The organism is Klebsiella sp. KTE92 (genome assembly GCF_000398905.1).
GTDB classification, from domain to species: Bacteria; Pseudomonadota; Gammaproteobacteria; order Enterobacterales; family Enterobacteriaceae; genus Klebsiella; species Klebsiella variicola.
In genome coordinates, this window is sequence record NZ_KB976100.1 from 4,064,891 (window position 1) to 4,122,090 (window position 57,200).

Sequence of the window (57,200 nt, forward strand, 5' to 3'; positions counted from 1 at the left end):
TCGCTGCCGCAGCTTCGGTGCATGGTTTAGCCCCGTTACATCTTCCGCGCAGGCCGACTCGACCAGTGAGCTATTACGCTTTCTTTAAATGATGGCTGCTTCTAAGCCAACATCCTGGCTGTCTGTGCCTTCCCACATCGTTTCCCACTTAACCATGACTTTGGGACCTTAGCTGGCGGTCTGGGTTGTTTCCCTCTTCACGACGGACGTTAGCACCCGCCGTGTGTCTCCCGTGATAACATTCTTCGGTATTCGTAGTTTGCATCGGGTTGGTAAGTCGGGATGACCCCCTAGCCGAAACAGTGCTCTACCCCCGGAGATGAGTTCACGAGGCGCTACCTAAATAGCTTTCGGGGAGAACCAGCTATCTCCCGGTTTGATTGGCCTTTCCCCCCCAGCCACAAGTCATCCGCTAATTTTTCAACATTAGTCGGTTCGGTCCTCCAGTTAGTGTTACCCAACCTTCAACCTGCCCATGGCTAGATCACCGGGTTTCGGGTCTATACCCTGCAACTTAACGCCCAGTTAAGACTCGGTTTCCCTGCGGCTCCCCTATACGGTTAACCTTGCTACAGAATATAAGTCGCTGACCCATTATACAAAAGGTACGCAGTCACACCATAAAGGTGCTCCCACTGCTTGTACGTACACGGTTTCAGGTTCTTTTTCACTCCCCTCGCCGGGGTTCTTTTCGCCTTTCCCTCACGGTACTGGTTCACTATCGGTCAGTCAGGAGTATTTAGCCTTGGAGGATGGTCCCCCCATATTCAGACAGGATACCACGTGTCCCGCCCTACTCTTCGAGTTCACAACCTGTGCATTTTGGTGTACGGGACTATCACCCTGTACCGTCGGACTTTCCAGACCGTTCCACTAACACACAAGCTGATTCAGACTCTGGGCTGCTCCCCGTTCGCTCGCCGCTACTGGGGGAATCTCGGTTGATTTCTTTTCCTCGGGGTACTTAGATGTTTCAGTTCCCCCGGTTCGCCTCGTTAACCTATGTATTCAGTTAACGATAGTGTGACGAATTGCACTGGGTTTCCCCATTCGGACATCGCCGGCTATAACGGTTCATATCACCTTACCGACGCTTTTCGCAGATTAGCACGTCCTTCATCGCCTCTGACTGCCAGGGCATCCACCGTGTACGCTTAGTCGCTTAACCTCACAACCCGAAGATGTTTCGTAAAACATTTTCGTGTCGCGAAAATTTGAGAGACTCGAACACACCATTAAAGATGTGTCGTTTCAATTTTCAGCTTGATCCAGATTTTTAAAGAGCAAATATCTCAAACATCACCCGAAGATGAGTTTTGAGATATATCGGCACGCGTCTTTCACTCACGAACCAGCAAGTGGCGTCCCCTAGGGGATTCGAACCCCTGTTACCGCCGTGAAAGGGCGGTGTCCTGGGCCTCTAGACGAAGGGGACACTGAAGTCTCAATCGCAAGACGCCTTGCTTCTTTACTTTCATCAGACAATCTGTGTGAGCACTACAAAGGCAGGTTCTTTAAGGTAAGGAGGTGATCCAACCGCAGGTTCCCCTACGGTTACCTTGTTACGACTTCACCCCAGTCATGAATCACAAAGTGGTAAGCGCCCTCCCGAAGGTTAAGCTACCTACTTCTTTTGCAACCCACTCCCATGGTGTGACGGGCGGTGTGTACAAGGCCCGGGAACGTATTCACCGTAGCATTCTGATCTACGATTACTAGCGATTCCGACTTCATGGAGTCGAGTTGCAGACTCCAATCCGGACTACGACATACTTTATGAGGTCCGCTTGCTCTCGCGAGGTCGCTTCTCTTTGTATATGCCATTGTAGCACGTGTGTAGCCCTGGTCGTAAGGGCCATGATGACTTGACGTCATCCCCACCTTCCTCCAGTTTATCACTGGCAGTCTCCTTTGAGTTCCCGGCCGGACCGCTGGCAACAAAGGATAAGGGTTGCGCTCGTTGCGGGACTTAACCCAACATTTCACAACACGAGCTGACGACAGCCATGCAGCACCTGTCTCACAGTTCCCGAAGGCACCAATCCATCTCTGGAAAGTTCTGTGGATGTCAAGACCAGGTAAGGTTCTTCGCGTTGCATCGAATTAAACCACATGCTCCACCGCTTGTGCGGGCCCCCGTCAATTCATTTGAGTTTTAACCTTGCGGCCGTACTCCCCAGGCGGTCGATTTAACGCGTTAGCTCCGGAAGCCACGCCTCAAGGGCACAACCTCCAAATCGACATCGTTTACAGCGTGGACTACCAGGGTATCTAATCCTGTTTGCTCCCCACGCTTTCGCACCTGAGCGTCAGTCTTTGTCCAGGGGGCCGCCTTCGCCACCGGTATTCCTCCAGATCTCTACGCATTTCACCGCTACACCTGGAATTCTACCCCCCTCTACAAGACTCTAGCCTGCCAGTTTCGAATGCAGTTCCCAGGTTGAGCCCGGGGATTTCACATCCGACTTGACAGACCGCCTGCGTGCGCTTTACGCCCAGTAATTCCGATTAACGCTTGCACCCTCCGTATTACCGCGGCTGCTGGCACGGAGTTAGCCGGTGCTTCTTCTGCGGGTAACGTCAATCGACAAGGTTATTAACCTTATCGCCTTCCTCCCCGCTGAAAGTGCTTTACAACCCGAAGGCCTTCTTCACACACGCGGCATGGCTGCATCAGGCTTGCGCCCATTGTGCAATATTCCCCACTGCTGCCTCCCGTAGGAGTCTGGACCGTGTCTCAGTTCCAGTGTGGCTGGTCATCCTCTCAGACCAGCTAGGGATCGTCGCCTAGGTGAGCCGTTACCCCACCTACCAGCTAATCCCATCTGGGCACATCTGATGGCATGAGGCCCGAAGGTCCCCCACTTTGGTCTTGCGACGTTATGCGGTATTAGCTACCGTTTCCAGTAGTTATCCCCCTCCATCAGGCAGTTTCCCAGACATTACTCACCCGTCCGCCGCTCGTCACCCGAGAGCAAGCTCTCTGTGCTACCGCTCGACTTGCATGTGTTAGGCCTGCCGCCAGCGTTCAATCTGAGCCATGATCAAACTCTTCAATTTAAGTTTGATGCTCGTGAATTAAACTTCGTAATGAATTACGTATGTTCACTCAGAGACTTGGTATTCATTTTTCGTCCGAGGACGTTAAGAATCCATGTCACTTTGAGTGCCCACACAGATTGTCTGATAAATTGTTAAAGAGCAGTTGCGACGCGCTTTAGCGCTCTGTCGCGAGGTCCCGTATAATACGTTTTCCTCATTCAGAGTCAAGCGCTTATTTTGCTTTTCTCTGTCGGCTTTCAACGTCGATTTCCGTCGTTGAATCCTCCTGACCCGGCGGTTTGTTTGCCGTTGTTCCGTGTCAGTGGAGGCGCATTATAGGGAGTAATTCTGAAGTGACAAGGATAAATTCAAAAAAAGAATTCAACCGCTCACTTTTCAACCAAACCAGGTGTTGAGCTTTAATTCTTGCCTGGTTTTTAAACAAAAACGAGCCCGTTGGGCCCGTTTTTGTCGTTTTGTGATTTACTGCACTGCCACAATACGGTCGTCTTTCACCACCAGCTCGACAGCTTTCCCCGGAACCAGCTCACCGGAAAGGATCTGCTGGGCTAACGGGTTCTCAATCTGCTGCTGAATAGCGCGTTTCAGTGGCCGCGCGCCGTATACCGGATCGTAACCGTTGGCGCTCAGCAACTTCAGCGCCTCATCGGACATCCGCACTTCATACCCACGCTCTTCCAGGCGTTTATACAAACGCTGCAGCTGGATCTGGGCAATAGAAGCAATGTGTTTCTCACCCAGAGGATGGAAGACCACCACTTCGTCGATACGGTTAATAAACTCCGGACGGAAGTTCTGGCTTACCACTCCCAGTACCAGATCCTTCATATGACCGTAGTCCAGTTCGCCAAACCGTTCCTGAATCAGATCGGAACCGAGGTTCGAGGTCATGATGACCACCGTATTACGGAAGTCGACCGTTCTCCCCTGCCCGTCGGTCAGACGCCCGTCGTCGAGTACCTGCAGCAGAATGTTGAACACATCCGGGTGCGCTTTTTCCACTTCATCCAGCAGAATGACGGAATAAGGACGACGACGCACCGCCTCGGTCAGGTAACCGCCCTCTTCATAGCCGACGTATCCCGGAGGCGCACCGACCAGACGCGAGACGGAGTGTTTCTCCATAAACTCGGACATATCGATACGCACCATCGCGTCGTCGCTGTCGAACATAAAGTTAGCCAGCGTTTTACACAGCTCGGTTTTACCGACCCCGGTTGGACCGAGGAACAGGAACGAACCAATCGGCCGGTTCGGATCGGATAGCCCAGCGCGGCTACGGCGAATGGCGTTCGATACCGCTTCAACCGCCTCATCCTGGCCAATCACCCGATGATGCAGCTCCTGCTCCATACGCAGCAGTTTGTCGCGCTCGCTTTCCATCATCCGGGAGACAGGGATACCGGTCCAGCGGGCCAGCACTTCGGCGATCTCAGCATCCGTCACTTTATTACGCAGCAGACGCATGGTTTTCCCTTCGGACTGAGTGGCAGCCGCCAGCTGTTTCTCCAGTTCCGGAATTTTGCCGTACTGCAGCTCGGACATCCGCGCCAGATCGCCGACGCGACGCGCCTGTTCGATAGCGATTTTCGCCTGTTCCAGCTCGGCTTTAATAGTCTGGGTGCCGGAGAGAGAGGCTTTTTCCGCTTTCCACTCTTCTTCCAGTACCGAGTACTGACGCTCTTTATCCGCCAGCTCCTCGTTGAGCATATCGAGACGTTTCAGGCTCGCTTCATCAGACTCTTTCTTCAGCGCCTGCTGTTCCAGTTTCAGCTGGATAATACGTCTATCGAGACGGTCCAGCTCTTCCGGCTTGGAGTCGATCTGCATACGAATGCTGGACGCCGCCTCATCGATAAGGTCGATGGCTTTATCCGGCAGCTGACGGTCGGCAATATAGCGATGCGACAAGGTCGCCGCCGCGACAATCGCCGGGTCAGTGATCTGCACGTGGTGGTGCAGCTCGTAACGTTCTTTCAGGCCACGCAGAATAGCGATGGTATCTTCTACCGTCGGCTCGGCGACGAACACTTTCTGGAAGCGACGTTCCAGCGCGGCGTCTTTTTCGATGTACTGACGGTATTCATCAAGCGTTGTCGCCCCGACGCAGTGCAGTTCACCACGCGCCAGCGCCGGCTTCAGCATGTTACCCGCATCCATCGCGCCGTCGGCTTTACCAGCGCCCACCATGGTATGCAGTTCGTCGATAAACAGAATGACGTTGCCTTCCTGTTTTGACAGGTCAGTCAGCACGCCTTTCAGACGCTCTTCAAACTCACCGCGGTATTTCGCCCCGGCCACCAGCGCCCCCATATCCAGCGCCAATACCCGACGGCCTTTCAACCCTTCTGGTACTTCGCCGTTGACGATACGCTGCGCCAGTCCTTCGACGATTGCCGTTTTACCCACCCCGGGTTCACCAATCAGTACCGGGTTGTTTTTGGTACGACGCTGCAGTACCTGGATGGTACGGCGAATCTCTTCATCACGGCCGATCACCGGATCCAGCTTGCCCTGCTCGGCTCGCTCGGTCAGATCGACGGTAAATTTCTTCAATGCCTGACGTTGGTCTTCGGCACCCTGATCGTTCACGCTTTCACCTCCGCGCATTTGTTCAATCGCCTGAGTCACGTTGGCGGTTGTTGCTCCGGCGGATTTTAAAAGGTCGGTCAGCGTACCGCGCGATTCAAGCGCCGCCAGAACGAACAGTTCCGACGAAATAAAGTTGTCCTTTTTCTTTTGCGCCAGCTTGTCGCAAAGGTTCAGGATCCGCACTAAATCCTGAGAAGGTTGTACATCGCCGCCGGTGCCTTCCACCTGCGGTAAACGGCTCAAGGCCTGCTCGATGTCAGTGCGTAGTTTCCCGGCATTGACGCCCGCCGAGGTTAATAAAGGACGTACCGATCCCCCTTCCTGATTCAGTAAGGCGCTCATTAAATGAAGAGGTTCGATGAATTGGTTGTCGTGCCCGAGTGCGAGTGACTGGGCATCGGCAAGAGCAAGCTGGAATTTATTGGTAAGACGATCCAGACGCATAACTCCTCCCATAAACAGGTCAAATTTGCTACTGGAGATTAAATGAGGTCATCCCTCAATTATTCAAGGTTAAAGACCTGAACTATGCGAAAAATAAGTTTGCCTTCTGGATCGTCTTGATTCTCTAGGTTATATCAGCCAAATGAAACTTGCCATACGACCGGTGGTCTTGTCGCGCCGGTAAGAGAAAAAATCATCCTTTTCGCTTAGCGTGCAGCGATCGCCGCCGAAAATCTGCTCAACGCCGACGTTTGCCAGACGCTGCCGAGCCAGTTGATAGATATCAGCAAAATATTTCTCGCCTGCCGGACGAAAAGCCCGGTGCGCGTTCTCGTCTTTCGCCATAAAGGCATCCCGGACTTCCGGCCCCACCTCAAATGCCTGCGGACCAATGGCAGGGCCCAGCCACGCCATCATGTTTTCGGCTTTATCGGCGAAACGGGCAACCGTCTCTTCCAGAACCCCTTCGCATAAGCCGCGCCATCCCGCATGCGCCGCGGCGACTTCGGTGCCGTCGCGGTTACAGAACAGGACCGGCAGGCAGTCGGCGGTCATCACCGCACAGACGGTGCCTGGCGTACGACTATAAGAAGCATCTGCGCGTTTCGATGGATAGGGTCCGCCGTCCAGCGTCAGAACATCGGTGCCATGAACCTGCTCCAGCCAAACCGGGTAAGACGGCAAGCCACCGGCAGCAAACATCCGCCGCCGGTTTTCTTCAACATGCTGCAGATTGTCTCCGCAATGGGCGCCCAGGTTGAGCGAGTCATAGGGCGGCAGACTCACGCCGCCAATGCGGGTCGAACTACAGGCCGCCACGCTGCGGGGCATCGGCCACTGCGGTACAATCAGTTTAGTCATAACCAGTCAATATCGTCCTTATGGGCTTCAAAATCGGCACGCATCGCCTCGATGAGCTCGACCATATCCTGTGGGATGGGCGCATGCCACTCCATTTCAATGCCGGTGATCGGGTGATACAGACGCAACATGGTGGCGTGCAGCGCCTGACGGTCGAATTTACGCAGCGCGGTGATGAACTCCTCCGACGCGCCCTTCGGCGGACGCGGCCGGCCGCCATATACCTGGTCACCCACCAGCGGATGGGTGATATGCGACATATGCACACGGATCTGGTGCGTACGACCGGTTTCCAGGCGCAGGCGCAGGCGGGTATGGATGCGGAAATGTTCCATAATGCGGTAGTGGGTCACCGCCGGTTTGCCCATCGGATGCACCGCCATATGGGTACGTTTCGTCGGGTGACGACTGATCGGCTCTTCCACTGTGCCACCGGAAGTCATATGACCGATGGCCACCGCTTCATACTCGCGAGTGATCTCGCGCAGCTGCAACGACTCCACCAGCCGGGTTTGTGCCGGAATGGTTTTCGCCACCACCATCAGACCGGTGGTGTCCTTATCCAGACGGTGCACGATCCCCGCGCGCGGCACATCGGCGATCGGCGGATAGTAGTGCAGCAGCGCATTCAGCACAGTACCGTCAGGGTTGCCCGCGCCAGGATGCACAACCAGATCGCGCGGTTTGTTAATCACGAGGATGTCATCATCTTCGTAAACGATATTGAGCGGAATATCCTGCGGCTGGAAGCGCGCCTCTTCTTCGATTTCGACATCGATAGCGATGTGCTCTCCCCCCAGCACTTTTTCTTTCGGCTTATCGCCAATGCTGCCATTGACTAATACGCGTTGGTCCAGGATCCATTCTTTTATCCGCGATCGCGAATAATCAGGGAACAATTCGGCCAAAGCCTGATCTAAGCGTTGACCGAGTTGATTTTCGGTCACCGTTGCGGTGAGTTGTACTCGTTGTGCCATATACAGCTTCTTCGTTTAACGTTGGGTTTTACGGCTTTGCCGTTTAATATAGTGTGCTATTGTAGCTGGTCTTAATCGGGAGCAGGAACAGAGATTCTCCCGCATAAACATTTTGAGGAAGTCAAAACGTCATGACGCGCATGAAATACCTGGTGGCAGCCGCCACACTGAGCCTGGCTTTGGTGGGTTGCTCCGGCTCTAAGGAAGAGGTGCCTGATAATCCGCCGAATGAAATCTACGCGACCGCCCAGCAAAAACTGCAGGACGGTAACTGGAAACAGGCGATAACGCAACTGGAAGCGTTGGATAACCGTTATCCATTCGGCCCTTATTCCCAACAGGTACAGCTGGATCTGATTTATGCGTATTACAAAAACGCCGATCTGCCGCTGGCTCAGGCGGCCATCGATCGCTTCATGCGTTTGAACCCCACCCACCCGAATATCGATTACGTCATCTATATGCGCGGCCTGACCAACATGGCCCTGGATGACAGCGCCCTGCAGGGCTTCTTTGGTGTCGATCGCTCTGACCGCGATCCACAGCACGCGCGCGATGCCTTCAATGACTTCTCCAAACTGGTGCGTGGTTACCCGAACAGCCAGTACGCCACTGACGCCTATAAACGTATGGTGTTCCTGAAAGATCGCCTGGCCAAATATGAGCTGTCGGTCGTGGATTACTACACCGACCGTGGCGCATGGGTTGCCGTCGTGAACCGCGTGGAAGGTATGATGCGTAACTATCCGGATACCCAGGCCACCCGCGATGCCCTGCCGAAGATGGAAAACGCCTATCGTCAGATGCAAATGAACGCCCAGGCGGACAAAGTCGCGAAGATAATCGCCGCGAACAGCAAGAACACCTGAGTCTGATTCATGGATCGCAAACGGCAGCCAGTGGCTGCCGTTTTTTTATACTTTATCCCGTCAAGCTGAAGCGGTTTAGCGCCGGGTTAACTCATCAAATATGGCCTGCTTTACCGGGTTCGACAAGTAAAATCTCACTTCTTCCTGCCCTGTCTCACAAAATGAATTCGTTGACAAAAAGTGACAATAAAATGTGATTTAGATCACGCTTTTTGACATTGGGAAAGGTATGCTGGATTCACCAAGACGGGAAAGACAAGAGGTAAAATTTATGACAATGAACATTACCAGTAAACAAATGGAAATTACTCCGGCAATCCGCCAGCATGTCGCAGACCGTCTCGCCAAACTGGATAAGTGGCAAACTCATTTAATCAACCCGCACATCATTCTGTCTAAGGAGCCGCAGGGTTTTATCGCTGATGCAACCATCAATACGCCAAACGGTCATCTGGTTGCCAGTGCGCGTCATGAAGATATGTACGCCGCCATTAACGAATTGATCAACAAGCTGGAACGGCAGCTGAATAAAGTGCAACACAAAGGGGAAGCCCGCCGCGCCGCAACATCGGTGAAAGAGGCAGGCTTTGTGGAAGAAGAAGAGTAATCCTTAACTTAAGTTGTGTCATGCCACGCGCCTTCGGGCGCGTTTTTTATTGACAGAGTGAAAACAGTACAGGTACTGTAATCCCCACTACCTCAAGGAATTTACCATGAAACGTGTCCCGTTCTTCTTCGCATTCTTTTTTACCTTCCCCTGACCGGGAGGCAATTCGTCGTATAAGAAAGAATGCGAAGACGAACAATAAGGCCTCCCACCCGGGAGGCCTTTTTTATTTGATAACAACAAAGGCAACATCTATGACCGAGGAAAACCCATTACTGGCGCTGCGCGATAAGATAAGCGCACTGGACGAGAAACTGCTTGCTCTGCTGGCGGAGCGCCGCGGGCTGGCTGTTGAGGTTGGTAAAGCCAAACTGGCCTCTCACCGTCCAGTGCGTGATATTGACCGCGAACGCGATCTGCTGGAGCGTCTGATGACCATCGGCAAGCGCCATAATCTGGATGCGCACTACATCACCCGCCTGTTCCAGCTGATCATCGAAGACTCCGTCCTGACCCAACAAACCCTGCTGCAGCAGCATCTGAATAAAATTAATCCGCATTCGGCCCGCGTGGCCTTCCTTGGCCCTAAAGGCTCTTATTCGCATCTGGCGGCGCGTCAGTACGCCGCTCGCCATTTTGAGCAGTTTATTGAGAGCGGCTGCGCGAAGTTCGCCGATATTTTTAATCAGGTAGAGACCGGCCAGGCCGATTACGCCGTGGTGCCGATTGAAAACACCAGCTCTGGCGGGATCAACGACGTCTACGATCTGCTGCAGCACACCAGCCTGTCGATCGTTGGCGAGCTGACGATCCCTATCGATCATTGCGTGCTGGTTAGCACCTCGACGGATGCCGATAAAATTCAGACCGTCTACAGCCATCCGCAGCCGTTCCAGCAGTGCAGCCAGTATCTGAGCCGCTACCCGCACTGGAAGATTGAATATACCGAGAGCACCTCGGCGGCAATGGAAAAAGTGGCGCAGGCGAACTCCCCGGCCGTTGCGGCACTGGGCAGCGAAGCGGGTGGCGCCCTGTATAGCCTGCAGGTGCTGGAGCACTGCCAGGCCAACCAGACGCAGAACATCACGCGCTTCCTCGTCCTGGCGCGCAAAGCGGTGAACGTCTCCGATCAGGTTCCGGCCAAGACCACGCTGTTAATGGCGACCGGTCAGCAGGCGGGCGCCCTGGTGGAAGCCCTGCTGGTGCTGCGCAACCACAATCTGATCATGACCAAACTGGAATCTCGCCCGATCCACGGCAATCCCTGGGAAGAGATGTTTTATCTCGATATTCAGGCCAACCTGGACTCGCTGCCCATGCGCAAGGCATTAAAGGAGCTGGCGGAAATCACCCGCTCCATGAAGGTCCTCGGTTGCTACCCCAGCGAAAACGTGGTGCCAGTGGATCCGGTTTAACGTTCGCGGAACGGTAATTTCTTCATCCCTGCCACCGCAACCGGCAGGGTGAAGATGGCGCCTGACAGCGGGTACTTCGCCAGCTCATCGTCCTCCATGTTTTCCCGGGTTGTGGTGATATAGAGCGTTTTCATATCCGCCCCACCGAAGCAGACCATTGTCGGACAACGAACCGGCATCGGGTAAGTCTCCAGCTCCTCGCCCTGCGGCGAGAAACGAGCAATCCGCCAGCCGTCAAACATCGCGCTCCAGTAACAGCCCTCCACATCGATCGCCGCCCCGTCAGGGATGCCTTCGCCCGGCTGGAAACGGCGAAACACCTCGCGTCGTCCAGGCTCACCCTGTTCATCCAGCGGCGTACGGTAGATCACGGCGTTCGGCGTATCAGAGGTATACATCCAGCGCTGGTCGGCGCTAAACGCCAGACCGTTGGCGCCATGGATATCACACTGGATCACTTTCGGCTTCAGGTCATTATCGACTCGCATCAGCAGCGCGCCGTTGTAATCCCCCGGCCCCCAGAAGGTGCCGGCATAAAAACGCCCCTCGCGATCGGTCCCACCATCGTTAAACCGCGCCAGCTCCGGATTGCTCGGATTATCACAGACTTTCCGCCGCAGCAGGCCGTGGGCGTCGGTCAGCCAGATGCCACTGCGTAATGCAACGATAAATCCGCCCTTCTCACGCAGGGAGAAACAGCCGACCTCCTCCGGAAACTGCAGCACCTGGTGTTCGCCGCTGCGGGTATCGTAGCGGTGGATTTCACACTCCATGATATCGGCCCAGTAGAGGGCCTGTTCAGCCTCGCTCCAGGTCGGGCATTCCGGCAGGTATCCGGTGTAGTCAAACAGCGGTTGTGGTTCAGCCATCGTTGTCATCCCTATAAAAAAAGCCAGCGGTCGCTGGCTTTATTGTATACATCTTTTTCGCTTTACTGCCGATTATCGTTCGCCTGACGCAGCAGCGTGCGGCTCTCGCTCTGGAAACGCTGAGCGTAATCGCCAAACCAATGTTCGACTTTACGGAAGCTGTCGATAAACGCCTGCTTATCGCCCTGCTCCAGCAGGCCAATCGCTTCGCCGAAACGCTGGTAATAGCGCTTAATCAGCGCCAGGTTATTTTCCGATGACATAATAATGTCGGCGTACAGCTGCGGATCCTGGGCAAACAGGCGCCCCACCATCGCCAGCTCCAGCCGGTAAATAGGTGACGAAAGCGCCAGCAGTTGCTCAAGACGCACATTCTCTTCTGCCAGGTGCAGGCCATAGGCGAAGGTGGCAAAGTGGCGCAGCGCCTGAATAAACGCCATGTTCTGATCGTGCTCAACGGCGCTGATGCGGTGCAGCCGCGCGCCCCAAACCTGAATTTGTTCGAGGAACCACTGATAGGCCTCCGGCTGGCGGCCATCACAATAGACCACCACCTGCTTCGCCAGGCTGCCGCTGTCCGGACCGAACATCGGGTGCAGGCCAAGAACCGGGCCCTGATGCGCTGCCAGCATCGCCTGCAGCGGCTCCGCTTTCACCGAGGCAAGGTCTACCAGAATGCAATCCGCCGGCAGCGGCGGCAGCCTGCCGATCGTCTCCACGGTGGTGTGAATCGGTACGCTGACGATGACCATGCCGGCATCGGCGACGATATCCGCCGCCCGGGCCCAATCGTCTTTTTCCAGAATACGCACCTGGTAGCCGGACAGCGTTAACATCTTCTCAAACAGACGCCCCATCTGCCCGCCGCCGCCGACGATGACCACCGGCCGCAGATTCGGGTGCAGGGTTTTGAAGCCTTTGTCGTTTTCGCTGGAATAGGATTCCCGCATCACGCGACGCAGAACATCCTCGATCAGATCCGGCGGTACGCCGAGCGCAGCCGCCTCTTCACGCCGGGAGGCGAGCATCGCCGCCTCGCGCTCCGGGACGTAAATCGGCAGACCATACTGGCTCTTCACCTCGCCGACTTCGGCCACCAGTTCCAGACGCTTAGCCAGCAGGCTAAGCAACGCTTTATCCACTTCATCAATTTGATCGCGTAACGCGGTCAGTTCAGCAACCATACTTTCCTCTTACACCAAACGGGCCGCCAGATGGCCGCGGAGATCCTTATCCAGTTCACGCAGCAGCGCATCGGTGGTTTCCCAGCTGATGCAGGCATCCGTCACCGAAACGCCGTATTTCATCGTCTCACGCGGCTGTTCAGAGGACTGATTGCCTTCGTGGATATTACTCTCGATCATCAGGCCGATAATGGAGCGGTTGCCATCTTTGATCTGTGCGACAACGGATTCAGCCACGGCTGGCTGGCGGCGGAAATCTTTATTGGAGTTCCCATGACTGCAATCTACCATCAGCGACGGTTTCAGTCCCGCCTGCGCCATCTCTTTTTCGCATTTCGCCACATCTTCCGGACCGTAGTTCGGCGCCTTACCGCCGCGCAGGATCACATGGCCGTTCGGATTACCCTGCGTTTGCAGCAGGCAGACCTGCCCGGCCTGGTTGATGCCGACGAAACGATGCGGCATCGCCGCGGCGCGCATGGCGTTGATGGCCGTCGCCAGACTACCGTCGGTACCGTTTTTAAAGCCGACCGGCATCGACAGGCCAGAGGCCATTTCGCGGTGCGTTTGTGATTCCGTGGTACGTGCGCCGATAGCAGACCAGCTGAACAGATCGCCAAGGTATTGCGGGCTGTTCGGATCCAGCGCTTCCGTCGCCAGCGGCAGTCCCATATTGACGAGCTCGACCAGCAGACGACGCGCAATCTTCAGGCCGCCTTCAACATCAAACGAACCATCCATGTGCGGATCGTTAATCAGCCCCTTCCAGCCGACAGTGGTACGGGGTTTTTCAAAGTAGACGCGCATCACCAGGTAGAGGCTATCGCTGACCTCTGCGGCAAGAGCTTTAAATCGACGAGCATATTCAATCGCGGCTTCCGGATCGTGGATCGAGCAAGGGCCGCAAACCACCAGCAGGCGCGGATCGCGGCCGGCGATAATATCGGAGATAGTCTCACGGGCATGCGCAATCTGCGCTTCCTGTTCAACGCTTAGCGGGAATTCCGCCTTCAGTTGCTCCGGGGTCATTAACACATGTTCGTCGGTAATATGTACGTTATTCAGCGCGTCTTTTTGCATGATTGCGATCCTGTGTAGCTCGTTTGCGATAAAGGGTGCCTCAGCGGGCATGGCGTAACGATACCACACAAAGTAAAGAATTCAATCCATATTCCGTAAATTTTAATTTACACCAGCAAATTAATTGCCACTTAATTCGACAAAATATGTACTAAAATGTTTACACAACCAAAATTCACAGCAAACTTGCGCGCTATCGCGATCGCGATTACGAAAAATCCTGGTGAGATTTGTCCCAAAGCAAAGGGCGCATGTAATGACGGGTTTTGTTAACAGTGGTATTCTGCGCCGGGCATCGGCAGCGGCTTTTCCCGCGCTATGGCGAATTTGACGGAAGCGTTAATGACAGTATTACACCGTCTTTTATTGACTGTATTTTTTCTCATCGCGGTATCTCCTGTTTTTGCTGCCGGACCTTCAGAACATGTTCGCGCTATTGTTTCCGGGATCGTGACCTACACCCGTTGGCCGGCATTAACAGGGGCGCCGAAGCTGTGCATTTTTGCCTCATCACGCTTCACCCATAGCCTGGCTCATGAAGATCCGGATGCCTTGCCCTATCAACCGGTGATAGTACGTAATAGTGAAGAAGCGTTAAAAACAACCTGCGATGGTTTTTATTTTGGCAGCGAATCGCCGACCCAACAGTCGGAATTAACTCGCCGCTATGGCCCGAAGCCGCTTTTACTCATCGCAGAACAAAATACGGATTGCTCCATTGGTAGCGCGTTTTGCCTGATCATCAACGACGACAGGGTCCGCTTCTCCGTTAATCTGGACGTTCTGACGCACAGCGGGGTCCGGGTTAACCCGGACGTCCTGATGCTTGCCCGGAAAAAACCACATGAATAAGGACTTTTCACAGACCGCGCGCCCGACATTTAAACGCGCGCTTCGTCGAATTAGCGTGATAAGCGTGGTGATCTCCATGACGCTGGTCTGGCTGCTGCTAAGCACAGCCTCAATCTTCACGCTCAAGCAGTACGCGCAGAAAAATCTAGAGCTCACTGCCGCGACCATGGGTCGCAGCCTCGAAGCCGCCCTGGTGTTTGGCGATAGCGCGGCGGCGGAGGAGACCCTTGCTTCGCTGGGGAAGCAAGGGCAGATTTCCCAGGCGATTGTGCTCAACGGCCAGAAGCAGCACTTCGCCGCATGGCGCCATGAACCGCTGGCCAACAAAGAACAAGTGAGCGGCCTTATCAGTCAATGGCTGTTTCCGGAGCCCACGGTGCAGCCCATCTGGCACCAGGGCAAACAAATCGGCGAGCTGCGACTGACCGCGCTTGATGAACTGATCAGCCACTTTCTCGGTATCTCGATTCTGGTACTGACCGGCAGCATTCTGCTCGCCTCGTTCATTGCCCTGCTGCTGACCCACTCCCTGCACCGGGGGATCGTCACCGCCCTGCAGAGCATCACCGAGGTTGTGCACGATATTCGTGAAAACCGTCATTTCTCACGTCGGGTGCCCGAGGAGCGTATTGAGGAATTCCATCTTTTCGCCCAGGACTTTAACAGCCTGCTGGGGGAGATGGAGGACTGGCAGCGCCAGCTGCAGGCCAAGAATGCCCAGCTGTTGCGTAGCTCGCTACATGACCCGCTGACCGGCCTGGCTAACCGCGCCGCCTTTCGCAACGCGCTCGCCGAACTGATGAAGAACGAGGTGGATCACCAGACCTCGGCATTACTGTTTCTTGACGGCGATAACTTCAAGCTGATCAATGACAACTGGGGGCACGCGGCAGGCGATAAAGTGCTGACGGAGGTCGCCAGCCGCCTGATGGCCTTCGCCGGAAAACGCCATCTGGCATGGCGTCTCGGCGGCGATGAGTTTGCCGTTCTGCTGCGTGAGGTGCGCTCGGAAGCCGAAGTGCAGGCTCTGTGCCAGGCGCTGTCGGAACAATTTCTTCCGCCATTCAACCTGCACAATGGCCATAGCGCCACGCTCTCGCTGAGCGTCGGTTATGCCCTGGCGTGGGAGCACGCCACCGCGGAATCACTGCAAGAACTTGCCGATCAGAATATGTATCGCATGAAAAACCAACGTATCCAGCAGACGCTGAAATAATAAAGGACTCATTATGCTCAGAAAATATTTCGTCCCCGCCCTGATGGCGGCGGCGCTTTTGACAGGTTGCCAGGCTCCTCAGGGAAAATTTACCCCCGAGCAGGTGGCGGCGATGAAATCTTACGGCTTCACTGAAAGCAATGGCGATTGGTCCCTGGGCTTATCCGATAGCATCCTGTTTGATAAGAATGACTACCGACTACGTCCCGACAGCCGCCAGCAGATCACCACGATGGCCTCGCGGCTGGCGGCGACCGGGATCACCCATAGCCGCCTTGAAGGCCACACCGATAATTACGGTGAGGATAGCTATAACGAAGCCCTGTCGCTTAAGCGCGCCAATAGCGTAGCCGATGCCTGGGCGGAAGGCGCCCATGTCCCGCGCAGTCATTTAGTCACCCGCGGCCTTGGCAAGAAATACCCGATCGCCAGCAACGACACGGCGGCCGGGCGCGCTGAAAACCGCCGGGTCACGGTGGTCATCAGCACGCCGTAAGCCTTCGCTTAATCGCTGGACTTCGCCATCCTCATTGCCGTTGCCGCGCGCCAGCGCAGGTAGTCAACGGCAATGAACAGCACCAGACTTGCCCCCATCAATGGCATGGCCAGACCCAGGGCTAACGCTATCCCCAGTACCAGCCCACGGGCAGGCCAGGCGAGCGACAGCCATGCCTGCAGCAGCGAATGCGCCGGATCCCAGACCGCCTGAGGCGGACGGCGGATCCACCACAGCCGGTAGCCCACGCCGATGGTGACGCACAGCGCGCAGCCGAACCCTACCAGCAGCAACTGATTCACCAGACCAAAGAGGACCCCCATGTGGAAATCGACGCCCCAGCGGGTGAGCTTCGCCATCAGCGGGAAGTCGGCGAACCGGGTGCGATCCACCACCTGCATCGTGGCGCCATCGATCGCCACCGCGTCCACCTGCGTCGGCCAGCGGCGGTCGATCTCATTTACCGTCCAGGCACGTTCCTTCGAAACCGGCGGACGGATCTCCAGCCGCCTGGCGTTCAGCCCCGCCTGACGGGCCACCGCCAGCACCAGGTCAAACTGCGCTGGCTGCAGCACTGACTGATGCTGCATGGCCATCCCGTCCATATGATGCCCGGCGTGGGGATCGTGCGCCATCGGCGCCTCACCGTGCAGCAGGGTATTCACCTGCGGCGTCCACCAGCCGAAAGCCGCCCGCATTTTATCCACATTACCGCCAGCCCATTGCGACCAGGTCAGGCCGGTGGCGGAGAAGAGCAGCATGCCCAGCAGTAAGCCCCAGCCCAGCGTCACGTGCAACCGACGATGATTCTGCAGGACGTTATTGATCCGCCGTTTTGGACGTGTCATCGCCCACAGGGCAATGCCACCCAGTGCGGCAACCCACATCCATGAGGCAGCCAGTTCGCTGTATAACCGCCCGCTGTCGCCCAGCAGCAGCGAACGATGCGCATAATCAATCCACTGGCGCAGCGGCAGGATGCCGCTGGTACCGTAGACCGTCATATCGCCCTTCACCCGCAGCGAGATCGGATCGACGAAAATGGCCCGGGATTCTGACTCGCCCAGGCTCGGGTCAACAAACATAATCCGGGTGGTCTCCCCCATCGCGGGGGCCGGCCGCACCGCCAGTAGCCGAAGATTACCCTGGGTCGCTTCTTCCGCCACTGCAATCTGGGCGCTGAGCGGCTGCGGGGTCCCGTCGGCAAGGCCATGCAGCGCGTCGTGATAGAGCCAGTTTTCCAGCTGCGGCGTCGCCACGTACAGCGTGCCGGTCAGGGCAGCGACAAAGATAAACGGTCCGATAAACAGTCCGATGTAGAAATGGAGGCGACGCAGCAGGTTTAACCATGCCGCGCGCGAGGTGCAGGTTGTCATACTCTTCCTTTTTTAAAGCAAAAGAGGTTATTGCGCCGTGCGCAGATTGATTTTTATTAAAGGGAAAAAGCAGACAGCCGCGGCGGGGCGCGGGTTTCAGGGTAGAGCCAGGGGAAGTAGTGCCAGTGTTTTAATACCGGGCGAGAAGCCGGCAGGCGAATACGCCGCAGCAGCATGGCGACGAACAGCGCCAGCGCGAAAAGCAGCCCCGGGACATGGGCTAACAGCACGCAATAGCCACACGCTTCGGCATGGTCCAGCGGCAGTTCGTGTCCGGTATGCGTGGCGCCGTCTGTGCTATGCATCATCGCCATCTCGTGGTCGGGCATTTGCGCCATGCTCGCGGACGAGCTGTCCATCATCATGGCGTGATGCATGCCGGGCATCGCGCTCATGGGGTCTTTTTGCAGGGAGATGGAGATCAGGGGGGCCACGACGATCAACAGGATCGCCAACAGTGCCAGCCAGGCGGCTCGCCGTTTAGGTGTCGTTTGCAGGAAACTGTTGCTGACCACCGCCCCTCCGAATAGAGGGCGTATTGTAAATGATTTACATCACAATGGTTACAACAAAGATAAAAAAAGGGCCAGCCATCTGGCCAGCCCTTCTGTCAGGATGTCGCGAAAGCGAATCTTAGTTAAGACGCTCTTTGATACGAGCAGACTTACCAGTACGCTCACGCAGGTAGTACAGTTTAGCTTTACGTACAGCACCACGACGTTTAACAGCAATGCTGTCAACTACCGGAGAGTGAGTCTGGAAGACACGCTCAACGCCTTCGCCGTTGGAAATTTTGCGAACAGTGAATGCAGAGTGCAGACCGCGGTTACGAATAGCGATAACCACGCCCTCGAATGCCTGCAGACGTTTTTTGGAACCTTCAACAACCCATACTTTCACTTCCACGGTATCACCCGGACGGAAGGAAGGTACGTCCTGCTTCATCTGTTCTTGTTCAAGTTGCTTAATAATGTTGCTCATAATTTAATCTCTTATCCTGGGTAAACTGATATTGGGGGCTCACGCCTGCCCATCATGTTTATGCTGCTGTTGCGCGTGTTCGCTTTTGAACTGCGCCAGCAACTTTGCTTGCTCTTCAGTCAGAGCCAGGTTTTCCAGAAGTTCAGGTCTTCTAAGCCAGGTGCGGCCCAGCGACTGCTTCAGACGCCAGCGACGTATCTCAGCATGGTTTCCCGACAGCAATACTGGCGGTACTTCCATCTCTTCTAACACTTCAGGACGGGTATAGTGCGGGCAATCCAGCAACCCATCAGCAAAGGAATCTTCCGTTGCCGAAGCTTCATGGCCCAGTACTCCCGGAATGAACCGGGAAACGGAGTCAATCAGCGTCATTGCCGGTAACTCACCACCGCTGAGAACGTAATCGCCGATTGACCATTCTTCGTCAATTTCGGTTTGGATTACGCGCTCGTCTATCCCTTCGTAGCGACCGCACACCAGAATCAGTTTCTGATTCGTTGCCAGTTCGCTGACGCCCGCTTGATCAAGCTTGCGTCCCTGAGGTGACAGATAAATCACCTTCGCGCCTTCACCTGCCGCGGCTTTTGCTGCATGAATAGCATCCCGTAAAGGTTGCACCATCATTAGCATCCCCGGTCCGCCGCCGTAAGGACGATCGTCCACGGTACGGTGCCGGTCATGAGCGAAGTCGCGAGGACTCCAGCTTTCGATGCTCAGCAGGCCATTTTTTACTGCCCGGCCAGTTACCCCGTAATCGGTAATTGCGCGGAACATTTCAGGAAACAGGCTAATTATGCCAATCCACATAGCGCCGTCTTTTACCGTTTATCCGGAGAATTTAAAAACCAGGATCCCAATCTACTTCGATAGTACGCGTAGTGAGATCGACTTTCTTGATAACCTGCCCATCGAGGAACGGAACCAACCGCTCCTTGATGCCAAATGCATCTTTCAGGTTTGCCTTGATGACGAGTACGTCATTAGACCCGGTTTCCATCATATCAATGACTTTACCGAGGCTATAGCCTTCCGTTGTCACTACCTGGCAGCCCATCAGGTCTTTCCAGTAGTAGTCACCCTCTTCCAGCTCCGGCAACTGCGATGAATCCACGATAATTTCGCAATTAGTCAGTAGATTCGCGGCATCACGATCGTCAACGCCTTTCAGCTTGATGATGATGTCCTGATTGTGGTGGCGCCAGCCTTCCAGCTCAACAACCTGCCACTGACCCGCCTTCTGGATTAACCAGGGCTGATAGTCAAAAATGCTTTCGGCGTCTTCGGTGGAGGAAAACACTCTGAGCCAACCACGGATACCGTAGGAAGAACCCATTTTCCCCAATACGATCGGATCAACAGGTGCTTGTGCGGTGTGTTGCTTGCTCATCATGACCACCGTGACAGATTAAGCTGCTTTGTTAGCGGCTTTGATCAGCGCGGCAACGCGATCGGAAACAGTAGCGCCCAGGCCAACCCAGTGAGCGATACGATCCAGATCCAGGCGAGTTTCTTCTTCCGCGCCGCTAGCGATCGGGTTGAAGAAACCAACGCGCTCGATGAAGCGACCGTTGCGTGCATTACGGCTGTCGGTGACAACAACCTGGTAGAACGGACGCTTTTTAGCGCCGTGACGTGCTAAACGAATAGTTACCATAACATCCTCTTGTGTGAATAAAACAACCGGGCCCCATCGAGGAACGGAGCCCGGTGTCATATTAAAAGCCCGAAAATTTTACTGATTTCTGTGCAAAAATCAATTCAAAACTATATACGCTAAATAATTCGAGTTGCAGGAAGGCGGCAAGTGAGTAAATCCCCGGGAGCGTACACAAGTACGTGACCGGGGTGAACGAACGCAGCCAACGCATCTGCGGCTTGAATTATGACGCGTATTAGCGGCCCGGGAAGCCTGGCGGCATCATCCCTTTCATCCCGCGCATCATCTTCATCATGCCGCCTTTCGACTTCATCTTCTTCATCATGCGCTGCATGTCGTCGAACTGCTTGAGCAGACGGTTCACATCCTGCACCTGCATCCCGCAGCCGGCGGCGATACGGCGCTTACGTGAGCCTTTGATGATTTCCGGCTTGGCGCGCTCTTTCAGGGTCATCGAGTTGATGATGGCTTCCATACGCACCAGCACTTTGTCGTCCATCTGCGCTTTTACGTTGTCCGGGATCTGGCCCATACCCGGCAGCTTGCCCATCAGGCTGGCCATGCCGCCCATGTTTTTCATCTGACGCAGCTGCTCAAGGAAGTCGGTGAGATCGAAACCGTCGCCTTTCTTCAGTTTGGAGGCCAGCTTCTCGGCCTGCGCGCGGTCAACTTTGCTCTCGATATCTTCGATCAGCGACAGCACGTCGCCCATGCCGAGGATGCGGGAAGCGACGCGGTCCGGATGGAACGGCTCCAGCGCTTCGGTTTTCTCGCCGACGCCGAGGAATTTAATCGGTTTGCCGGTAATATGGCGAATCGACAGCGCCGCGCCGCCGCGGGCGTCGCCGTCCACTTTGGTCAGCACCACGCCGGTCAGCGGCAGCGCTTCGTTAAAGGCCTTCGCGGTATTCGCCGCATCCTGACCGGTCATCGCATCGACGACGAACAGGGTTTCAACCGGGTTAATGGCGGCGTGGACGTGCTTGATTTCGTCCATCATCGCTTCGTCAACGTGCAGACGACCGGCGGTATCCACCAGCAGCACGTCGTAGAATTTGAGTTTCGCTTCTTTCAGCGCCGCGTTGACGATATCCACCGGCTTCTGCCCGACGTCAGACGGGAAGAAATCGACGCCGACCTGCTCGGCCAGGGTTTCCAGCTGTTTAATCGCCGCCGGGCGGTAAACGTCCGCGGAAACGACCAGCACTTTCTTCTTGTGCTTCTCGCGCAGGAATTTCCCCAGCTTACCGACGCTGGTGGTTTTACCGGCACCCTGCAGGCCCGCCATCAGCACCACGGCCGGCGGCTGCGCGGCCAGGTCGAGCGTCTGGTTCTCTTCGCCCATCGCCGCCACCAGCTCGTTGCGGACGATTTTGACGAACTCCTGACCCGGGGTCAGGCTTTTATTGACTTCATGGCCGACCGCGCTCTCTTTCACGCGGCTGATGAAATCACGAACCACCGGAAGCGCAACGTCCGCTTCCAGCAGCGCCATGCGCACTTCGCGCAGGGTGTCTTTAATATTGTCTTCTGTAAGGCGTCCGCGGCCGCTAATGTTGCGCAGCGTACGCGACAAACGATCGGTTAAATTATCAAACATTGTCTCTCGCCTGAGGTGGAAACGGTCGGTCGCCGCAGCGACACACAAAACGAATGTGGCGGAGTATAACACGACATCAATCTGAATGTGCTGCAACGGTTGGAGCAGAGGCCTGCTGACGTTATACTGCTTCTCTTTCTTATTTAGCCAACAGCCGACACCTATGCCTGTTTTTGCTCTACTCGCCCTTGTCGCCTACTCCGTCAGCCTCGCGCTGATTATCCCCGGCTTGCTGCAAAAAAACAGCAGCTGGCGGCGAATGGCGATTTTATCTGCGACTATCGCGTTGATCTGCCATGCTTTTGCGCTGGAAGCACGGATATTCCCCGGCGGCGAGAGCGGGCAAAACCTCAGCTTACTGAACGTCGGGTCGCTGGTCAGCCTGATGATCTGTACGGTGATGACTATTGTAGCCTCGCGCAATCGCGGTTGGCTGCTGCTGCCTATCGTCTATGCCTTCGCGCTGATCAATCTGGCCTTCGCCACTTTCGTGCCTAACGAATATATCACCCACCTTGAAACCACCCCGGGGATGCTGGTGCATATCGGCCTGTCGCTCTTCTCGTACGCCACGCTGATCATCGCCGCGCTGTATGCGCTGCAGCTGGCGTGGATCGACTACCAGTTAAAGAATAAAAAGCTGGCCTTCAGCAGCGAAATGCCGCCGCTGATGAGCATCGAGCGCAAAATGTTCCACATCACCCAGGTCGGCGTGGTGCTACTGACCCTGACGCTGTGCAGCGGCCTGTTTTATATGCACAATCTGTTCAGCAGCGAAAACATTGATAAAGCGGTGCTGTCGATTATTGCGTGGTTCGTCTATATCGTTCTGCTGTGGGGCCACTATCATGAAGGGTGGCGCGGACGTCGCGTGGTCTGGTTCAGCGTCGCTGGCGCCGGTCTGCTGACGCTGGCCTATTTTGGTAGCCGCGTGCTGCAGCAGTTCGTGAGCTAAGTCTTTTAAGGAATCCTACGTGGAACATATCTCCACCACCACGCTGATCATAACGCTGATCGTCATGGTGATTATCTCTGCCTATTTCTCCGGCTCCGAAACCGGCATGATGACGCTGAACCGCTATCGGCTGCGTCATATGGCGAAACAAGGCAACCGCCCCGCCAAGCGCGTGGAGAAGCTGCTGCGCAAGCCGGACCGCCTGATTAGCCTCGTGCTCATCGGCAATAACCTCGTCAACATTCTCGCCTCGGCGCTGGGCACCATCGTCGGCATGCGCCTGTACGGCGACGCCGGCGTCGCGATCGCCACTGGCGTGCTCACCTTTGTGGTACTGGTATTTGCCGAGGTGCTGCCGAAGACCATCGCCGCGCTCTATCCGGAAAAGGTCGCCTACCCCAGCAGCTTCCTGCTGGCGCCCCTGCAGGTGCTGATGATGCCGCTGGTGTGGCTGCTGAATACCATCACCCGCATGCTGATGCGCATGATGGGCATCCGCACCGATACCGTCATCAGCAGTGCTTTGAGCAAAGATGAACTGCGCACGATTGTGAATGAATCCCGTTCACAAATCTCCCGGCGCAACCAGGATATGCTGCTGTCGGTCCTGGATCTGGAAAAAGTCAGCGTTAACGACATCATGGTGCCGCGCAATGAGATTGTCGGCATCGACATCAATGATGACTGGAAATCTATCGTCCGCCAGTTGACCCACTCGCCGCATGGCCGCATCGTGCTCTACCGCGATTCACTGGACGATGCCATCAGCATGCTGCGCGTTCGCGAAGCCTACCGTCTGATGACGGAGAAGAAAGAGTTCACAAAAGAGATCATGCTGCGGGCGGCAGATGAGATCTACTTTGTTCCGGAAGGGACGCCGCTCAGCACCCAGCTGGTGAAATTTCAGCGCAATAAAAAGAAAGTCGGTCTGGTGGTCGATGAATACGGCGATATTCAGGGGCTGGTCACCGTCGAAGATATTCTTGAAGAGATTGTCGGCGACTTCACCACCTCCATGTCACCCACCCTGGCGGAGGAAGTGACCCCGCTTAACGACGGCACGGTGATTATCGACGGCAGCGCCAACGTTCGCGAAATCAACAAAGCGTTTAACTGGCACCTGCCGGAAGATGAAGCGCGCACCGTCAACGGTATCATCCTCGAAGCGCTGGAAGAGATCCCGGTCCCGGGCACCCGCGTGCGCATTGAGCAGTACGATATAGATATCCTCGACGTGCAGGACAACATGATCAAACAGGTGAAAGTGATGCCGGTGAAATCATTACGCGAGAGCGTCGCGGAGTAGCGCGAGCGAAGGAATTAACATCACGGTGGGCTGCGGCCCGCCGTTTTTTTATCTCGCGCCGGGAGCGGTGGCATAAAAAAACGGCCGCCCGCGGGCAGCCGTTGAGCAATGCAGCAGACGTTATTTCGCTTTCGCTACCGTCACCATCGCGGCGCGAATAGTACGGCCGTTCAGGGTATAACCTTTCTGCATCACGGCCAGCACGTTGCCCGCCGCCACGTCTTCAGATTCGACCATCGCAATGGCCTGGTGGACGTTCGGATCCAGCGGAACGTTGGTGTCGGCGATCACTTCCACGCCGAACTTACGCACCACGTCCAGCATGGATTTCAGGGTCAGTTCGATCCCTTCCACCATCGGCGCCAGGTCCGGGTTAGCCTTGTCGGCCACTTCCAGCGCGCGGTCCAGGCTGTCGATCACCGGCAGCAGTTCATTGACGAATTTTTCCAGCGCGAATTTGTGCGCTTTCTCGATATCCTGCTCGGTACGGCGACGCAGGTTATCTTCGTCGGCTTTGGCACGCAGCATCACTTCACGTTCACGTTTCTGCGCTTCAGCCAGCTGGGCTTCCAGATTCGCAATTTTTTCATCGCGCGGATCCACCTGCTCAGCCGAAACTTCAGGCTCTACTGCCTCAACGTCGTCGTGCTGCTCCGTGATAATTTCTTCCGGGGCTTGCCCCTCAGGCGTTTTCTGTTCTTTACTACTCATGAATTTCTCCGCGTTTTTTTCGCATTCATCTCGCTAACTTCGCTTATTATGGGGATCAGTTTCCGGGTTTCAAGGGAAGCGGACAGATTGTCACTATTTCATTTAACGCAAGGACATCCAGATCATGAAGAACCATTTCAAGTGTATCGGCATTGTGGGACATCCTCGTCACCCCACCGCCCTGACCACACATGAAATGCTCTGGCGCTGGCTGTGCAGCAAAGGGTATGAAGTGCTGGTTGAACAGCAGATCGCCCATGAACTTCAGCTCAGCAACGTGAAAACCGGCACGCTGGCGGAGATTGGCCAACAGGCCGACCTCGCGGTGGTGGTGGGCGGCGACGGCAATATGCTCGGCGCGGCGCGGACCCTGGCCCGTTACGACATTAACGTCATCGGCATTAACCGCGGCAACCTCGGCTTTCTCACCGACCTTGACCCGGACAACGCCTTGCAGCAGCTCGCCGACGTGCTGGAAGGCCACTACATCGCCGAGAAACGCTTTCTGCTGGAGGCCCAGGTGTGCCAGCAGGATTGCCAGAAACGCATCAGCACCGCCATCAACGAAGTAGTGCTGCACCCCGGCAAAGTGGCGCATATGATTGAGTTCGAAGTCTATATCGACGAAGTCTTTGCGTTCTCTCAGCGCTCTGATGGCCTGATAATCTCCACCCCGACCGGCTCCACCGCTTATTCATTGTCGGCCGGCGGCCCGATCCTCACCCCGTCGCTGGACGCTATCACCCTGGTGCCGATGTTCCCGCACACCCTTTCAGCGCGACCGCTGGTGATCAACGGCGACAGCACCATCCGCCTGCGCTTCTCTCATCGCTGCAGCGATCTGGAGATCAGCTGCGACAGCCAGATTGCCCTACCGATCCAGGATGGCGAAGACGTTCTCATTCGCCGCTGTGATTATCACCTCAATCTGATTCACCCTAAAGATTACAGCTATTTCAATACATTAAGCACCAAGCTCGGCTGGTCGAAAAAATTGTTCTGATTTACATCGCTGCCTCTTTACTGGATAAAAAACCAGTCTATACTGTACGAAAACACAGTATTGGTTTTTCATACAGGAAGGCAGCTATGTTGGCGCAACTCACCATCAGTAATTTTGCTATCGTTCGTGAACTGGAAATTGATTTCCACAGCGGCATGACCGCCATCACCGGGGAAACCGGCGCCGGGAAATCCATTGCCATCGACGCGCTGGGGCTGTGCCTCGGCGGCAGAGCGGAAGCCGACATGGTGCGTCGCGGCGCCACCCGCGCCGACCTGTGCGCGCGCTTCGCGCTGAAAGATACTCCGGCCGCCCAGCGCTGGCTGGAAGAGAACCAGCTGGAGAGCGGGCGTGAGTGTTTACTTCGCCGGGTGATCAGCGCCGACGGCCGTTCGCGCGGCTTTATCAACGGCACCGCCGTCCCGCTCTCGCAGCTGCGCGAGCTGGGCCAGCTGCTGATCCAGATCCACGGCCAGCATGCGCACCAGCTGTTGACCAAACCCGAACACCAGAAAACGCTGCTCGACGGCTATACCGGTGAGTATGCGCTCACTCAGCGCATGGCCGAGCATTACCGCCAGTGGCACCAGAGTTGCCGCGAGCTGGCCCTGCACCAGCAGCAGAGCCAGGAGCGCGCCGCCCGCGCCGATCTGCTGCAGTATCAGCTTAAAGAGCTGAACGAATTTAACCCACTGCCGGGAGAATTCGAGCAGATTGACGAAGAGTACAAGCGTCTGGCCAACAGCGGCCAGCTGCTCAGCACCTGCCAGCACGCCCTGACGGTACTGGCGGACGGCGAAGAGGCCAATCTGCAGAGCCTGCTTTATACCGCGAAGCAGCTGGTCAGCGAGCTGGTGGGTATGGACAGCAAGCTTTCCGGCGTGCTGGATATGCTGGAAGAGGCGGCCATTCAGCTCAGCGAGGCCAGCGACGAGCTGCGCCACTATCACGACCGTCTGGATCTCGATCCGAACCGTCTGTTCGAACTTGAGCAGCGGATTTCCCGGCAAATCGCGCTGGCGCGTAAACACCAGGTAATGCCGGAAGAGCTGCCGGCGGTTTATCAGGCGATGCTGGAAGAGCAGCGTCTGCTGGACGATAGCGCCGACTCGCTGGAATCCCTCAGCCAGCAGGTGGTCGAACATCATCAGCTGGCGCTGGAGACCGCGCGTCAGCTGCACGCCCTGCGCCAGGCCAGCGCCGACGAGCTGACCCAGCTTATCACCGAGAGTATGCACTCACTTTCGATGCCGCACGGGATCTTCGCGATTGAGGTCGCTTTCGATGAACGCCATCTCACCGCCGACGGCGCCGATCATATTGAGTTCCGCGTCACCACTAACCCCGGTCAGCCGCTGCAGCCGATCGCGAAAGTAGCCTCCGGCGGCGAACTGTCGCGTATTGCGCTGGCGATTCAGGTGATCACCGCGCGTAAAATGGAAACCCCGGCGCTGATCTTCGACGAAGTGGACGTCGGCATCAGCGGCCCGACCGCCGCCGTGGTCGGCAAGCTGCTGCGCCAACTGGGCGAGTCCACGCAGGTGATGTGTGTGACCCACCTGCCGCAGGTTGCGGGCTGCGGCCACCATCATTTCTTTGTCTGCAAAGAGACCGATGGCGAGATGACCGAAACCCATATGCAGCCGCTGGATAAGCGCGCTCGTCTGCAGGAGCTGGCTCGCCTGCTGGGCGGCAGCGAGGTCACGCGCAACACCCTGGCGAACGCGAAAGAGTTGCTTGCGGCGTAAACTTTTTGATTTTCACAGGGTCATAGTGAACAGCAAATTGCCTGCTGACCTGCAGCCGGAGGTTTCCATCGGCGCGAAGGTCTATTATTATCGGCATATTACAGATGAGCCACGTACTGCTCGGGCCCAAAAAGGAATCAAATCACTATGCGCTGTAAAACGCTGACTGCTGCCGCAGCGGTTCTTCTTATGTTGACCGCAGGCTGTTCCACTCTGGAACGAGTGGTTTACCGTCCTGACATCAACCAGGGTAACTATCTGGCACCTAACGATGTAGCAAAAATTCGTGTCGGTATGACGCAACAGCAGGTTGCTTATGCTCTCGGAACGCCAATGATGTCGGATCCGTTCGGCACCAACACCTGGTTCTATGTATTCCGTCAGGAGCCGGGCCACGAGAAAGTGACTCAGCAGACCCTGACCCTGACGTTCAACAGCGGCGGCGTGTTAACTAACATTGATAACAAGCCCGCGCTGACCAGTCAGTAAGGCCCGGAAAAGCAAAAAGCGCTCAGTGAGCGCTTTTTTTATGGCTGATAGCCGGTCTGCTGCTGTGGGTTACTTCGCAGCGCTTTTCTCTGCCCGCTGGCGACGCAGTTCTTTCGGGTCTGCGATCAGCGGTCGATAGATTTCGACCCGGTCGCCGTCGTGAACTTCGTCATGCAGCTTAACCGGACGACTGTAGATACCCAGCTTGTTCTTCGCCAGATCGATATCATCACGCAAGGCCAATAGCCCGCTGGCGATAATCGCCTGCTCGACCGTCGCTCCCTCATCCAGGGTGACTCGCTGCAAATACTGCTTTTCAGGCAGCGCGTAGGCGACTTCAACACGAATATTAGCTGGCACTGTAGACCTCTTTGGCGCGCGAAGTGAACGCCTGCACCATGTTGGCGGCCAGCTCTTTGAAGACCCGGCCAAAGGCCATCTCAATCAGCTTATTGGTAAACTCAAAATCGAGATGGAACTCGATTTTGCACGCCTCGGGGCTCAGCGGAATAAACTTCCAGCCGCCAATCAGTTTCTTGAACGGGCCATCCACCAGGCTCATCAAAATGCTCTGGTTGCTGGTCAGTGTATTCCGGGTCGTGAAGGTCTTACTGATGCCGGCTTTGGACACATCAACCGCCGCCGTCATTTGCGTCGGCCCGAATTCCAGCACGCGGCTACCGGTGCAGCCTGGCAGAAAATCAGGATAGGACTTCACATCGTTTACCAGTTGATACATCTGTTCCGCGCTGAAAGGCACCAGCGCAGTACGGCTAATCTGAGGCATAGCAGGTTCCACATTTAAACACAGTGCAAATAATATCATTTATCTGCTGCTAAAAAAAACGCTGTGCCGCAACTCGTGCTAAGATGCGCAGTACACCTCGCAGGATGCGATCGAGGTAACTGTGTATAAGACGATGACTTCAGGACATTATGACTAAGAAAAAAGCCCACAAACCTGGATCAGCCACCATTGCGCTGAATAAACGCGCCCGTCACGAATACTTTATCGAAGATGAATACGAGGCTGGTCTCGCCCTGCAGGGCTGGGAAGTCAAATCCCTGCGTGCAGGCAAAGCCAACATCGGCGATAGCTATGTCATCCTGAAGGATGGCGAAGCCTTCCTGTTCGGCGCCAACTTTACGCCCATGGCCGTAGCTTCCACCCACTATGTGTGCGACCCGACGCGCACTCGTAAGCTGCTGCTTAACCAGCGCGAACTCGACACGCTGTACGGCCGCATTAACCGCGAAGGTTACACCGTCGTCGCCCTGTCGCTGTACTGGAAGAACGCCTGGTGCAAAGTGAAAATCGGCGTCGCCAAAGGTAAGAAACAACACGACAAGCGTACCGATCTGAAAGATCGTGAATGGGCGCTGGATAAGGCGCGTATTATGAAGCACGCCGGACGTTAATTTCCCCTCCCCGAGGGCCAGCTCTCGCTGGCCCTTACGCTATATCCTTGTTGATGCTGCTTTTTCGTCCACCCTGCTGAAATAATCCTGCGTGATGGGGCTGGTAACGACATTCACAAATCTGTTATACTTGACCTACACATTGGGGCTGATTCTGGATTCGACGGGATTTGCGAAACCCAAGGTGCATGCCGAGGGGCGGTTGGCCTCGTAAAAAGCCGCAAAAAATAGTCGCAAACGACGAAAACTACGCTTTAGCAGCTTAATAACCTGCTCTGAGCCCTCTCTCCCTAGCTTCCGCTCTTAAGACGGGGATCAAAGAGAGGTCAAACCCAAAAGAGATCGCGTGGATGCCCTGCCTGGGGTTGAAGCGTTAAATCTAATCAGGCTAGTTTGTTAGTGGCGTGTCTGTCCGCAGCTGGCAAGCGAATGTAAAGACTGACTAAGCATGTAGTGCCGAGGATGTAGGAATTTCGGACGCGGGTTCAACTCCCGCCAGCTCCACCAAAATTCTCCATCGGTGATTACCAGAGTCATCCGATGAAGTCCTAAGAGCCCGCACGGCGCAAGCCCTGTGGGCTTTTTTGTGCCTTGAATTTATCCCGCGAAGTCCGAAGAGAACTCATTAAATCCGAACCTTTTAGGCCCATTGATAGGCCCAACGAAAAGCTCTGTTGTTTTCGCGCTACCAATTACCCGCCAACCCCCCCTCTCAGAATTAGACCTCCCACGACACTCGCACAACCCTTTCACCCTCCGGCCGCGTCCGCGGCCGGAGAGATAGATTTACCCCTTGGCAGAATACACGTCCAGCATGGCAAGGACCGCCCGACGCGCTGCATCGTCTGCGATATTGTCAGGCAACGCATCAGCCCGCAGAGTGACATAAGCGTCAGCAGCCCTTCGAATGGCAATCCCGACGGAGTGACGATCGTGCGTTGCCAGGGTGGAAGTCAGCAGGCCATCGGGATCAATGCCGAGGGCTTCTATTCGGCGAACGCCGCGTTGCGGTAGATTGGCGCGACGGAACAGCATCGGCCCCAGCACTTGTTCCCGGAAGAAGGACAGCATCCCCAGCGCTTCGAAGAGTTCGCCCCTGCCCAGTTTAACCACGGCATAATGCAGCCAGATCCAGGCTCGGGACTCAAACCACTCCGGCGTCATGTTCGGCCAGTGCGCGCTAAATTTTGCCAGCTGTCGCTCGAGAGCATCGCTATCACGGGTAAATAGCACGGCAGGCTCCTCAACGCGCTGAGTGAGCATGTCCAGGGTGATAAATTTCAGATCGACATGCAGAAGTTCCGGGCCAAACAGGCAGATCAGCAGGCGAGGCTCACCGACGTGTTCCCCGGTGAAAGCATGTAGCAGATGGCCGAGCGTTCCGGCGAACGCCATACGCTGAGCCATGATTTCGTCATAATAGAGAGGGTCGACCACCACCACGAAATCCAGATCGGAGTATTGATCAAACCCGCCATGGATAAACGAGCCGCCGGCGAGAAGGGAGTGGATCCGCGAATCAGACTGTAATTTAAGCTTCAGTTGCTCTGCAAAACTTCTGTGTAAATCGGGTAGCGTATTAAGCATACTTTTTCCTGTTCACAAAAAAGACAAAGCATTACAGAATATCCAGCGATTCATCAGCAGACCAGATATTTCTGCTGGAACCCTCCCCTCCCTGGCGGGGCTCCCGACGCGCTATATCGGAAGCAATACCTCCCTCAAACCACCTCGTTCATCCACTCAGCAAACGCCCGTACAGCGGGAGAGAGAAAGCGCTGGTGCGGATAGAGCAATGTGACGGGTACCGGGGGCGGCTGCCAGTCCGTCAGCACTTCCACCAGTCTCCCCTCCTGCAGGTGGTCAGCAACGATATTCTCCGCCAGCTGCGCCAGCCCGAAGCCCGCCAGGCACATTTTTATATAGAGCCCCGTTTCATTCACCGCGGCGTTGCCGCTGACGGGTACAGAAAAGGTCTCGCCGTGGCGAACAAAGCGGAACTCATCGGCCCGTCTCGCCTGGCCGGAAAAATAATGCACCGCCCGGTGCTTAGAGAGCGCCTCCGGTGACGACGGCACGCCATATTCCCTGAGATAGTCCGGCGACGCGCAGGTTACCCAGCGAAAGCGGCCCAGAGGGCGGGCCACCAGGCTGGAGTTGTTCAGCTCTCCCATGCGTATCACGCAGTCGACACCTTCCTGAATCAGATCGACCTGCCGATCGCTGACGCCGATCATCAGGTAGATATCGGGATAGCGCCGGTAAAAGTCCGGCAGATGCGGCATGACGATGAAATGCGCGATGCCCGCGGGCATATCAACCCGCAGGCGCCCCTGAGGCCGCGCGACAGACTCGCTCAGGCTGGATTCGCTATGTTCGATTAGAGCGAGAATTTCCCGGCACTGCGCCAGATACTGCATCCCTTCCGGGGTAAGGCTCACCCGCCTTGTGGTCCGGTTCAGCAGCCGCACCTTCAGGTATTTCTCAAGGTTTTTAATGGTACTGGTGACAGTGGAGGCAGGCAGGGAAAGGGTTTCCGCGGCACGCACGAAGCTCCCTGCCTCCGCGACGCGCATAAACATCTGCATAGCCTGGATACGATCCACCTTCTTTCTCTCCTGAAGCAAGCAACTTACCGACAGACGGCATGATTATTCGTTAATTATGAATAATGAAAACAATTTACGCACCTTTTTGCGCTTAATCGACTGGCGTATCGTTGCACGGTGGATTACGAAGGGGGCCCGAAAATGAACATGCCCTCAATAAATATCCAGAGAATCATAACGTTAAATAACACGCATAAAGGAAAAACCATGTCCGTTCAGCCTGTCGAATTAAGTAAGGCCTATCGTTTATTGCAGGTCGGGTCCACCACCATGATTTCCGCAAAATATAATGGCGTCGAAAATGTCATGTCAGCCGCCTGGGTTGGGCTGGCAGGCGAGCGAAAAGTGGTGGCCTATATCGGCCCCCAGGCCTTCACTCGTCAGCTGGTGGAAAAGAGCGGCTATTACGTGGTGCAGATCCCCGTAGTCAGCCAGATGGCAACCGTCCTTTACGCTGGCGGGCGCAGCTATGCCGACGCGCCGGATAAAAATGACTCCATCCCCTTCATTTATCAGCCGGGGTTCGACATCCCCCTCGTGGCAGGCTGCGCGGGCTGGCTGGTGTGCAAAGTGATGCCCTACCCGGACATTCAGCAACAGCACAATCTGTTTATGGGCGATATCGTCGCCGCCTGGAGCGATGATCGGGTATTCCGTAACGGACACTGGATTTTTGATGATGCGCCGGACGAGCTGCGGACCGTTCACTATGTCGCAGGCGGGCAGTTCTATGCCATCGGCAAAGGCAGCAAATTTGATCATGGACCGGGTCAGGACTGATCCTCCCCGGTCATGAAGATCACTGACGAGATGCCTGCCCTGCAGAGCGGCTGATACTCCGGCGCCAGACGCCGGGCGCCTGGCCATACTGGCGCTTGAAGCTGCGGTTGAAGGATTGCTGGGAGTCAAAGCCGAGGGCGATCGCCACGTTGAGGATCGGCTCGTTGCTGTGGGCTAAGCGTTCGACCGACTTTTGCAGCTTTTGCGCCCGAATATATTCTCCGAGGGGCTGCCCGGTATGTTCTTTGAAGATCCGCTGCAGGTGCCACTTCGAATAGCCGGATCGTCGGGCAACGGTGTCAATATCCAGACGGCTATCAAGATGGTTGTCGATCCAGTCGATCAGATCCTGAATGATGGCGCCAGTGTTCATCATGTTACCTCCGCGCAGCCGGTTAAAAGCATCTTTGTCAGTTGCATTTAAAGGTGGCCTGTTTTTACACAAAATGCAAGTTTTATTGTTACATTTAAATCCACGCCGGGATCGCGGTTTTTGTCTCCAGCCAGGACCGCACATAAAGTGCAACAATTATTCTTGCACTTAGTTAAGCGCCTTCCTACAATCGCCGCGATAGTGTATTCGAAATTGTTACAGTTTTGTGGCGATGATCGACACAAATGGCCTTAAGCCAGCCCGGACAAAGGAAGTGGCGCGGCCTCTCACGCTGCGTCTTGCCCGGCGGCTACAATTACCGGAATAAAAATAATGAGCCTGCAAAAAACCTGGGGAAACATTCACCTGACCGCGCTCGGCGCGATGATGCTCTCCTTTCTGCTCGTCGGCTGCGACGACAGCGTCGCGCAAAACGCCGCGCCTCCCGCCCCGACGGTCAGCGCCGCTAAGGTGCTGGTGAAGTCGATCAGTCAGTGGGATAGTTTTAACGGTCGCATTGAAGCGGTGGAGAGCGTTCAGCTTCGCCCTCGCGTCTCGGGATACATTGATAAAGTGAATTACACCGACGGTCAGGAGGTGAAAAAGGGCCAGGTGCTGTTCACCATAGATGACAGAACCTATCGCGCCGCGCTGGAGCAGGCGCAGGCGACGCTGGCGAGAGCCAAAACGCAGGCCAGCCTGGCGCAAAGTGAGGCGAACCGCACCGATAAATTAGTCCATACCAATCTTGTCTCCCGTGAAGAGTGGGAGCAGCGCCGGTCAGCCGCGGTTCAGGCGCAGGCTGATATTCGCGCCGCGCAGGCGGCAGTGGATGCCGCGCAGCTTAACCTCGACTTCACCAAAGTGACCGCCCCTATTGATGGCCGCGCCAGCCGGGCGCTGATCACCAGCGGTAACCTGGTCACCGCGGGCGACACCGCCAGCGTGCTCACCACTCTGGTCTCGCAGAAGACGGTGTACGTCTACTTTGACGTCGACGAGTCAACCTACCTCCACTATCAAAACCTCGCCCGCCGCGGGCAAGGGGCGTCCAGCGATAATCAGGCGCTCCCGGTGGAGATTGGCCTGGTTGGCGAGGAGGGCTACCCCCACCAGGGCAAAGTGGATTTTCTCGATAATCAGTTAACGCCGAGTACCGGCACCATCCGCATGCGCGCGCTGCTGGATAACTCGCAGCGTCTGTTCACACCGGGGCTGTTTGCCCGCGTGCGTCTGCCGGGCAGCGCCGAGTTCAAAGCCACGCTGATCGACGACAAAGCGGTACTGACCGATCAGGACCGTAAATACGTTTATATCGTTGATAAAGATGGTAAAGCGCAGCGACGTGATATTACCCCGGGGCGTCTGGCAGACGGTTTACGCATCGTTCAGAAGGGGCTGAACCCTGGGGATAGCGTCATCGTCGACGGGTTACAAAAAGTATTTATGCCGGGTATGCCGGTGAATGCCAAAACCGTTGCCATGACCACCAGCGCCGCCCTCAACTGATCCCTAATCAGAGAATCCAACACATGGACTTTTCCCGCTTTTTTATCGACAGGCCGATTTTCGCCGCGGTGCTGTCGATTTTAATTTTTATCACCGGGTTAATCGCTATCCCGCTGCTGCCGGTGAGCGAATATCCGGACGTCGTCCCGCCGAGCGTCCAGGTGCGCGCGGAGTATCCCGGCGCCAACCCGAAAGTGATTGCCGAGACCGTGGCGACGCCGCTGGAGGAAGCGATCAACGGCGTTGAAAACATGATGTACATGAAATCGGTCGCTGGCTCCGACGGTGTGCTGGTCACCACCGTCACCTTCCGCCCGGGTACCGACCCGGATCAGGCGCAGGTTCAGGTGCAGAACCGGGTCGCGCAGGCGGAAGCGCGTCTGCCGGAGGATGTACGCCGTCTGGGCATCACCACCCAGAAACAGTCTCCGACGCTGACCCTGGTGGTGCATCTGTTTTCGCCAAACGGTAAGTACGACTCGCTGTATATGCGCAACTACGCCACGCTGAAAGTGAAGGATGAGCTGGCGCGCCTGCCCGGCGTCGGCCAGATCCAGATTTTTGGCTCCGGTGAATATGCGATGCGCGTCTGGCTGGATCCCAATAAGGTCGCGGCCCGCGGTCTGACAGCCTCGGATGTGGTGACGGCGATGCAGGAGCAAAACGTCCAGGTGTCTGCCGGACAGCTTGGTGCCGAGCCGCTGCCGCAGGAGAGCGATTTCCTGATCTCCATTAACGCCCAGGGCCGTCTGCATACCGAAGAAGAGTTTGGCAATATCATTCTGAAAACGGCGCAGGACGGCTCGCTGGTCCGCCTGCGCGACGTGGCGCGCATCGAGATGGGTTCCGGTAGCTATGCGCTGCGCTCCCAGCTCAACAATAAGGATGCGGTCGGGATCGGTATCTTCCAGTCGCCGGGGGCTAACGCCATCGATCTGTCGAACGCGGTACGCGCCAAAATGGCTGAACTGGCCACCCGCTTCCCGGAAGATATGCAATGGGCGGCGCCGTACGACCCGACGGTTTTCGTGCGCGACTCCATCCGCGCGGTGGTGCAGACGCTGCTGGAAGCAGTGGTGCTGGTGGTGCTGGTGGTGATCCTGTTCCTGCAGACCTGGCGCGCGTCGATTATCCCATTGATCGCGGTGCCGGTATCGGTGGTGGGTACCTTCAGCATTCTCTATCTGCTGGGCTTCTCGTTGAATACCTTGAGCCTGTTCGGGCTGGTACTGGCTATCGGTATCGTGGTGGACGACGCCATCGTGGTGGTGGAGAACGTTGAGCGTAATATCGAAGAGGGGCTTGCGCCGCTTGCCGCGGCGCATCAGGCGATGCGTGAGGTCTCCGGGCCGATTATCGCCATTGCGCTGGTGCTGTGTGCGGTGTTCGTGCCGATGGCGTTTCTCTCCGGGGTCACCGGCCAGTTCTACAAACAGTTTGCGGTGACCATCGCCATCTCGACGGTGATCTCGGCCATCAACTCGCTGACGCTCTCCCCGGCGCTGGCGGCCCTGCTGTTAAAGCCGCACGGCGCGAAGAAAGACCTCCCTACCCGGCTGATCGATCGTCTGTTTGGCTGGATTTTCCGTCCGTTTAACCGCTTTTTCCTGCGCAGCTCGAACGGCTATCAGGGGCTGGTGAGCAAAACCCTCGGACGCCGTGGCGCGGTGTTTGTGGTGTATCTGCTGCTGCTCTGCGCCGCTGGGGTGATGTTTAAAGTCGTCCCCGGCGGGTTTATTCCCACCCAGGATAAGCTGTATCTCATTGGCGGCGTGAAGATGCCGGAAGGGTCGTCGCTGGCGCGCACCGACGCGGTGATCCGCAAAATGAGCGAGATCGGGATGAATACCGAAGGGGTCGATTATGCGGTCGCTTTCCCGGGGCTTAATGCGCTGCAGTTCACCAACACGCCGAATACCGGGACGGTCTTTTTTGGCCTGAAACCGTTCGACCAGCGCAAACACACGGCGGCGGAAATTAATGCGGAGATCAACGCCAAAATCGCGCAAATCCAGCAGGGCTTTGGCTTCTCCATCCTGCCGCCGCCGATTTTAGGACTGGGTCAGGGTTCCGGCTACTCCCTGTACATCCAGGATCGCGGTGGGCTGGGCTATGGCGCGCTGCAAAGCGCGGTGAATGCGATGTCCGGGGCGATTATGCAGACGCCAGGGATGCACTTCCCGATCTCGACTTACCAGGCTAACGTGCCGCAGCTGGACGTGCAGGTCGATCGCGATAAGGCGAAAGCGCAGGGGGTGTCGCTAACCGATCTGTTCGGCACGCTGCAGACCTATCTCGGCTCGTCTTATGTCAATGACTTTAACCAGTTCGGGCGTACCTGGCGCGTGATGGCCCAGGCCGATGGGCCATTCCGCGAGAGCGTGGAAGATATTGCTAATCTGCGCACCCGCAATAATCAGGGCGAAATGGTGCCGATCGGCAGTATGGTGAATATCAGTACCACCTACGGGCCGGATCCGGTGATCCGCTACAACGGTTATCCAGCGGCGGACCTGATTGGCGATGCCGATCCGCGGGTCCTCTCTTCTTCACAGGCGATGACGCATCTGGAGGAGCTGTCGAAGCAGATCCTGCCGAATGGGATGAATATTGAGTGGACGGATCTCAGCTTCCAGCAGGCCACCCAGGGCAACACGGCGCTGATCGTCTTCCCGGTGGCGGTGCTGCTGGCGTTCCTCGTGCTGGCCGCTCTGTATGAAAGCTGGACCCTGCCGCTGGCGGTGATCCTTATCGTGCCGATGACGATGCTCTCCGCGCTGTTTGGCGTCTGGCTGACCGGGGGCGATAACAACGTCTTCGTGCAGGTGGGTCTGGTGGTCCTGATGGGCCTGGCCTGTAAAAACGCCATTCTGATCGTCGAGTTTGCCCGCGAGCTGGAGATCCAGGGGAAAGGCATCATGGAAGCGGCGCTGGAGGCATGCCGCCTGCGTCTGCGCCCGATCGTGATGACCTCCATCGCCTTTATCGCCGGGACCATTCCGCTGATCCTCGGCCACGGTGCAGGAGCGGAAGTCCGCGGTGTCACCGGGATCACGGTGTTCTCCGGGATGCTGGGCGTGACGCTGTTTGGTCTGTTCCTGACGCCGGTGTTTTACGTGACGCTGCGGAAACTGGTGACCCGCAGGAAGCCGGTCCAGGAGGATCAGCCCGCCTAGCCTGCAGCAGATAACAAAAAACCGCCTTCACATTTGAAGGCGGTTTTTTTTCGTCACCAGAAAATGATTAATGCGCTTTTTTAAAGCGGGCGATCATTTCCGGCACCGGGTCGCAGCCGCTGCTATCGCCATTTTTGACCGCCTCCAGCGCGCTGGCCACGGTGTGACGAGCAAGGACGTTTAGCGAAGCCTGCTCTGCTTCATCGGCAATCGATTTGAAGTACCAACAGGCGTTGGCGCTGACTACGCAGCGAGCCGGAACTTCAGGACGCGACGCCCACAGCTTTTTATCTTCAATAACCGAAAGATAGATATCACGCAGGGTGATCTTGTCCGCCGGGCGGCCAAGATGAATAGAGCCGTTGCGGCCAAGCGTGGAGACGATGATGCCGTCACGAGTAAGCGGAACCATTAGTTTACGGATAAAGCTCGGGTTCGCTTCCAGGCCGTAGGCCAGAATCGCACTCGTCGAACGTTCACCCATCTGCTCCGCCATTGCTACGCTGAGAACCATCTGCAAAGCTGTCGGGAAGCGGTAATCTAACATGGTATTGTCCTGGGTTGCGGTGAATCTTGTTCTTTTTGGCACCGCAGAGGTGAATAATCAATGAACAACAATATAACAAATACGGGAATTTTTTTGAAGCAATCTGCGGTTAGCCTGCGAAGTAAATTTTCTGATTTCACGGGCAAAGGCTGCCGGATGACAAACCCGGCAACCACATACCGTGCCATCTAAAAACCGCGAAGATCATCCACCGGAACGTTCAGCTGGTTATTCTCAACAATGCGTTGCAGGGTCAGGCTGATCACATCAATGTTGTTATCGAAACTGCCGTGGGAAGCATCGATCATCACGCCTGGGCCACCACAGACCTTATCGATATCAATGATGTTGGTTCGGCCGCGCTTTTCCAGCCCCGCCTCAGCCGCGGCATGACGCCAGTTACGCAATGCTTCCCCGGTGCTCGACGAACCGTCCCAGCCCGAGTAGTTTTTGTCGCGTATCTTGTCCATTCCCAGCAGCGGTGTTCGCCGATCCCCTTCTAACGCGTTGGAGACGAAATAGAGGAGCGACTTGCGATAAATAGCTGCCACATTGTCGGCTCGTTCAATGCGATCGGACAGGATATGGAGATACATACGTTTCATCAGCAATTCATGCGGGGCATAGTGTCGGTTGGCAAACTGTACCGTACATGCCGGCGCATAGAGATGCGCAGACTTGAGAGCGTCACCCAGGCCGCGGGATGACAACAGATCGACGAAATGGCCGAGAATAATACTGCCCGCCGAGTGACCAATTATATGAATTTCAAGCGCTTTCCCCCAGGTTTCCACTAACTTTTGCAGGGCTGTCACCAGCAGATCGCCTGCGCGTCCTGAAACGCAACTAAATTCAGCGTTCTCCTTCATTTCGCTCCACAGAGGCTTCGCGGCCGGCCGGCCAATAGTTTCCTCAATCAGCAGATCGGAAGCCTCAGTCAATGCCTCACGCACGCCACCCGCGCGCGAGGGTTCACGGCGAAAATGGTCGGAGAAGATATCGCCAATGGACTCCAGGATCCCTGTTTTCCACACCAGAAAGAGTGGATAGCAATCGTTGCCAGTGAAGTAACGTCCCATCGCCCGCGCCCGCGCAATCGACCCGGCCTCATTGTTGAGCCCGCCATGCGCATAAATGACTAAGCGTTTAGTCTCTGCGTGTTGTAAGCGAAACCAACGATCGGGCAATACGCATCCCTGATACATCAGCGTACGCGTCATCTCGTCCTGAGTCAGGTAGCGGTCCACCCGACCATCGTTGCCGATAACAATACTGTGCTGATAGGCAGTGGTTTCGTCCCACCACTGCGGGTGATTACCCGCGGCGGCCGGTGTGGCAAGGGCTGGCGAACCCGTTGCAAGCTGCCCTGGCACCACGCCGGGCACGCCCAGCGCCGCCACCCAGGCATCCATCGCGTTGGTCAGCCAGTCGGCATAACTCAGTACCGCGAAGCCACCGCATCCCCACTCTGTACCCCAGGAGTTTTGTACGATAAACCCGTCGCGGTTAAACCCAACCAGCGCAAACGCATGACCGCCCGTTTTAGTAGGCTTGCCATTGAACGCGATGACCGCCAGCGAGTCATGATTGGTGGGCGCCTTTTTCGCTGTCGGTACCGTCTGCCAGCCCTCATGGGTAAAGGCGGAAACGTAGATAGCCCCCACGTCATGGATGGCGGCCTGCATATCGGTAATATTTTTGATATCAATACGATAGTAGACCCCCAGCGTCGTATTCACCGCGCGCTCCGCGTATCCGTATTGCGGCGGGATATTTTCCTGCTCCCGGTAAGGCCAGTCAGACTCCAGACACACGCCGTGATGGAACCACCCTTTAAGCGCACCACGGCAGCTCGAACCGTCATAATCTTCCCCGGCGTATTCGTCGTATCGCCGGGCAAAGTTGTAAAGCATGCGGGGGCTCACTGAATCGAGTTTTTTCGGGAAACCGGCTTTACGCCAGCGCAAATAGTTCACCACGCAGGCTAAGCCAAAACCCGTGCAGGCGCCTTCCCGCCCCTGATCGAGAATCAGCTGCGCCTGGGTGTAGACGGTCAGTAGCGTGGCGATATCCTTATCAACCGGAAAGCGGTCCGGTAGGCTCACCGGCGGCGGCGTATAGGTACGATCGCGCAGATCAAGCGGATCCTTCGACGCATTGAGAACCGGTCCCTCTGCCGGGGCCGCGATCGCGGCGGCGCCCGCCTGCTGTCTGCTCCCTCTGCCAGCTCCCGCGCTCTGTATCTGGCTGGTCTGCTGCATAACCGCTGGCAAGACCGCTGCAAGCGTGAAGACTTTTTTGAAACTATCCAGCCCGTGCGCCCCGCCATTCACCAGCCTGCGCGCTTTCCGATAGTCGGGGGGCGTGGCTGTCAGGGCCGCGGTTAACGCCTCTCGACGATCGCCGAGGAACATCGCCAACAGTACCGCCGCCACCTCGGGTGCATTAGCTAAATCGGGAGAGCCGATAATGTCCACACCTATGCGGGAAGCATATTTCTGGTAGTTCGACCGCCCCGTAAGCTGTACGAAACCACGTCCGCGAAACCTGGCGCCATCGCCAGGGTTGATGTTACCAAGATTCTTGCCTTTGTCGGTCCCTGCGTCGTAGGCGCTGAACGCCGGCAGCCCTGGCAGCGTGTTGAACTGCGAGGGATATTCGGAAATCGGCACGAAGCCTTCGGTCTCCGCGCGGATGGTCCCCAGGGCGGCCAGGATCAACGGGATCGTCGTGAGTCCTTCGCTGGTTAACGCTGCCGCGACGTACGGCAGATAGCGCAGCACATTGGATGGTTTGGTGGCGGGGAATAAATGCTGCACCTCATCTGCCCGCAGCGCAAACGCAGGCAGCTTGATAAGCGCCAACAGGCTCTGGCAATAGGGACCGACGACGCCATCGGCGATGATGCCGATATTCGACTGCCAGTGTCGGACCGCCGAGGCGAGCGTGGCATCGAACGTGTCGCTATTCGACGGCAATGCAAACATCTTCGCATCCGCCCCCAGCGTTTTCGCCAGACGCTCGCGTAACTGGACAACCTCCGGGCCGGATGAGCCCTGCAACAGCAATTTAACCATGACAATAATCCTCGAAAAGCGATGACCGTGCGGCGATATTGATATAGGCCGCAGTACGCAACATAACGTTGAGCTGTCCTTGTGAAATGAGGCTGACAAGTGGTATTGCTTCAGGCTGCAAAGCGACCCGGCGGCCGCGGATGATATCCCTCGACAAAGATGGCGCGTGTCGCTCTCTCGTTTGAGGCGGGCAAACTTCGTCTGGGCAGGCGTTCCGGCATGCTCGTATGAGTATAGGAGAAGCGTAACGGCACCCGAGGATTTATTACTGGCTGAAATCTGTCACGGGTCAGCCGTTGACGGGCGGTTCAGGAGACATCATTCTCTCCCCGTTCGCCAACTATCCGCTGCCATAACGGCAGCGGATCCTGCGGGATTTGTCTGGCGCTGATCTGCCTGCACAAACTCTCCACCATCGCGATTGCGGAAAAAACCATTAAAGCGAATCGCTAACGACTGCGCTGCCCGGCGACCTGTCCACACCAGCGGCGCCTAACCCTGTGGATAACCTGGAGGCAGTTGCCTGGCAGCCGCAGCCCGGGCGGGCTACCGGCTGCTGTTCGTTTTTTAAACAGGAGAAATGCCACCGCCGGGCTGCGCGCTGAGCGCCAGAGCCACCACCGCGGCGGAGGGAAGCCCCTACCCCACTCAGTAATTCCACTTCGGCCGCGCCACCGTGTTTTTCTTCAACAGGTCGCGGAACGCTTTCAGGTAGGGCTCATTGCTGCGCCCGCGCTTACAGATAGCCGAGAACGGTGACTGAAAGCCAAACTCGTTGGGCAGCAGCACCCGCAGGCGGTTCTCTTTGATCCACGGCCAGGCGTAATGCTCCGGCAGATAGCCAATATATTTCCCCGAGAGGATCAGCAGCAGCTGGGCGTCGACGGTCTCGACGGTGGCGCTGCCTTTGCTGAAGCCCCGGCGGCGCAAATCGCTGGTGTTCCAGTAGCTGCGGGTCACCAGCGGGCACTGGCTGATCTGCTCTTTATCCAGCTGGCGGCTGAAGAACATCGGGTGCAGATCGCTGCAGTAGAGCCAGTGCTGTTCGCGGTACAGCGGCTCGCTGATGATGTTATGCACCTGCGAGTTGTAGCTGCCGATGGCCAGGTCGATATGGTTGTTCAGCACGCCGTTCAGTTGCTCCGCCGGGGTGCGGATAATCAGTTTGATATGCACATGGGGAAATTTGTCGCTGAAGCTGCGCAGAACCACCGGCAGCGAGAGCGCCGTTTCGGTCTCGATGGAGTCGAGCGTCGAGATGCACAAGGTGCCGCTGTGCTCCCCTTTGAGCAGCGCCGACTGCCGCTCCAGCTCATTGAGTTCACTCAGCACGCGGATCGCCTGCTGTAAAAACTGCTGACCTTTCTCAGTCAGGGAAAAACCGCCGCGCCCGCGCTGGCAGAGGGTGAAGCCAAGCTGTCCCTCCAGCTGCGACATGGCATTGCTGATGGCGGAGACCGAAATGCCCAGCTCCTGCTGGGCCCGGCTATAGCTCTCCAGGCGGGCCACCGCCTCGAAAACCTGCAGCTGTCGAATATTAAGGCTGGCGTCGTGATGCATCGTATTTAGTTCACCAATAAATGAACTGAGTATTTACGTCAGACGATGTAAAGTCCAGCGCGGGTTGCGCACTATCTCTCCTGTTACGTTTCATCCGTCAGATTCAGGAGCAGACATGGATAACCTCTTTCACCAACCGCAGGGTGGCAATGAGATGCCACGCTTCGCCGGCCGCGCCACGATGATGCGCCTGCCGTTTATTGAAGATTTACAGGGACTTGATGCGGCATTTGTCGGCATTCCGCTGGATATCGGCACCTCGCAGCGCTCAGGTACGCGCTACGGACCGCGCTATATTCGCGCCGAATCGGTGATGATCCGTCCGTACAATATGGCAACCGGCGCCGCGCCGTTCGACTCGCTGTCGGTGGCCGACATCGGCGATGTGCCGATCAATACCTACAGCCTGCTCAAATCGGTGCAAATTATCGAAGATTACTACACCGGTTTGAATAGTTATCCGCTGATCCCGCTAACCCTCGGCGGGGACCACACCATTACCCTGCCGATCCTGCGGGCGCTGACCAAAAAACATGGTCCGGTGGGGCTCATCCACGTCGACGCCCATACCGATACCAATGATGAGATGTTCGGAGAGAAAATCGCCCACGGCACCACCTTCCGCCGCGCCGTTGAGGAGGGACTGCTCGACCTCAAACGGGTGGTGCAGATTGGCCAGCGCGCCCAGGGCTATGCCGCCGGCGACTTCCAGTGGGGCGTTGACCAGGGCTTTCGCCTGGTGCAGGCGGAGCAGTGCTGGCATACCTCGCTGGCGCCACTGATGGCCGAAGTCCGCCAGCAGATGGGCGACGGGCCGGTGTATCTCAGCTTTGATATCGACAGCCTCGATCCCATCTGGGCCCCGGGAACCGGGACGCCGGAAGTCGGCGGCCTGACCTCCATTCAGGCGCTGGAGATCGTCCGCGGCTGCCGCGGCCTGAACCTGATTGGCGCCGATCTGGTCGAGGTCTCGCCCCCCTACGACGTGAGCGGTAATACCTCCCAGCTGGCGGCCAACCTGCTGTACGAGATGCTCTGCGTCCTGCCCGGCGTGAAGTACGCCTGAGGAAGCCGCCATGGAGCTGAAATGCTTTCGCACCCTCTGGGGAGTCACCACCCCCTGGTCGCAAACGCTGGATGAACTGCAGCGCGTCGGCTGCTGCGGTATCGAAGCCCGCGTGCCGTTAACGGTGGCCGAACGGCGGGAGCTCGCCGACCGCCTGCAGGCGTCGGGGCTGGAGTATATCGCCATTCTTTTCAGCGGCGGCGGAGTGCTCCCCGCCCAGCATGAAACGCCGGAGCAGCATCTGGCGCGCCTGCAGACCCGCTTCGCCGAGGCCAGCAGCCTCAACCCGCGCTTTGTCAATCTGCTGGCGGGCAACGATCGCTGGCCGCTGGCGCAGCAGGTCGATTTTCTCGGCAAGGCGCACGAGCTGGCCGCCGGGTTTGGTTTGACTTGCAGCTTTGAAACCCATCGCGCCACCTCCCTGTACAGCCCGTGGCTCACGCTGGAGATCGTTCAGCAGCTCCCCCAGCTGCGCTTTACCGCCGACATCAGCCACTGGGTGGTGGTCAGCGAGCGCCTGCTGGATGACCCCTGCGACGACTTCAGCGCCTTTATCGACCGCGTGCATCACGTGCAGGCCCGGGTGGGCTACGACCAGGGGCCGCAGGTGCCGCACCCGGCGGCGCCGGAGTATCAGCCGGCGCTGGCTTTTGCCGAGCGCTTCTGGCAGCAGGTCTGGCATTCACAGCGCCAGCGCGGCTACCCGCAGACCACGCTGACCCCGGAGTTTGGCGCCGACGGCTATCTGCACCATCTGCCGTTCACCAACGTTCCGGTGGCCGACCTCTGGTCGCTCAACGCCTGGATGGCCGCGCGCCAGCAGGCCCACTTTCAGCAGTTTTTAACGCTCACTGAACAGGAACCGCAGCCATGACCGCCGTGAAGCACGCTTTTACTGAACTCCCGACCATCGATATCCGCGATCTGGCCGGCGACGACCTCGCCAGGCGCCAGGCGGTGGCCGACGCCATCGGCCGCGCGGCGCGCGAGGTGGGCTTTTTCTACATCACCGGCCACGGCATCGACCCGGCGCTGATCGCCGGCGTCCGCGAGGCGGCGAAGCAGATCTTCGCCCTGCCGATGGAGGAGAAGATGAACTATTACATCGGCCACTCCAAAAGCCATAAGGGCTACGTTCCGGAAGGAGAAGAGATCTACGGCTCCGGCAAGCCGGACCATAAAGAGGCTTTCGATATCGGCTTCCAGGCAGCGGATGACCATCCGCTGGTGCTCGCCGGCACGCCGCTGATCGGCGCCAACGAGTGGCCCGATCTGCCGGATTTCCGCGCGCGGGTGCTGGCCTACTACGACGCAGTCTTCTCCCTCGGCCACCGTCTGTTCGACGCTTTCGCCCTCGCGCTCGGCCTGCCGGAAGGGTATTTCAAACCGATGGTGACCTGCCCGCCGGCCAAGCTGCGGCTGATCCATTACCCGTTCGACGCCAGCGTTGAAGATGTTCCCGGAATTGGTGCACACACCGACTATGAGTGCTTCACTCTGCTGCTCGCCGACCAGCCTGGCCTTGAAGTCCTCAATGAAGAAAGCGTGTGGATCGATGCCCCTCCCGTCAAGAACGCCGCCGGAGAAGAGGCGTTCGTGATCAATATCGGCGACATGCTGGAAGTGCTCAGCGCTGGCACATTTGTTGCTACAGCCCACCGGGTGCGCAAAGTGCCGCAGGAGCGGTACTCCTTCCCGCTGTTTTTCGCCTGCGATTACCACACGCTGATCCGCCCGCTGCCGACCTTCCTCGCCGCCGGCGAAGCCGGTGAATATCAGGCGCTCAGCATCGGGGAGCATATGTGGAGCCAGGCGCTGCAAACCTATCGCTACCTGCGCGAGAAGGTCAATCGTGGTGAACTTCAGCTACCGGAGCGCGCGCGCGGCACCAATACCTTTGGCCATTTGAAAAAACAGGCACAGCAAAAAAACCCCTAACCACCCGTGAGGAACCATGATGACTAGCACCCTGAAAAAAATCTCGCGCCGTGTCGCGCTTACCCTCGCCGTCAGCGCCTGTTTTTCCCCTGTCACCCAGGCGGCGGAACTGCTGACCGAGGGCGTCTTTAAGGTGGGGATGGAGGTCACCTACCCGCCGTTTGAGTCCTATGACAGCAATAACAACATCGTCGGTCTCGACCCGGATTTCGCCGCGCTGATCGCCCAACATCTGCAGGCCAAACCGCAGCTGATCGACACCAAGTTCACCAGCCTGATCCTCGGCATCGGCAAGAAATATGATGCGGTGATCTCCGGGATGTACGTGACGCCGGAACGCCAGAAACAGGCCGACGCCATCCCTTACGCCCTCTCCGGCGCGTCGATCATCGCCCTGAAGGGCGGCGCGGTGCAGCCGAAAACCGAAGATGAGCTGTGCGGTGTGAAGGTCGGCCTGCAGGCAGGCACCACCTGGGTGACCAGCCTGAAAAAACACTCCGATGAGTGGTGCCTGAAAAACGGCAAACCGGCCATCACCATTCAGGAGTTCCCGACGGCGCCGGAAGCCTCGCAGGCGCTGCTGTCGAAGAACATCGGCGCCCAGCTTGAGATTGCCCCGGCGGCGCAGATCATCGTCGACAAGAGCCGCGGCCGCCTGGGGATAAGCTCTACGCGCCTGGTCTACCCGCTGCCGCTGGGGATCTACGTCGCCAAAGGTAACACCGAGCTGGCGGAGGCGATTAAGGCCACCCTGGCCACGCTGAAAGCCAACGGCCAATATGCCGCGCTGATCAAAAAATACAACTTAGAAAGCATCGATTAAGACAATAAGCACTGCGCAACAGGAGTCGGTATGGCGTTCGATTGGGGATACTTTTTTTCATTGTTTAGCATTGGAGCATTCTGGCAGGCGTGCGTGACCGTGATCGTGGTCAGCACCTTGTCCTGGGGGATCGGCCTGGTGGTCGGTTTTCTGTTAGCCTGCGCGAAGCTCTCCGCGCCGCGCTGGGTCAAGATCCCCGTCGAACTCTATATCTGGTTTTTTCGCAGCGTGCCGCTGATGGTGCTGCTGGTGTTTGTCTACAACCTGCCGCAGCTGTTTCCGGTGACCCAGCCGCTACTCGGGGTGCCGTTTATCGCCGGGCTGGTGTCGATGACCGTCACCGAAGCGGCCTATATGGCGGAGATCCACCGCGGCGGCCTGCTGTCGGTGGCCAAGGGGCAGAGCGAGGCGGGCCATGCGCTGAGCTTCAGCTTTATCGGCATCCAGCGGCTGATTGTTATTCCTCAGGCGTTTCGCATCTCGCTGCCGACGCTGATCAATGAATACATCACCATCATTAAGCTGAGCTCGATTCTGTCGGTGGTCTCCTTACCCGAGCTGCTGCTCACCGGCCAGCGCTTGTATGCGCAAAATTTCCTCGTGATGGAGACCCTGCTGGCGGTGGCGGTGTACTACGTGATGGTGGTTACCGTCTTCACCTGGCTGTTCCGGGCGCTGGAAAATCGTCTCGATATTCAGCGCAAGCGTCCGCAAACCCTCAGCGAGGCGGAATGCCAGGCGCTGCGCCAGAGCCTGCCGGCGCTGACGGAGGAGATCAAAACGCCGGCCGTCAACGGCGCGCCGCCAGCGCTCGATCTGCGGGGCATCCGTAAATCCTGGGGTCAGCATGAGGTGCTGAAAGGCATCGATCTGCAGGTGGAGAACGGGGAGGTGATCAGCATCATCGGCCCGTCCGGCTCCGGCAAAACCACCCTGATCCGCACCATCAACGCCCTCGAAAGCCTTGATGGCGGGGAGATCATTCTCTACGGCGAGGACTATCTGAAGGGCGGAGCCATCGTCGACAAACGCCAGATGCGCGCCGGGGTGCGGCGCATCGGCATGGTCTTCCAGAGCTTCAACCTGTTCCCCCACCGCACGGTGCTCGACAACGTGATGCTGGCCCCGCGCTATCACCAGCTGCTTGACCAGCCGGTCGCCCGCGAGCAGGCCCTGGCGCTGCTCGACCGCGTCGGCCTGCTGGCCCATGCCCGCAAATACCCCTGGCAGCTCTCAGGCGGCCAGCAGCAGCGCGTGGCGATCGCCCGGGCGCTGGCGCTGAAGCCGGACATTATGCTGTTTGACGAGCCAACCTCGGCGCTGGATCCGGAGCTGGTAGGCGAAGTGTTGAAGGTCATTCAGTCGCTGGCCCGCGAAGGCATGACCATGCTGATTGTCACTCACGAGATGGACTTCGCCCTGTCGATTTCCGACCGCGTGGTGCTGATGGAGAACGGCGTGGTGCAGGCCGATATCGCCCCGCAGGTGATCCGCAGCCCGCTGGAGGCCCCTTCTCTGCAACGAATCCGTGAATTTATGGGAGTACGCTAAATGGCAACTGAGCAACACCTGCGCCAGCAGTTGGCCGCCGCCTACCGGCTGGCGGCGCTGTTCGGCTGGGAGGATACCCTCTACACCCACTTCTCCGTGCGCCTGCCCGGCGATGGCGAGCCGCGTTTTTTAATTAACCCCTTCGGCATGATGTTTGACGAAGTCACCGCCAGCAACCTGATCGTGGTGGATATGCAGGGCAAGGTCGTAGAGGGCGACGCGCCAGCTAACTCGGCGGGCTTTACCATCCACAGCGCGGTGCATATGGCCCGGGAAGACGCCCACTGCGTGATCCACACCCATACGCTGCCGGGAATGGCGGTGGCCGCCTGCGAGGACGGCCTGCTGCAGCTTAACCAGATCAGCACCGAGTTTTACCAGCGCGTCGGCTACCATCCCTATGAAGGGGTGGCCTTTGACCTCGACGAACGGGCGCGCATCCAGCGCTCGCTGGGGAATAATATCGCCATGATCCTGCAGAGCCACGGCCTGCTGTCGGTGGGCCGCACCGTGGCCGATGCGTTTTACATCATGTACTACCTGAACCGCGCCTGCGAGATCCAAATGGCCACCGCCCAGCTGGCGGCCCTCAGCCCGATCCACACCATCGCTCCGCACCTCAGCCAGCACGCCTGCGAGCAGCTGATGGGCGTGGAGCATGAACGTCAACAGGTCTGGCAGGCGTGGCTGCGCCGTCTTGACCGTCTCGATACCTCTTACAAAGACTAACGCCTATGTCTGATATCACTATCGTTGTGGATTGTAACGACGCGGATTTCGCCCGCGATATTTGCGCCGCCCTGCAGCAGTTTCCCGACGTCACGGCGCTTCTGCCCCATCACCAGGCGGCGCGCGACGCCCAGTACGCCAGCTGCTGGTTCCCGGACCCGCAGCTGCTGAGCCGCTCGCCGGGGCTGAAGCTGATCCAGGCCGCGTCCGCCGGGGTCGATCATCTGCCGCCCGCGCTGTTCGCCAGCGAGATCCCGCTGTGCCGGGTGATCGATGAAGATTTTCGCCACGGCATGTTCGAATATGCTCTGTGGAGCGTCCTGTGGTTTCAGCGCCATTTCGACCGGGCGCTGGCCCACCAGCGAACCCAAACCTGGAAGCTCTATCCCCAGCGCGCCGCCGCCGACTTCCATATCGGCATTATGGGTCTGGGCGAAATTGGCGGCTATATCGCTGACCAGCTGGCCCGCCTCGGCTATCGGGTCTCCGGCTGGTCGCGCAGTGAAAAGCAGCTGGCTGGTGTCACCTGCTATCGCGGCGAGGAGGCGCTCGACCACTTTCTTGGGTCGCTTGACGGGCTGATTAACCTCCTGCCGCTCACCGCGCAGACCCGAGGTATCCTCGCCGCGCCGCTGTTCAACCGGCTACCCGCCGGGGCGGTGTTGATCAACTGCGGCCGCGGGGAGCATATGGTCAATGATGATGTGCTGGCGGCGCTGGAGAGCGGCCAGCTCGCCGGGGCGGTGCTCGACGTCTTCCCGCAGGAGCCATTGCCGGCGGACGATCCGCTGTGGCGCCATCCGCAGGTGGTCATCACCCCGCATATGGCCTCTGCGGCCCCTGCCGAGGTGATCGCCCGCCAGTTGCTGGAGAACATTCAGCGCCAGCGCCGCGGGCTGCCGCTGAAGAACCTGGTCAATAAGCACGCCGGTTACTGATCCCCAGCCATACTGCCGCTGCTACGCTTAATGGGAGATCCACAACCAGAAGGCAGGAACATGAAGATTGATTTAGCGGGGAAAGTCGCGCTGGTCACCGCCTCCACGGCGGGTATTGGCTTCGCCATCGCCAAAGGCCTGGCGGAGAGCGGCGCAGAGATCATCATTAACGGGCGCAGCGAGCAGAGCGTGAACGCCGCCATCGCTCGTCTGCAAAATGAGGTGTCGGGCGCGAAGGCGCGACCCGCCATCGCCGACCTCAGCGACGCCGACGGCGCAGCCCAGCTGCTGCGGGCGGTGACCGGCGTCGATATTCTGGTCAATAACGCCGGGATCTATGGCCCGCAGGATTTCTACGCCACCGACGACGCGACATGGGACAACTACTGGCAGACCAACGTCATGTCCGGCGTACGCCTGTCACGGGGGCTGCTCCCGGCGATGGTCAGTAAAGGCTGGGGGCGGGTGGTGTTTATCTCCTCAGAATCGGCGCGCAATATCCCGGCGGACATGATCCATTATGGCGTGACCAAGACCGCGCAGCTGTCGCTGGCCCGCGGCCTGGCGAAATATATCGCCGGCAGCGGAGTGACCGTTAACAGCGTACTGCCGGGGCCGACGATTTCCGACGGCTTTGCCGAGATGCTGAAAGACGACGTGGCGAAAACCGGCAAGTCGCTGGAGGAACTGGCGAAAGCGTTTGTCATGACCCATCGTCCGAGCTCGGTGATCCAGCGGGCGGCCTCGGTGGAAGAGGTCGCCAATATGGTGGTCTACGTCTGCTCGCCGCAGGCATCGGCCACCTCCGGTGCCGCACTGCGCGTCGACGGCGGCGTGGTGGATGATATTCTCTGACGCCCACCTCATTCAGGGGAGTCACCCTCCCCTGTCGCCTTCGCCGGCGCTAAACCGCGCAAAATGTTAAAAAAACGCGGCAAAGTCGCACAAAGTGAACAGGAACATGCATTCCCAAAACTTATGATATTTCTTTTAAGTATAAGTTGTGGTGTTAATGTCTCTGTTACGAAGCTTGCTATTCTTTCTCGGCGCGGCGGTCGCAGCCGCCCTCGCGGTACTCTGTCTGTGGGTGGATATTCGGGTGTTTGGTAACGACATCCCGGAGGTGTCGCTCACCGAAGTGGTGCAGGAGAGCGTGCTGGCCGTCATCGTACTGGTTCACTTCCTGCTGGCGCGAAAATATACCCACCTGCGCTATAGCAATATCCTCATCGGCGGCTTCTTCCTCGCCATGCTGATCCGTGAACTGGATGGCCTGTTTGATTTGCTCTCCCACGGCAGCTGGGTGTGGTTTGCCCTGCTGGCCACCGTAGGGTCGCTGCTGGCGCCGCTGCGCCATCTGCGTCAGACCCTGTCGCAGCTGGCGGAGTATACCCGCACGCCCTATTACGGGATGATGATCAGCGGCCTGCTGGCGATTCTGGTCTTCTCGCGGCTGTTCGGCATGCACGGCCTGTGGTACGCCGTGCTGGATGAGAACTACGCCCGGGTGGTGAAAAACACGGTCGAGGAAGGCAGCGAGTCGTTTGGCTATATGCTGTGCCTGACCGCCACCCTCGGCTACGCCTGCTACTTCCGCGGCCTCGCGCGACAGCCCCTGTCGCCGCAGCGCTAACCGTGGACGATAACCACCGCCGGACGCGTCTGCCGGCGGTGGCGCGCCGCCGCGTTAACCGCGAATTTTCCACTTCCGTTTGAGAACCTCTTTGTCCTGGCTATCCAGCCACTGGTTCACTTTCTCCAGCAGCGCCGGGTTATCCTTATTCATCATATACACCTTGTCGCTGGCGGTGCCGGCGAACGGTGTTTCGTTAGCAACGCAGAACACGCCGGGCTCTTTGCTTTGGTAATAGTCGCCTTCGATCAGGTCTGTCACCATCATATCGGCTGTTTTCTGCCGCAGCGCCTCCAGATTGTCGACGTTGTTCTGTACGCGAATGATCTGCGCCTGCTTGATATGCTCATCGACAAAGCTCTGGTTTGTGCCGCCAGGGTTGACGACCACCTTCACCTCCGGGCGGTCAATCTTCGCCAGCGAGCCGAGCCGCGGGGCGGACTGGCAGTTGGCTAAGGCGATTTTACCGTTCGCCACTACCGGGTGGCTGAGGGCGAAGTCCTTCGCCCGCGCCGGAGTCTGCGTCACGCCGCCCATCGCAATATCAAACTTGTCCGCCCGCAGATCGGCGGCGAGCGCTGGCCAGCTGGTGTAGACGAAGCTCACCTTCAGCCCCAGCGTGCGCCCGAGATCGCGGGCCATGTCCACGTCATAGCCCTGCAGCTCGCCGGCGGCATTGCGAAACGCCAGCGGGGCGTAATCGCCCGGCACGCCCACTTTCAGCTCACCGCTGTGCTCGATGGTTTGCATATCGCGCGCCTGGGCGCCGCAGGTCATTATCGCCAGCGTCAGCGCCAGCCCCACCGTCAGTTTCATCTCGCCATCCTTATCGTTATCGATTTTTCGCGCCGGGGTGATCGGCCGCTTATCAGTCAACACCATCCGCAGCATACGCCAGGGCATTCATCCTATTTTTAATCATCGTGACATACAACCCGGCAGCGCGGTTGCCGATCGCAAATCTGGCGATAAAAAACAGCCCCCCTCCGGTGAATGATCCCTCATCTGCCGGGCGTAGCCTTACGTGAACGATCGTATTTTCCACCATGAAGTGGGTTCGAACACCTGGCAAAAAAGAGCAATAAGCTATTTCTAATGCATTGAATTAAAATAGCAATTTATTTTATCGAGCGATATTTGGCATTCAACTCGCGTTAATAACCGTCTTATTTACGTCGCAATTCCCCCACGCTACTATCCCGACAAAAGCAGCCCCTAAATAACAAGCCAGTTTATTTCCTGGTATTAATAAATTTGTCAGTCAGATGAATTAATAAAAAACATACCTGGCGTAAATAAGACTCATCAAAATAACGGCCCTGGCGCCAGCTTTACGGGCAATAGAGAAGGAAAGAAAATGAAAATAATCACGCTGTGTCTGGCGACGGTCTTTGCCGGGCTGGCCGCTGTCCCTGCACTCGCGGCAGAGGGCAAGCTGAATTTCATCGGCAAGGTCGTGAACGCCTCCTGCAAGCTCGAAGGGGTGAGCGACAGCGGGGTCATCGACGTCAGTATGGGCGCTATTCCGCTGTCGAGACTGAAAAACAGTCAGTCTGGGACCGGGCCGGCGGTCGGCATCGACATTCGCGTTAAAGATTGTGAGAAAGGCACTTACTACATTGTGGTTGACGGCCCCTCGCCTGCCGACACACCTGAAAACCGCGTGCTGGCGCTCGACGGCAGCGGTAAGCCGGCCAGCAAGGTAGGTATTCTGCTCACTGACCGCACGGGCACCCCGCTCAGCCTCGATGAACGCCTTGATCCGCAACACGATCCCCGCATAGAGATCCCGGTGGACGGCGGCTCCGGAACCTTCAGGCTGAACGCCTTCTATTACACCTGGGACAAAACCCACGCCGATCCCGGCGACGGCAATGCGACGGCCCGATTTACCATTATGCAGGAATAGCTTCCCGGTCAGGGATGAGACGTCAAGGGAGTCCTCATGAAAACACAGCTGGCGATTCTGCTCTGCGCAGTGACCTTTCAGGCCTGCGCCGGGATCACCATTAATGCCACGCGGGTGGTCTATTCCGGGAAAGAAAAGGTCGCCAGCCTGAACATTCACAATCGCAGCAGCACGCCTTATAAAGTGCAGATCTGGCTGGACGCCGGACTCAATACCTCGCGCGTCGGCCTGCCGATAGTGGCGACGCCGCCGCAGGTCTATTTATCGCCGCAACAATCCGCCCAGCTGCGCTTTATCTATCTCGGCGGCGGGCTGCCCGGCGATCGGGAAAGCGTGTACTGGGTCAATATCCAGGAGACGCCTCCCGCAGCCGTCGGCACGCATACGCTGCAATTTGTCGTCCGTACCCGCCTGAAGCTCTTTTATCGTCCGCCCGCCATCACCACCACCCTCGCCAGAGAGGTGCAAAAGCTGCAGTGGCAGCAGAGCGGGAATCACCTGCGCTTTACCAACTCAGGCCCACTGCATATCACCCTGGTCAACGGGACGCTGATCGATAATAAAGGCCACCTCTCGCCGATGAGAAACGTGATGCTCCGGCCATACAGCAGCCATACCGTGATGACCACCGACAGCACTCGCCTGTACCAGCTGAACTATATCGACGACTACGGCGCGGTGGTGCCCATCCCTCTGCAGAATGCCCATGCGCCAGCGTCAGGCTAGTTATACTCCAGGGCGAAGGTCACCATGCTGTTGGCCGTGCCCGCCCCCACCGTGGCGTCAGTTTGCACATACTGGGCGTTAAAATTGATCGCCTCGGCGGTCCCGGCGTTTGTGCCGGTCACCCTTTTCAGGATCGGCAAGTTGCTGGCCTCATTGATCTTAACGCTGGTGCCATCAGAGACCGCCGCGCCGGGGTTATTGCCGTAGGTCAGCTTCACGCCGACGCCGCTGGCGCTGTTGCTGGCCTTGCTCAGGGCCAGGGTATCGCTCTCCACGCTGACGCCGAAAAAGCCGATGCGCACATCGGTCGGCGACGGGCAGAACACCGGGATCGAAAAGCGCTTCGCCTGGCCGCCGGTGCTCCCTTTACCGTGAAACTCCGCCCGGTTTACCGTGCCCAGAGTGACCTGGATCGTCGACGTCGCTACCTGACAGCTGCCGCTGCTGCCGATGTCCACGTTCAGGGCCGCCATATCGATACTGACCGGCGCGCTGGCGACATAGCTGGCGCTCCCGCTGGCCTGCTGCTCAATGGTCATCTCCCCCACCTGCGGCAGCGACGGCGAGTTGGTGTGCGTCCCGTCCGCCAGCTGCACCGTCCCGGTTTTATAGAAGGTCACCGCGATCCTGACCGTGGTTTGCTGCTGCGTCATCAGCGCCGGAAGCATTGCGCTGTCGCACACCACCACCGACTCGCCGCCCGCGGAGTGGCTGCCGTCGATAGCGCGCATCGGGCCGCCCGCGCACTGAAAGCTGAGCGAGTAACCGATGCCGTCGATGGCGCTGGGGTAGACGTGCTGTCCGTTAATCACCACCGGCGAGCCGCCGGTTTTCAGTTGCTTATAGACGATGCGTTTGGCGCTCGCCGTCGGCAGCTGCAGGTCGCAGGAAAAGGGGATCCCGCTGCCGTTATCCGCCATCGCGCTGGTCATCTGGGTATTGACCGGCAGCGTGGGTAAATATTTGATATTGGGAATATTGACCGTGGTCTGGCCGATATTCGCGCGGCAGGTTTCAGCCCGCACGCCGGGGAGGTAACCACTCAGCGCCAGCAGAAAGAGAACAGGAAGTAGACGAAAAACAGATTTCATAGCCGCCTCAGCGTGTCTGGCACAGCCCGGAGACGGTTTTCACCGTATTCAGACTCTGCTGTGGGTTATCCGGAAGTTGAAAATGCAGCGTGCAGCTCTGCGACTGGTTGTTAACGACCCAGCTCACCGCCAGGGTCCCCTCCTGCGGCACGCCGCTGAGGTACACCTGCCCACCGTCAGCCACCATGCCGCCCGGCGCATTGCCGCTCTCCTCCGCCGTGACCAGCCGCGCGCTGGCGCCAAACGGCAACGGCCCCTGGGCATTGCGCAGGGTAAACAGCACCCGGTTGCCAATGTGGGTCCGGTAGTTGGCCATCACCACCGCGCCGCCGCCGGGGATCACGGTCTGCCCCTCCTGATCGACGTCGGTATCGTCGGCCATCGACTCTGTGTCGAGGGTAATGACATTTTTTCGATAGGCGGTCAGGGATGGCACCACGGCATAGCCGCGCCAGTCGGTGTGCACATTGTTGCCGTTTTGTACCGCCACCCCAGCGGCCCCCGGCGCGCGGACGATGGCGAAGCTCTCGCCCACCGTCTGGCCGAAGGTGACGCCGTGCGGATGCGCGACCACCGAGCCGGCGCCTCCCCAGGTCAGCTGGTTGCTGGCGGCGTCATGACGATAGCCGAGCTGGGCGTTGCCGAAGCCGCCGTGGTAATCCAGCGCGACGCTGCTGTTGCTGCCTCGCCCCTGGTTGCCATAGCCCTGCTGGACCGAATAGAACAGATTTGGCCGCGTCGGCACCGCGCCATACAGCGAGACCTGCTGCGAGGTATAGCCATTGCTGTCCGAGGTGGTGTTATAGCTTACCGCGCTGTCGGACAGCGGGCCGCCCAGCGGGATGTTGATATTAAATGACCAGGAACGGTCATTTTTTTCCTGATTGCTGGCGCGGGTGTAGTAATAGCCCACGCCCCAGGAGATCCCCTTCCAGGCGCTGTAGAACCCGAGGTGTACCGTCTCATCCCGGCTCTGCCGGTGCCAGTAATCCTGCGACCAGGCGGAGATCGCCAGACTGCCGAGGCCGCCAAGGCTTTGTGTCACCGACAGCTCTTCCCGGCGACGCCGGTTGTCCACCTGCCCCTGCGCGCTTTCCAGCGCGCTGGCTTCGGCAAAATCGTAATAGCCGCTGGAGGAGTAGCGGTAGCTGGCGAGGCTGAATGAGGTCCCCGAGCTGACAAAATCTTTCTGATACTGGGCGCGCAGCGAATGGCCCGCGTAGCGCTTGCCCGACGGCGTGCGGGTGATGGCCTGGGTCACGTCGCCTCCCAGCGATCCGAACTCGCCGAAACCGCGCCCCAGGCCCAGCGCCCAGGACTGATAGTCCTGGGCCAGTTGCGTACCGCCGTAGAGAGTAAACCCCGCCGACAGACCGTAGAACAGGGTTCCCTGCA

Annotated in this window: 52 protein-coding genes, 1 tRNA gene, 1 rRNA gene, 1 other RNA gene and 3 other annotated features (1 of these 58 cut by a window edge); of the genes, 28 read left to right on the plus strand and 27 right to left on the minus strand. The window is 57.6% G+C overall.

All coding sequences use genetic code 11. The annotated features are described in order from the left end of the window. Positions 1-585 (minus strand) — a sequence feature (23S ribosomal RNA rRNA prediction is too short). Between the two features lie 58 nt (positions 586-643). Then, positions 644-1,154 (minus strand) — a sequence feature (23S ribosomal RNA rRNA prediction is too short). Positions 1,155-1,359: 205 nt separating this feature from the next. The 5 genes from A1WC_RS06525 to rluD all read right to left on the minus strand — a co-directional run bounded on the left by A1WC_RS06525 (position 1,360) and on the right by rluD (position 7,937). Next, positions 1,360-1,435: transfer RNA gene (locus tag A1WC_RS06525), tRNA-Glu, on the minus strand. A gap of 85 nt (positions 1,436-1,520) precedes the next feature. Next, positions 1,521-3,060, minus strand: a 16S ribosomal RNA gene (locus tag A1WC_RS06520). Between the two features lie 465 nt (positions 3,061-3,525). Then, complete coding sequence (clpB, locus tag A1WC_RS06515) at positions 3,526-6,099, minus strand: ATP-dependent chaperone ClpB (protein ID WP_008806080.1); 2,574 nt, start codon at positions 6,097-6,099, stop codon at positions 3,526-3,528. Positions 6,100-6,228: 129 nt separating this feature from the next. After that, on the minus strand, positions 6,229-6,960 hold the full coding sequence (gene yfiH, locus A1WC_RS06510) for a purine nucleoside phosphorylase YfiH (protein ID WP_008806081.1): 732 nt from the start codon (positions 6,958-6,960) through the stop codon (positions 6,229-6,231). Beyond that, entirely contained in the window at positions 6,957-7,937 is a 981-nt protein-coding gene (gene rluD / locus A1WC_RS06505) for a 23S rRNA pseudouridine(1911/1915/1917) synthase RluD (RefSeq protein WP_012967426.1), read from the minus strand. Before rluD ends, yfiH begins: the two co-directional genes overlap by 4 nt. 131 nt (positions 7,938-8,068) lie before the next feature. On the opposite strand from rluD, the gene bamD reads away from it, so the two are divergent. From bamD to pheA, 4 genes are all read left to right on the plus strand, one after another. After that, positions 8,069-8,806 carry an outer membrane protein assembly factor BamD gene (gene bamD, locus A1WC_RS06500; protein ID WP_004145664.1) on the plus strand — a complete coding sequence of 246 codons (738 nt, stop codon included), beginning with the start codon at positions 8,069-8,071 and terminating at the stop codon, positions 8,804-8,806. Positions 8,807-9,077: 271 nt separating this feature from the next. Further along, positions 9,078-9,413 (plus strand): ribosome-associated translation inhibitor RaiA, encoded by a 336-nt coding sequence (gene raiA / locus A1WC_RS06495; protein WP_002914111.1) that lies wholly within the window; start codon positions 9,078-9,080, stop codon positions 9,411-9,413. A gap of 105 nt (positions 9,414-9,518) precedes the next feature. After that, positions 9,519-9,643, plus strand: a sequence feature (Phe leader region). Further along, entirely contained in the window at positions 9,520-9,567 is a 48-nt protein-coding gene (gene pheL, locus A1WC_RS27615; RefSeq protein ID WP_100632159.1) for a pheA operon leader peptide PheL, read from the plus strand. It overlaps the preceding feature by 48 nt. Positions 9,644-9,667: 24 nt before the next feature. Beyond that, positions 9,668-10,828: a bifunctional chorismate mutase/prephenate dehydratase gene (gene pheA, locus A1WC_RS06490; protein ID WP_012540845.1), complete on the plus strand. Its 1,161-nt coding sequence runs from the start codon at positions 9,668-9,670 to the stop codon at positions 10,826-10,828. Here pheA and A1WC_RS06485 read toward each other — a convergent pair. The 3 genes from A1WC_RS06485 to aroF all read right to left on the minus strand — a co-directional run bounded on the left by A1WC_RS06485 (position 10,825) and on the right by aroF (position 13,961). Then, the gene (locus A1WC_RS06485; protein WP_012540844.1) at positions 10,825-11,697 is read right to left on the minus strand and encodes an SMP-30/gluconolactonase/LRE family protein; all 873 of its coding nucleotides are present in this window, start codon (positions 11,695-11,697) and stop codon (positions 10,825-10,827) included. The genes pheA and A1WC_RS06485 overlap by 4 nt on opposite strands. Before the next feature lie 62 nt (positions 11,698-11,759). After that, positions 11,760-12,881 (minus strand): bifunctional chorismate mutase/prephenate dehydrogenase, encoded by a 1,122-nt coding sequence (tyrA, locus tag A1WC_RS06480; protein WP_008806085.1) that lies wholly within the window; start codon positions 12,879-12,881, stop codon positions 11,760-11,762. Positions 12,882-12,890: 9 nt separating this feature from the next. Beyond that, positions 12,891-13,961, minus strand: coding sequence for a 3-deoxy-7-phosphoheptulonate synthase AroF (gene aroF, locus A1WC_RS06475; RefSeq protein ID WP_008806086.1), 1,071 nt, complete (start codon positions 13,959-13,961; stop codon positions 12,891-12,893). 342 nt (positions 13,962-14,303) lie between these two features. Between aroF and A1WC_RS06470 the strand changes: the two genes are divergently transcribed. Genes A1WC_RS06470 through A1WC_RS06460 form a run of 3 tightly spaced genes read left to right on the plus strand, consistent with a single transcriptional unit; the run spans position 14,304 to position 16,525 of the window. Further along, entirely contained in the window at positions 14,304-14,813 is a 510-nt protein-coding gene (locus A1WC_RS06470) for a YfiR family protein (protein WP_012540842.1), read from the plus strand. Then, positions 14,806-16,029, plus strand: coding sequence for a diguanylate cyclase DgcN (dgcN, locus tag A1WC_RS06465; protein WP_008806088.1), 1,224 nt, complete (start codon positions 14,806-14,808; stop codon positions 16,027-16,029). The genes A1WC_RS06470 and dgcN overlap by 8 nt, the downstream gene beginning before the upstream one ends. Before the next feature lie 13 nt (positions 16,030-16,042). Further along, positions 16,043-16,525 carry an OmpA family protein gene (locus A1WC_RS06460; protein WP_008806089.1) on the plus strand — a complete coding sequence of 161 codons (483 nt, stop codon included), beginning with the start codon at positions 16,043-16,045 and terminating at the stop codon, positions 16,523-16,525. A gap of 8 nt (positions 16,526-16,533) precedes the next feature. Here the strand turns inward: A1WC_RS06460 and A1WC_RS06455 are convergent, their stop codons facing one another. From A1WC_RS06455 to ffh, 7 genes are all read right to left on the minus strand, one after another. After that, positions 16,534-17,901 (minus strand): PepSY-associated TM helix domain-containing protein, encoded by a 1,368-nt coding sequence (locus A1WC_RS06455; RefSeq protein ID WP_012540841.1) that lies wholly within the window; start codon positions 17,899-17,901, stop codon positions 16,534-16,536. A 56-nt stretch (positions 17,902-17,957) separates the two neighbouring features. Then, positions 17,958-18,416 carry a DUF2946 domain-containing protein gene (locus A1WC_RS06450; protein WP_016161653.1) on the minus strand — a complete coding sequence of 153 codons (459 nt, stop codon included), beginning with the start codon at positions 18,414-18,416 and terminating at the stop codon, positions 17,958-17,960. A 118-nt stretch (positions 18,417-18,534) separates the two neighbouring features. Beyond that, on the minus strand, positions 18,535-18,882 hold the full coding sequence (gene rplS / locus A1WC_RS06445) for a 50S ribosomal protein L19 (protein ID WP_002914145.1): 348 nt from the start codon (positions 18,880-18,882) through the stop codon (positions 18,535-18,537). A 39-nt stretch (positions 18,883-18,921) separates the two neighbouring features. After that, positions 18,922-19,689, minus strand: coding sequence for a tRNA (guanosine(37)-N1)-methyltransferase TrmD (trmD, locus tag A1WC_RS06440; RefSeq protein ID WP_008806092.1), 768 nt, complete (start codon positions 19,687-19,689; stop codon positions 18,922-18,924). Positions 19,690-19,720: 31 nt separating this feature from the next. Continuing rightward, positions 19,721-20,269, minus strand: a complete 549-nt coding sequence (gene rimM / locus A1WC_RS06435) for a ribosome maturation factor RimM (protein ID WP_008806093.1) — start codon at positions 20,267-20,269, stop codon at positions 19,721-19,723. 18 nt (positions 20,270-20,287) lie between these two features. Next, positions 20,288-20,536 carry a 30S ribosomal protein S16 gene (gene rpsP / locus A1WC_RS06430; RefSeq protein ID WP_012540839.1) on the minus strand — a complete coding sequence of 83 codons (249 nt, stop codon included), beginning with the start codon at positions 20,534-20,536 and terminating at the stop codon, positions 20,288-20,290. A gap of 238 nt (positions 20,537-20,774) precedes the next feature. Continuing rightward, positions 20,775-22,139, minus strand: a complete 1,365-nt coding sequence (ffh, locus tag A1WC_RS06425) for a signal recognition particle protein (RefSeq protein ID WP_002914152.1) — start codon at positions 22,137-22,139, stop codon at positions 20,775-20,777. A gap of 163 nt (positions 22,140-22,302) precedes the next feature. Here ffh and A1WC_RS06420 point away from each other — a divergent pair, with 163 nt between their 5' ends. Then, positions 22,303-23,094 carry a cytochrome C assembly family protein gene (locus tag A1WC_RS06420; RefSeq protein ID WP_002914153.1) on the plus strand — a complete coding sequence of 264 codons (792 nt, stop codon included), beginning with the start codon at positions 22,303-22,305 and terminating at the stop codon, positions 23,092-23,094. Positions 23,095-23,113: 19 nt separating this feature from the next. Then, complete coding sequence (locus tag A1WC_RS06415; protein WP_012540838.1) at positions 23,114-24,400, plus strand: HlyC/CorC family transporter; 1,287 nt, start codon at positions 23,114-23,116, stop codon at positions 24,398-24,400. Positions 24,401-24,520: 120 nt separating this feature from the next. Here the strand turns inward: A1WC_RS06415 and grpE are convergent, their stop codons facing one another. Further along, positions 24,521-25,111 carry a nucleotide exchange factor GrpE gene (grpE, locus tag A1WC_RS06410; RefSeq protein WP_008806096.1) on the minus strand — a complete coding sequence of 197 codons (591 nt, stop codon included), beginning with the start codon at positions 25,109-25,111 and terminating at the stop codon, positions 24,521-24,523. 124 nt (positions 25,112-25,235) lie between these two features. Here grpE and nadK point away from each other — a divergent pair, with 124 nt between their 5' ends. The 3 genes from nadK to bamE all read left to right on the plus strand — a co-directional run bounded on the left by nadK (position 25,236) and on the right by bamE (position 28,351). Beyond that, positions 25,236-26,114 (plus strand): NAD(+) kinase, encoded by an 879-nt coding sequence (gene nadK, locus A1WC_RS06405; RefSeq protein WP_002914158.1) that lies wholly within the window; start codon positions 25,236-25,238, stop codon positions 26,112-26,114. 86 nt (positions 26,115-26,200) lie between these two features. Next, a complete protein-coding gene (gene recN, locus A1WC_RS06400; RefSeq protein WP_016161654.1) occupies positions 26,201-27,862 on the plus strand; it encodes a DNA repair protein RecN in 1,662 nt (553 codons plus the stop codon). A gap of 147 nt (positions 27,863-28,009) precedes the next feature. Continuing rightward, on the plus strand, positions 28,010-28,351 hold the full coding sequence (gene bamE, locus A1WC_RS06395; RefSeq protein ID WP_008806098.1) for an outer membrane protein assembly factor BamE: 342 nt from the start codon (positions 28,010-28,012) through the stop codon (positions 28,349-28,351). A 69-nt stretch (positions 28,352-28,420) separates the two neighbouring features. On the opposite strand, the gene A1WC_RS06390 is transcribed toward bamE, so the two are convergent. Beyond that, positions 28,421-28,711, minus strand: a complete 291-nt coding sequence (locus tag A1WC_RS06390; protein ID WP_004145682.1) for an RnfH family protein — start codon at positions 28,709-28,711, stop codon at positions 28,421-28,423. Next, on the minus strand, positions 28,701-29,138 hold the full coding sequence (locus A1WC_RS06385; RefSeq protein WP_008806099.1) for a type II toxin-antitoxin system RatA family toxin: 438 nt from the start codon (positions 29,136-29,138) through the stop codon (positions 28,701-28,703). The genes A1WC_RS06390 and A1WC_RS06385 overlap by 11 nt, the downstream gene beginning before the upstream one ends. A gap of 149 nt (positions 29,139-29,287) precedes the next feature. Between A1WC_RS06385 and smpB the strand changes: the two genes are divergently transcribed. Further along, positions 29,288-29,770: an SsrA-binding protein SmpB gene (smpB, locus tag A1WC_RS06380; RefSeq protein WP_002914164.1), complete on the plus strand. Its 483-nt coding sequence runs from the start codon at positions 29,288-29,290 to the stop codon at positions 29,768-29,770. A 144-nt stretch (positions 29,771-29,914) separates the two neighbouring features. Next, positions 29,915-30,277, plus strand: a transfer-messenger RNA (tmRNA) gene (gene ssrA / locus A1WC_RS26610). A gap of 279 nt (positions 30,278-30,556) precedes the next feature. On the opposite strand, the gene A1WC_RS06375 is transcribed toward ssrA, so the two are convergent. Next, a complete protein-coding gene (locus tag A1WC_RS06375; RefSeq protein WP_016161655.1) occupies positions 30,557-31,357 on the minus strand; it encodes a hypothetical protein in 801 nt (266 codons plus the stop codon). A gap of 134 nt (positions 31,358-31,491) precedes the next feature. Further along, positions 31,492-32,376: a LysR family transcriptional regulator gene (locus A1WC_RS06370; RefSeq protein WP_016161656.1), complete on the minus strand. Its 885-nt coding sequence runs from the start codon at positions 32,374-32,376 to the stop codon at positions 31,492-31,494. Positions 32,377-32,586: 210 nt separating this feature from the next. Here A1WC_RS06370 and A1WC_RS06365 point away from each other — a divergent pair, with 210 nt between their 5' ends. Then, positions 32,587-33,159, plus strand: a complete 573-nt coding sequence (locus A1WC_RS06365; protein ID WP_016161657.1) for a flavin reductase family protein — start codon at positions 32,587-32,589, stop codon at positions 33,157-33,159. 19 nt (positions 33,160-33,178) lie between these two features. Here the strand turns inward: A1WC_RS06365 and A1WC_RS06360 are convergent, their stop codons facing one another. Next, positions 33,179-33,532: a helix-turn-helix domain-containing protein gene (locus A1WC_RS06360; protein ID WP_048268071.1), complete on the minus strand. Its 354-nt coding sequence runs from the start codon at positions 33,530-33,532 to the stop codon at positions 33,179-33,181. A 333-nt stretch (positions 33,533-33,865) separates the two neighbouring features. On the opposite strand from A1WC_RS06360, the gene oqxA reads away from it, so the two are divergent. Together oqxA and oqxB are read left to right on the plus strand one after the other, a co-directional pair. Continuing rightward, positions 33,866-35,041, plus strand: coding sequence for a multidrug efflux RND transporter periplasmic adaptor subunit OqxA (oqxA, locus tag A1WC_RS06355; RefSeq protein ID WP_008806106.1), 1,176 nt, complete (start codon positions 33,866-33,868; stop codon positions 35,039-35,041). Between the two features lie 23 nt (positions 35,042-35,064). Then, complete coding sequence (gene oqxB, locus A1WC_RS06350; RefSeq protein WP_016161658.1) at positions 35,065-38,217, plus strand: multidrug efflux RND transporter permease subunit OqxB; 3,153 nt, start codon at positions 35,065-35,067, stop codon at positions 38,215-38,217. Positions 38,218-38,284: 67 nt separating this feature from the next. Here the strand turns inward: oqxB and A1WC_RS06345 are convergent, their stop codons facing one another. From A1WC_RS06345 to A1WC_RS06335, 3 genes are all read right to left on the minus strand, one after another. Beyond that, the gene (locus A1WC_RS06345; protein WP_008806108.1) at positions 38,285-38,764 is read right to left on the minus strand and encodes an RrF2 family transcriptional regulator; all 480 of its coding nucleotides are present in this window, start codon (positions 38,762-38,764) and stop codon (positions 38,285-38,287) included. A gap of 188 nt (positions 38,765-38,952) precedes the next feature. Continuing rightward, on the minus strand, positions 38,953-41,841 hold the full coding sequence (locus A1WC_RS06340; protein WP_016161659.1) for a C1 family peptidase: 2,889 nt from the start codon (positions 41,839-41,841) through the stop codon (positions 38,953-38,955). 648 nt (positions 41,842-42,489) lie between these two features. Continuing rightward, positions 42,490-43,401: a LysR family transcriptional regulator gene (locus A1WC_RS06335; RefSeq protein WP_002914199.1), complete on the minus strand. Its 912-nt coding sequence runs from the start codon at positions 43,399-43,401 to the stop codon at positions 42,490-42,492. Between the two features lie 115 nt (positions 43,402-43,516). On the opposite strand from A1WC_RS06335, the gene speB reads away from it, so the two are divergent. From speB to A1WC_RS06290, 9 genes are all read left to right on the plus strand, one after another. Further along, positions 43,517-44,467: an agmatinase gene (speB, locus tag A1WC_RS06330; protein ID WP_004145693.1), complete on the plus strand. Its 951-nt coding sequence runs from the start codon at positions 43,517-43,519 to the stop codon at positions 44,465-44,467. Positions 44,468-44,477: 10 nt separating this feature from the next. Beyond that, positions 44,478-45,341 carry a sugar phosphate isomerase/epimerase family protein gene (locus A1WC_RS06325; RefSeq protein WP_016161660.1) on the plus strand — a complete coding sequence of 288 codons (864 nt, stop codon included), beginning with the start codon at positions 44,478-44,480 and terminating at the stop codon, positions 45,339-45,341. Beyond that, on the plus strand, positions 45,338-46,405 hold the full coding sequence (locus A1WC_RS06320; protein WP_016161661.1) for an isopenicillin N synthase family dioxygenase: 1,068 nt from the start codon (positions 45,338-45,340) through the stop codon (positions 46,403-46,405). The genes A1WC_RS06325 and A1WC_RS06320 overlap by 4 nt, the downstream gene beginning before the upstream one ends. Positions 46,406-46,424: 19 nt before the next feature. Next, positions 46,425-47,228: an ABC transporter substrate-binding protein gene (locus A1WC_RS06315; RefSeq protein ID WP_016161662.1), complete on the plus strand. Its 804-nt coding sequence runs from the start codon at positions 46,425-46,427 to the stop codon at positions 47,226-47,228. A gap of 30 nt (positions 47,229-47,258) precedes the next feature. Then, positions 47,259-48,779: an amino acid ABC transporter permease/ATP-binding protein gene (locus A1WC_RS06310; protein ID WP_016161663.1), complete on the plus strand. Its 1,521-nt coding sequence runs from the start codon at positions 47,259-47,261 to the stop codon at positions 48,777-48,779. After that, complete coding sequence (locus A1WC_RS06305; RefSeq protein WP_004899997.1) at positions 48,780-49,508, plus strand: class II aldolase/adducin family protein; 729 nt, start codon at positions 48,780-48,782, stop codon at positions 49,506-49,508. Between the two features lie 5 nt (positions 49,509-49,513). Beyond that, a complete protein-coding gene (locus A1WC_RS06300) occupies positions 49,514-50,446 on the plus strand; it encodes a 2-hydroxyacid dehydrogenase (protein ID WP_008806113.1) in 933 nt (310 codons plus the stop codon). Between the two features lie 60 nt (positions 50,447-50,506). Then, positions 50,507-51,301 carry an SDR family NAD(P)-dependent oxidoreductase gene (locus tag A1WC_RS06295; RefSeq protein WP_016161664.1) on the plus strand — a complete coding sequence of 265 codons (795 nt, stop codon included), beginning with the start codon at positions 50,507-50,509 and terminating at the stop codon, positions 51,299-51,301. A 157-nt stretch (positions 51,302-51,458) separates the two neighbouring features. Next, positions 51,459-52,079 (plus strand): hypothetical protein, encoded by a 621-nt coding sequence (locus tag A1WC_RS06290; protein WP_012540816.1) that lies wholly within the window; start codon positions 51,459-51,461, stop codon positions 52,077-52,079. Positions 52,080-52,133: 54 nt separating this feature from the next. Here A1WC_RS06290 and A1WC_RS06285 read toward each other — a convergent pair whose 3' ends face one another. Continuing rightward, positions 52,134-52,970, minus strand: coding sequence for a transporter substrate-binding domain-containing protein (locus A1WC_RS06285; protein WP_016161665.1), 837 nt, complete (start codon positions 52,968-52,970; stop codon positions 52,134-52,136). Positions 52,971-53,436: 466 nt separating this feature from the next. On the opposite strand from A1WC_RS06285, the gene A1WC_RS06280 reads away from it, so the two are divergent. Together A1WC_RS06280 and A1WC_RS06275 are read left to right on the plus strand one after the other, a co-directional pair. Then, entirely contained in the window at positions 53,437-53,988 is a 552-nt protein-coding gene (locus A1WC_RS06280; protein ID WP_012540815.1) for a fimbrial protein, read from the plus strand. Positions 53,989-54,024: 36 nt separating this feature from the next. Further along, a complete protein-coding gene (locus tag A1WC_RS06275) occupies positions 54,025-54,714 on the plus strand; it encodes a molecular chaperone (RefSeq protein WP_016161666.1) in 690 nt (229 codons plus the stop codon). Here the strand turns inward: A1WC_RS06275 and A1WC_RS06270 are convergent. Together A1WC_RS06270 and A1WC_RS06265 are read right to left on the minus strand one after the other, a co-directional pair. Next, complete coding sequence (locus A1WC_RS06270; protein WP_008806119.1) at positions 54,711-55,805, minus strand: fimbrial protein; 1,095 nt, start codon at positions 55,803-55,805, stop codon at positions 54,711-54,713. The genes A1WC_RS06275 and A1WC_RS06270 overlap by 4 nt on opposite strands. 7 nt (positions 55,806-55,812) lie before the next feature. Further along, a protein-coding gene (locus A1WC_RS06265) for a fimbria/pilus outer membrane usher protein (protein WP_016161667.1) crosses the window boundary here: on the minus strand, positions 55,813-57,200 show its 3' portion. It continues 1,126 nt past the right edge of the window; 1,388 of the gene's 2,514 nt are visible here — the last part of the coding sequence; the start codon falls outside the window, past its right edge; it ends in the stop codon at positions 55,813-55,815.

Bases quoted from the DNA above. Each gene is read 5' to 3' on its own strand.
- A1WC_RS06320 (WP_016161661.1), top strand. From the start codon at position 45,338: ATGACCGCCGTGAAGCACGCTTTTACTGAACTCCCGACCATCGATATC.
- rpsP (WP_012540839.1), bottom strand. From the start codon at position 20,536: ATGGTAACTATTCGTTTAGCACGTCACGGCGCTAAAAAGCGTCCGTTC.
- tyrA (WP_008806085.1), bottom strand. From the start codon at position 12,881: ATGGTTGCTGAACTGACCGCGTTACGCGATCAAATTGATGAAGTGGAT.
- A1WC_RS06305 (WP_004899997.1), top strand. From the start codon at position 48,780: ATGGCAACTGAGCAACACCTGCGCCAGCAGTTGGCCGCCGCCTACCGG.
- A1WC_RS06360 (WP_048268071.1), bottom strand. From the start codon at position 33,532: ATGAACACTGGCGCCATCATTCAGGATCTGATCGACTGGATCGACAAC.
- nadK (WP_002914158.1), top strand. From the start codon at position 25,236: ATGAAGAACCATTTCAAGTGTATCGGCATTGTGGGACATCCTCGTCAC.
- rplS (WP_002914145.1), bottom strand. From the start codon at position 18,882: ATGAGCAACATTATTAAGCAACTTGAACAAGAACAGATGAAGCAGGAC.
- trmD (WP_008806092.1), bottom strand. From the start codon at position 19,689: ATGTGGATTGGCATAATTAGCCTGTTTCCTGAAATGTTCCGCGCAATT.
- A1WC_RS06385 (WP_008806099.1), bottom strand. From the start codon at position 29,138: ATGCCTCAGATTAGCCGTACTGCGCTGGTGCCTTTCAGCGCGGAACAG.
- pheA (WP_012540845.1), top strand. From the start codon at position 9,668: ATGACCGAGGAAAACCCATTACTGGCGCTGCGCGATAAGATAAGCGCA.
- A1WC_RS06455 (WP_012540841.1), bottom strand. From the start codon at position 17,901: ATGACAACCTGCACCTCGCGCGCGGCATGGTTAAACCTGCTGCGTCGC.
- A1WC_RS06335 (WP_002914199.1), bottom strand. From the start codon at position 43,401: ATGCATCACGACGCCAGCCTTAATATTCGACAGCTGCAGGTTTTCGAG.
- recN (WP_016161654.1), top strand. From the start codon at position 26,201: ATGTTGGCGCAACTCACCATCAGTAATTTTGCTATCGTTCGTGAACTG.
- A1WC_RS06290 (WP_012540816.1), top strand. From the start codon at position 51,459: ATGTCTCTGTTACGAAGCTTGCTATTCTTTCTCGGCGCGGCGGTCGCA.
- oqxB (WP_016161658.1), top strand. From the start codon at position 35,065: ATGGACTTTTCCCGCTTTTTTATCGACAGGCCGATTTTCGCCGCGGTG.
- A1WC_RS06485 (WP_012540844.1), bottom strand. From the start codon at position 11,697: ATGGCTGAACCACAACCGCTGTTTGACTACACCGGATACCTGCCGGAA.
- A1WC_RS06365 (WP_016161657.1), top strand. From the start codon at position 32,587: ATGTCCGTTCAGCCTGTCGAATTAAGTAAGGCCTATCGTTTATTGCAG.
- rluD (WP_012967426.1), bottom strand. From the start codon at position 7,937: ATGGCACAACGAGTACAACTCACCGCAACGGTGACCGAAAATCAACTC.
- A1WC_RS06340 (WP_016161659.1), bottom strand. From the start codon at position 41,841: ATGGTTAAATTGCTGTTGCAGGGCTCATCCGGCCCGGAGGTTGTCCAG.
- yfiH (WP_008806081.1), bottom strand. From the start codon at position 6,960: ATGACTAAACTGATTGTACCGCAGTGGCCGATGCCCCGCAGCGTGGCG.
- aroF (WP_008806086.1), bottom strand. From the start codon at position 13,961: ATGCAAAAAGACGCGCTGAATAACGTACATATTACCGACGAACATGTG.
- A1WC_RS06315 (WP_016161662.1), top strand. From the start codon at position 46,425: ATGACTAGCACCCTGAAAAAAATCTCGCGCCGTGTCGCGCTTACCCTC.
- rimM (WP_008806093.1), bottom strand. From the start codon at position 20,269: ATGAGCAAGCAACACACCGCACAAGCACCTGTTGATCCGATCGTATTG.
- ffh (WP_002914152.1), bottom strand. From the start codon at position 22,139: ATGTTTGATAATTTAACCGATCGTTTGTCGCGTACGCTGCGCAACATT.
- A1WC_RS06420 (WP_002914153.1), top strand. From the start codon at position 22,303: ATGCCTGTTTTTGCTCTACTCGCCCTTGTCGCCTACTCCGTCAGCCTC.
- A1WC_RS06280 (WP_012540815.1), top strand. From the start codon at position 53,437: ATGAAAATAATCACGCTGTGTCTGGCGACGGTCTTTGCCGGGCTGGCC.
- A1WC_RS06460 (WP_008806089.1), top strand. From the start codon at position 16,043: ATGCTCAGAAAATATTTCGTCCCCGCCCTGATGGCGGCGGCGCTTTTG.
- A1WC_RS06295 (WP_016161664.1), top strand. From the start codon at position 50,507: ATGAAGATTGATTTAGCGGGGAAAGTCGCGCTGGTCACCGCCTCCACG.
- A1WC_RS06275 (WP_016161666.1), top strand. From the start codon at position 54,025: ATGAAAACACAGCTGGCGATTCTGCTCTGCGCAGTGACCTTTCAGGCC.
- A1WC_RS06270 (WP_008806119.1), bottom strand. From the start codon at position 55,805: ATGAAATCTGTTTTTCGTCTACTTCCTGTTCTCTTTCTGCTGGCGCTG.
- dgcN (WP_008806088.1), top strand. From the start codon at position 14,806: ATGAATAAGGACTTTTCACAGACCGCGCGCCCGACATTTAAACGCGCG.
- oqxA (WP_008806106.1), top strand. From the start codon at position 33,866: ATGAGCCTGCAAAAAACCTGGGGAAACATTCACCTGACCGCGCTCGGC.
- grpE (WP_008806096.1), bottom strand. From the start codon at position 25,111: ATGAGTAGTAAAGAACAGAAAACGCCTGAGGGGCAAGCCCCGGAAGAA.
- A1WC_RS06300 (WP_008806113.1), top strand. From the start codon at position 49,514: ATGTCTGATATCACTATCGTTGTGGATTGTAACGACGCGGATTTCGCC.
- clpB (WP_008806080.1), bottom strand. From the start codon at position 6,099: ATGCGTCTGGATCGTCTTACCAATAAATTCCAGCTTGCTCTTGCCGAT.
- A1WC_RS06470 (WP_012540842.1), top strand. From the start codon at position 14,304: ATGACAGTATTACACCGTCTTTTATTGACTGTATTTTTTCTCATCGCG.
- A1WC_RS06375 (WP_016161655.1), bottom strand. From the start codon at position 31,357: ATGCTTAATACGCTACCCGATTTACACAGAAGTTTTGCAGAGCAACTG.
- raiA (WP_002914111.1), top strand. From the start codon at position 9,078: ATGACAATGAACATTACCAGTAAACAAATGGAAATTACTCCGGCAATC.
- A1WC_RS06345 (WP_008806108.1), bottom strand. From the start codon at position 38,764: ATGTTAGATTACCGCTTCCCGACAGCTTTGCAGATGGTTCTCAGCGTA.
- A1WC_RS06325 (WP_016161660.1), top strand. From the start codon at position 44,478: ATGGAGCTGAAATGCTTTCGCACCCTCTGGGGAGTCACCACCCCCTGG.
- bamE (WP_008806098.1), top strand. From the start codon at position 28,010: ATGCGCTGTAAAACGCTGACTGCTGCCGCAGCGGTTCTTCTTATGTTG.
- speB (WP_004145693.1), top strand. From the start codon at position 43,517: ATGGATAACCTCTTTCACCAACCGCAGGGTGGCAATGAGATGCCACGC.
- A1WC_RS06285 (WP_016161665.1), bottom strand. From the start codon at position 52,970: ATGCTGCGGATGGTGTTGACTGATAAGCGGCCGATCACCCCGGCGCGA.
- smpB (WP_002914164.1), top strand. From the start codon at position 29,288: ATGACTAAGAAAAAAGCCCACAAACCTGGATCAGCCACCATTGCGCTG.
- bamD (WP_004145664.1), top strand. From the start codon at position 8,069: ATGACGCGCATGAAATACCTGGTGGCAGCCGCCACACTGAGCCTGGCT.
- A1WC_RS06310 (WP_016161663.1), top strand. From the start codon at position 47,259: ATGGCGTTCGATTGGGGATACTTTTTTTCATTGTTTAGCATTGGAGCA.